29 protein-coding genes (2 of these 29 cut by a window edge) are annotated in these 57,671 nt (G+C 33.8%); 5 read left to right on the top strand and 24 right to left on the bottom strand.

Annotated features, from left to right (window positions below; genetic code table 11):
- The 6 genes from ACKI44_RS07930 to mch form a co-directional block, all read right to left on the bottom strand.
- Positions 1 to 597, bottom strand: partial view of a hypothetical protein gene (locus ACKI44_RS07930; protein WP_407423238.1) — the start only. 1,632 nt of this gene lie to the left of the window's left edge; only the first 597 of its 2,229 coding nucleotides appear in the window; the start codon lies at positions 595 to 597; its stop codon lies beyond the left edge, outside the window.
- 43 nt (positions 598 to 640) lie between these two features.
- Positions 641 to 9,382: an Ig-like domain repeat protein gene (locus tag ACKI44_RS07925; protein ID WP_407423236.1), complete on the bottom strand. Its 8,742-nt coding sequence runs from the start codon at positions 9,380 to 9,382 to the stop codon at positions 641 to 643.
- 148 nt (positions 9,383 to 9,530) lie between these two features.
- Positions 9,531 to 13,772: a C1 family peptidase gene (locus ACKI44_RS07920; RefSeq protein WP_407423234.1), complete on the bottom strand. Its 4,242-nt coding sequence runs from the start codon at positions 13,770 to 13,772 to the stop codon at positions 9,531 to 9,533.
- 123 nt (positions 13,773 to 13,895) lie between these two features.
- Positions 13,896 to 16,190 (bottom strand): hypothetical protein, encoded by a 2,295-nt coding sequence (locus ACKI44_RS07915; protein ID WP_407423232.1) that lies wholly within the window; start codon positions 16,188 to 16,190, stop codon positions 13,896 to 13,898.
- 110 nt (positions 16,191 to 16,300) lie between these two features.
- Positions 16,301 to 17,107, bottom strand: a complete 807-nt coding sequence (locus ACKI44_RS07910) for a DUF4013 domain-containing protein (RefSeq protein ID WP_407423230.1) — start codon at positions 17,105 to 17,107, stop codon at positions 16,301 to 16,303.
- Positions 17,108 to 17,286: 179 nt separating this feature from the next.
- Positions 17,287 to 18,258 carry a methenyltetrahydromethanopterin cyclohydrolase gene (gene mch, locus ACKI44_RS07905; RefSeq protein ID WP_296799050.1) on the bottom strand — a complete coding sequence of 324 codons (972 nt, stop codon included), beginning with the start codon at positions 18,256 to 18,258 and terminating at the stop codon, positions 17,287 to 17,289.
- A gap of 264 nt (positions 18,259 to 18,522) precedes the next feature.
- Between mch and ACKI44_RS07900 the strand changes: the two genes are divergently transcribed.
- A complete protein-coding gene (locus ACKI44_RS07900; protein WP_407423228.1) occupies positions 18,523 to 18,783 on the top strand; it encodes a transcriptional regulator in 261 nt (86 codons plus the stop codon).
- Here ACKI44_RS07900 and ACKI44_RS07895 read toward each other — a convergent pair.
- The 4 genes from ACKI44_RS07895 to rbr all read right to left on the bottom strand — a co-directional run bounded on the left by ACKI44_RS07895 (position 18,780) and on the right by rbr (position 22,264).
- Positions 18,780 to 19,280 carry a nitroreductase family protein gene (locus ACKI44_RS07895; protein ID WP_407423226.1) on the bottom strand — a complete coding sequence of 167 codons (501 nt, stop codon included), beginning with the start codon at positions 19,278 to 19,280 and terminating at the stop codon, positions 18,780 to 18,782. The two genes, ACKI44_RS07900 and ACKI44_RS07895, sit on opposite strands and share 4 nt — an antisense overlap.
- A gap of 81 nt (positions 19,281 to 19,361) precedes the next feature.
- Positions 19,362 to 19,796, bottom strand: a complete 435-nt coding sequence (locus ACKI44_RS07890; RefSeq protein ID WP_407423224.1) for a hypothetical protein — start codon at positions 19,794 to 19,796, stop codon at positions 19,362 to 19,364.
- Positions 19,797 to 19,970: 174 nt separating this feature from the next.
- Complete coding sequence (locus ACKI44_RS07885) at positions 19,971 to 21,533, bottom strand: chloride channel protein (protein ID WP_407423222.1); 1,563 nt, start codon at positions 21,531 to 21,533, stop codon at positions 19,971 to 19,973.
- Positions 21,534 to 21,718: 185 nt separating this feature from the next.
- Positions 21,719 to 22,264 carry a rubrerythrin gene (rbr, locus tag ACKI44_RS07880; RefSeq protein ID WP_407423220.1) on the bottom strand — a complete coding sequence of 182 codons (546 nt, stop codon included), beginning with the start codon at positions 22,262 to 22,264 and terminating at the stop codon, positions 21,719 to 21,721.
- Between the two features lie 240 nt (positions 22,265 to 22,504).
- On the opposite strand from rbr, the gene ACKI44_RS07875 reads away from it, so the two are divergent.
- A complete protein-coding gene (locus ACKI44_RS07875; protein ID WP_407423218.1) occupies positions 22,505 to 22,780 on the top strand; it encodes a 2TM domain-containing protein in 276 nt (91 codons plus the stop codon).
- Between the two features lie 12 nt (positions 22,781 to 22,792).
- Here the strand turns inward: ACKI44_RS07875 and ACKI44_RS07870 are convergent, their stop codons facing one another.
- The 7 genes from ACKI44_RS07870 to ACKI44_RS07840 form a co-directional block, all read right to left on the bottom strand.
- Positions 22,793 to 23,110, bottom strand: coding sequence for a transcription factor S (locus ACKI44_RS07870; RefSeq protein WP_407423216.1), 318 nt, complete (start codon positions 23,108 to 23,110; stop codon positions 22,793 to 22,795).
- Positions 23,111 to 23,225: 115 nt separating this feature from the next.
- Positions 23,226 to 23,564 (bottom strand): DUF2149 domain-containing protein, encoded by a 339-nt coding sequence (locus tag ACKI44_RS07865; protein WP_303737917.1) that lies wholly within the window; start codon positions 23,562 to 23,564, stop codon positions 23,226 to 23,228.
- A 5-nt stretch (positions 23,565 to 23,569) separates the two neighbouring features.
- Positions 23,570 to 24,217 carry a MotA/TolQ/ExbB proton channel family protein gene (locus ACKI44_RS07860; protein WP_407423214.1) on the bottom strand — a complete coding sequence of 216 codons (648 nt, stop codon included), beginning with the start codon at positions 24,215 to 24,217 and terminating at the stop codon, positions 23,570 to 23,572.
- A 15-nt stretch (positions 24,218 to 24,232) separates the two neighbouring features.
- Complete coding sequence (locus ACKI44_RS07855) at positions 24,233 to 24,943, bottom strand: DUF2162 domain-containing protein (RefSeq protein WP_407423212.1); 711 nt, start codon at positions 24,941 to 24,943, stop codon at positions 24,233 to 24,235.
- Between the two features lie 124 nt (positions 24,944 to 25,067).
- The gene (locus tag ACKI44_RS07850; protein WP_407423210.1) at positions 25,068 to 29,984 is read right to left on the bottom strand and encodes a cobaltochelatase subunit CobN; all 4,917 of its coding nucleotides are present in this window, start codon (positions 29,982 to 29,984) and stop codon (positions 25,068 to 25,070) included.
- A gap of 247 nt (positions 29,985 to 30,231) precedes the next feature.
- The gene (locus ACKI44_RS07845; protein WP_407423208.1) at positions 30,232 to 33,234 is read right to left on the bottom strand and encodes a DUF3344 domain-containing protein; all 3,003 of its coding nucleotides are present in this window, start codon (positions 33,232 to 33,234) and stop codon (positions 30,232 to 30,234) included.
- A gap of 133 nt (positions 33,235 to 33,367) precedes the next feature.
- On the bottom strand, positions 33,368 to 38,602 hold the full coding sequence (locus ACKI44_RS07840) for a DUF3344 domain-containing protein (protein ID WP_407423206.1): 5,235 nt from the start codon (positions 38,600 to 38,602) through the stop codon (positions 33,368 to 33,370).
- A gap of 190 nt (positions 38,603 to 38,792) precedes the next feature.
- Between ACKI44_RS07840 and ACKI44_RS07835 the strand changes: the two genes are divergently transcribed.
- Together ACKI44_RS07835 and ACKI44_RS07830 are read left to right on the top strand one after the other, a co-directional pair.
- Positions 38,793 to 40,094: a phenylacetate--CoA ligase family protein gene (locus tag ACKI44_RS07835; RefSeq protein ID WP_407423204.1), complete on the top strand. Its 1,302-nt coding sequence runs from the start codon at positions 38,793 to 38,795 to the stop codon at positions 40,092 to 40,094.
- A 13-nt stretch (positions 40,095 to 40,107) separates the two neighbouring features.
- Positions 40,108 to 40,539, top strand: a complete 432-nt coding sequence (locus ACKI44_RS07830) for an acetolactate synthase (RefSeq protein WP_407423202.1) — start codon at positions 40,108 to 40,110, stop codon at positions 40,537 to 40,539.
- 34 nt (positions 40,540 to 40,573) lie between these two features.
- On the opposite strand, the gene ACKI44_RS07825 is transcribed toward ACKI44_RS07830, so the two are convergent.
- Genes ACKI44_RS07825 through ACKI44_RS07815 form a run of 3 tightly spaced genes read right to left on the bottom strand, consistent with a single transcriptional unit; the run spans position 40,574 to position 42,460 of the window.
- Positions 40,574 to 41,281, bottom strand: a complete 708-nt coding sequence (locus tag ACKI44_RS07825) for a potassium channel family protein (RefSeq protein ID WP_407423200.1) — start codon at positions 41,279 to 41,281, stop codon at positions 40,574 to 40,576.
- Positions 41,268 to 41,921, bottom strand: coding sequence for an adhesin (locus tag ACKI44_RS07820; protein WP_407423198.1), 654 nt, complete (start codon positions 41,919 to 41,921; stop codon positions 41,268 to 41,270). Before ACKI44_RS07820 ends, ACKI44_RS07825 begins: the two co-directional genes overlap by 14 nt.
- 38 nt (positions 41,922 to 41,959) lie before the next feature.
- Complete coding sequence (locus tag ACKI44_RS07815; RefSeq protein ID WP_407423196.1) at positions 41,960 to 42,460, bottom strand: ferritin; 501 nt, start codon at positions 42,458 to 42,460, stop codon at positions 41,960 to 41,962.
- 64 nt (positions 42,461 to 42,524) lie between these two features.
- On the opposite strand from ACKI44_RS07815, the gene nudC reads away from it, so the two are divergent.
- Positions 42,525 to 43,310, top strand: a complete 786-nt coding sequence (nudC, locus tag ACKI44_RS07810) for an NAD(+) diphosphatase (RefSeq protein WP_407423194.1) — start codon at positions 42,525 to 42,527, stop codon at positions 43,308 to 43,310.
- Positions 43,311 to 43,349: 39 nt separating this feature from the next.
- On the opposite strand, the gene ACKI44_RS07805 is transcribed toward nudC, so the two are convergent.
- The 4 genes from ACKI44_RS07805 to ACKI44_RS07790 all read right to left on the bottom strand — a co-directional run.
- Positions 43,350 to 43,433, bottom strand: coding sequence for a hypothetical protein (locus ACKI44_RS07805; protein ID WP_407423246.1), 84 nt, complete (start codon positions 43,431 to 43,433; stop codon positions 43,350 to 43,352).
- Positions 43,434 to 43,467: 34 nt separating this feature from the next.
- Complete coding sequence (locus ACKI44_RS07800; RefSeq protein WP_407423192.1) at positions 43,468 to 43,599, bottom strand: hypothetical protein; 132 nt, start codon at positions 43,597 to 43,599, stop codon at positions 43,468 to 43,470.
- Positions 43,600 to 43,906: 307 nt separating this feature from the next.
- On the bottom strand, positions 43,907 to 51,328 hold the full coding sequence (locus tag ACKI44_RS07795) for an Ig-like domain repeat protein (protein WP_407423190.1): 7,422 nt from the start codon (positions 51,326 to 51,328) through the stop codon (positions 43,907 to 43,909).
- Positions 51,329 to 51,653: 325 nt separating this feature from the next.
- A protein-coding gene (locus tag ACKI44_RS07790) for an Ig-like domain repeat protein (protein WP_407423188.1) crosses the window boundary here: on the bottom strand, positions 51,654 to 57,671 show its 3' portion. The gene runs 954 nt beyond the window's last position; only the last 6,018 of its 6,972 coding nucleotides appear in the window; the start codon falls outside the window, past its right edge — the gene reads right to left on this strand; the stop codon is at positions 51,654 to 51,656.

Genomic DNA, 57,671 nt, shown 5'->3' with positions numbered 1-57,671 from the left:
ATCCCCCACTGCCTTATTGGCTATAAATACTGAATTGCGAACAGTCAGTTTTTCTCCCTGGCTTTTGATAGCACCTGCATTTCTGTATGCAATGTTTGAAATAAATGTGGAGTTTTCGATTGTTGCCTCACCGATGTTTGATAAGGCTCCGGCATCCCTTCCGTATGCTGAGTTATCTATAAATTCACAGTTGATTACCTTTAATTTACCGGTATTGTCAATGGCACCGCAATTGTAGGCCGTGTTATTGACAAATCTTACATTTTGAAGTGTTAATTTACCCTCATTTGCAATAGCTCCTCCGAAACTGTCAAAATCAGCATTCATAAAAGTCAGATTTGAAATTACAACATTGAAATTTTTTATAGACAGTATTTGTGTTTGACATCCGTCAATTATTGTCCTGTCAATTCCCTGACCAGTAATATTAACGTCTCTTGAGATTTTAACCGCATCAGCATTGCTTTTGAAATAGGTATCCTCATTTAAAACAATATTTGTATCTGTTGTATTTAATGCATCTTCCAGACTTGAATCAGCAAAAGAAATTGGTAAGATTAAAAAGATGATTAAAAACAGAAATAAGATTTTTTTCATGATAATCCTCCTAAAAAATAAAAAATTAGAGGTTTTTAAACCTCTATCTAATAGTGATTGTGTTTGCTACATTACATCCATTATAACTGGAAGTTATGATATATTGTCCGCTCATTAAATTAATGTTTAAGCGTGCAATACCATCAATGTCAGTAGTTCTTTGGTAGAATAATCCATTAATGTTGAATGTAATTTCCTGGTTGGCATATGGCTTACCCTGACCGTCAAGCAATTTAGCTTCAAATTTAGTTCCGTCACGATAGCTCATAGTAATATCCTGAGCAGACAATACAGGAAGTACCTTAATATTGTTAGCTACTCTACAGCCATTATATTCTGCCGTGATTATATAATCATTAGGAGGCAAGTTAATATTCAGTTTAGCTATTCCTGATGCGTTGGTTGTACGTGTATAGAACACACCGTTGATGTTGAAGGTCACATTTTCACCTGCACCTACTGATTTACCATCGTCACCTATTAGTTTTACGGTGTATTGTGAAGCGTTTCTGTAATATTTGGTTAAATCATTGTTTTCAATGATTCTTGAAATGACAGTAATGTTATTGGCCGTCATTTCACCGGTTTTAAGGTTCATTGCTGTTATTATGTATGTGCCCTGTTCCAGGTTAATGTTTAATTTTGCTAATCCTTCGTTTCCTCTAACATAACGGTCATAGAATACCCCATTAATGTTGAATCTGACCATGCTTCCGTCAGGCAGATAATTACCCATATTATCTTTGAATGTTGCATAGTAATGAGTTCCATTTCTAAATACTTTAACTACATCGCTACCGTTTACAGTAGGTAGAATAGTTACAACGGAATTAACAGTTTGATTGACTGCAATTACAGTTACATTATAAACTCCACTGTTTAATCCAAGAGCAATGCTTGTTGTTCCGTTTGCATTTGTAGTTCTGTCATAATCAACACCGTTGATGGTAATTTTAACGGCCTTATTGGCTAAAGGATTATCATCACAGTCAGTTACTTTTACTACAAATCTTTCAGAACCGCTGTAGTATTTAGTCACATCCAGAGCGGTGACTTTATCAGACATGTCCCTTGCAACATCAACATTAATGCTTTTTGCTGAAGGAGCATAGTTTTCATCTCCGGAATATGTAATGTCAACACTATGATTTCCAACATCCAAATCGGAAACTGTAATTGTAGCACTTCCATTGACAAGTTCTTTTGTGTAGTTTTTACCGTCAACACTAACAGTCACATTTCCTGTTGCATCAGAAGGTAAAGTTACATCAACAGTTAAATCTTCGCCTTCAGTGATATTGTCTGCTTTAATTTCCATTTTCGGATCTATTTGAGCTTCCTTGACTGTTAATTTTACAGTTTTTGAACTTTCAGGATATTTGTCATTACCTGAATATGTTACTTCAGCATCATATTGGCCTGCCTTTAAATCAGGTACAGTTACACTAGCCTTTCCGTTTTCAATATCGGAAGTATAAGTTTTTCCGTCCACATCAACGCTGACATTTCCTGTTGCATCAGAAGGTAAAGTTACATCAATTGTTAAATTTTCGCCTTCCCTGATTTCAGGAGCGGTAACGTTCATACTTGCAGGTTCAACCGCTTTTATTATTGCAGTCTGGATTGTAAGGTTTTCAAAACCGCTGTATGAGTAGTTCGCATCAATCAGATGTGTTCCTTCAGTGACTGTGTAATAGGCAGTGTAGAGATGATTTGCTAATGTAGCATTAATTTCAGCTCCATCAACAATGAATACCAAATCAGCTCCTTCAATAATGTTTCCGTTATCATCTAAAAATACTGCAGTTAATGTATATTCAGCACCAATAGCTACAGTGTAAGTTTCATTATCAAGGATAACAAGATATGTAGGTGTTGTAATATATACATCTGAGTATAAAGGATTGTCAAATGTATTGTTTTCAAGACCTAACTGACCGAAGTTGTTTATTACATATTTTGAAGGATTTCTGGAGTCTTTAATTTCCGTTGATGTTACATTCACAAATCCTCTGTTTAAAAGTACGGTCTGCTCACCGATGAATGTTGAGTCTACAATTTCACCAAAGGAGTACATGTTTGTAACTTCAATGTCCAAGTTTACATTGTTGTTTTCAAATGTACAGTTATTTGCAAAGATATATGAATCATATTCGTTGTAAAGGTCATCAGTTCCGTAAACATAAATCAGATTGTCCATTCCAGCAGTGTTTTTCCTGAATGTAGTGTTTTCCAAGGATAAAAATCCTGCAACATTTCCAATACCTGCAGAGTTATATTTAGCAGTGTTCTGTTCAAATAATGAATTTGAAATCAATACAAACGGACATCCGGAAACTCCCATGTAGATTGCTCCACCATCGTCTGCAGTGTTATTTATGAATGTACAGTTGTCTATTCCCGTGAAATAAATTGTAATTGTAGGGTCTATGTACGGCCCGATGGAAGTTACTGTGTTATCAAGTTCCATCGCTCCTCCGCAGTCCTGTGCAACGTTGTTTATGAAGTTTGAATCATAGAAGAATGCATTTGCATAGTAGTTGTAGAATGCTCCACCAATTGCTTCTTCATCTTCATAATCAGTGTGGACCCTTAATGCTTTGTTTGATGTGAAATTAGATCCAATAACTGTTAGATTTGCACTTCCGGCATATACAGCTCCGCCTCTAAATCCAGTGTTGGAATCAAAGAGACAGTTAATAATGTAGTTGTCAGTGTCATTATCCCCAAGGAGGTGTATTGCTCCACCGAATGATGATGCGAAACTGTTGGTAAATGTTGTGTTTTCAATTACCAAGTCACCTGTGAAGTCCTTAAATATTGCTCCACCGATTAAACCTGCTACATTATTGTTAAATTTGGAGTTGACAATATTCACTCCACCGATAGCATAGATTGCTCCACCCTGATCTGCGGAGTTATTTTCCAATGTACAATTGTCAATATTTAACTGAGCATCGAAGAATACGTCAATAGCTCCTCCAAATCCAACATCACCTTCTTTGTGACAATTTGCCAAAATCAGATTTTTCAATGTTAATTCAGAGCCTGTATCAACGAAGAATAATCTTCCGCCATTTCCTTCAAGGGTAATAGGTGTTTCATTCAGGGAAGTTATTGTTATGTTTTTAGTTATTGTCCATGGTTCAGGGGCACGGTATCTGTGTCCGACTTCGATTTCATTAATTATATAATCTCCAGGAACACCTTTTATTACATCACCGTCAACTGCTGCTTCAACTGCTTCGGCCAATGTTTCATAACCGACTTCATTGATGAACCAGTAGTTTACAATGTTCACTCTCAATACTGCAGGAGTGACTTTGGCTTTAGGGAAGTCAGATGAAGCACCTGAAATTGTATATTCGCCTGATTCAAATCTCCAGTTGAATGTTGCACTTCCATTAGTTACATTAGCTTCACCGACTTTAATTCCATTTACAGTAAATTCAAGGTTTCCGCCACCAATAATATTACCCATATCATCGGTTACGGTTGCATTTAAAGCTACAAGACCTCCATCAACTTTTATGGTCTTACCGTCCAGATATGTGATGATTGCATTGGAAATGCTTCCATCGCTTAATTCATATTTGACATCGGTGTTGTTTTTGGAGTTGAGTGAATCTGCAACTTTGACCGTTTCACCGCTGAACTGGTTATTTGTTAATTCGGATGAAGCAAAAATGTAAATTACACCCTGATTATCTTCAAATTTATTATTATTGATTGATGTTTTACTATCAGCATTGATTATATCATTATTTTTAATAAATTCGTTTCCAATGACATCAACATCACCTTCAGCCACATCGATAGCCAAGTTATTATTTTCAAATTTGGAGTTTGATATTATTGCATCGTTTTTGATTTCCAATGCTTTGGAAGAAATGTTTGCAAATGTTGTATCATCAATTAATGTTTCTGCTGAAGTTGAAATTCCTTCACCGATGAATTCGGATGAATAAACCTCAAGATTATCTCCTGAGGATGTTAGTTTAGTGTTTTCGAATGCAGAATTATAAATAGATAAATCACCGGAATTATGATTAATTTTACTGTCAGCGAAGTTTAAACTGGTTATGGAAGTATTCGCATTAATTGTAAGGGAATTTGTTTTAATAGTTGAGCTTCCATTACCGATAATATTTACAATATCATCAATGATTAAATCGCCTTCAGTGAAAAGTCCGTCTCCAACTACAATTGTTTTATTGCCGCCTGCCAATTTATTCTGATTGATTGCTGCAGCGATTGTTTTTAAAGGACTGTCATAAGTACCGTAATTTGAATCATTACCTTCTACATCGACATAAATCTTATCCTCTTCAGGAATATAAACTTCAATTGTTAAGTTTGCAACATTAACATCCGCAACATAAACACTTACCAAATCATTATTAAGAACATAAACATTATATTTGGACTCACCGATGTTTTCAGCGATTGTAATGTCTTCAGGTGATAGCTGACCGACTTCAGCAGTCAAACTGACATCGACATCCGGCATGAACTCATCCAAATCATTTAATGTTTTACCGTCACTGGTTGATTTAAATTCAACAGATATTGTGAAATCATGTTTTAAAACAATTTCAGTATCATTAATTGAAGGAGATAAAATTACCCAGGCGTCTTTATTTAATAATGAGGATACTGCATCATCACCAGGTTTTGTGTTATTTCCCCAGAAATTATATTTTGCATTACCTTCAACGGTTGAGTATATCATCAGATTATTAGCCATTTTATTTCCAATAAAGTTAGAATAGCTAATGTCAGCAGTATTGTCCCTGATATTTATAATACCTTGAACAGAACCTGAGTTTCCGGTTGCAGTGTTATTGATGAAGTTTGTTTGAGTTATTTTTGTGTTTGCATATGAAACTATTGCACCGATTGGTCCTTTATTGGCAATGAAATTACATTTGTTTATGGTTAAGTTCTTTGCGGAGTTATTTGCTGATGAACCCATGTCAATGGATCCTGCAGTGAAACCGTTTCCTCCAGCAAATGTTAGACCTTCCAAGGTCACGTCAACGTCCCCACCAATGTATAAATGGTTTGTATTTGCATCGGAATAAACTAATACATCCCCATTAGCTAAAATGTATACGCTATCAACCAAGCTATATCTGTTAAGGACATAATTACCTTCATCGACGATGATTGTTTTATTTCCGCCCAATGCGTTATTCCTGTCTAAAGCTTTTGAAATTGTTGCATATGGATTTTCCTGAGAACCATCACCTGAAGTGTCATTTCCTTTTGTTGATACATAAATTGTAGTTATAGGAATTACTTCAGCAACACTGAATGTTGTATTGGCAATGCTTGATTTGAAGTAACTGTCTCCAGTATAATTAGCATATGCAGTATGATTGCCTGCTTCAATGTTTGGAATAGCTTTTGAGCCTTTAGAGTTATTTAACTCAATGACATAATCTTTTTTATTAATAGTTACGACAACACTTCCTGTTGCTCCTTCAGTTACATTTACATTAACTATTAGCAAGTCACCGAATGTAATGTTTTCAATATTGATAAATACTTCAGAAGCATCCTTATCAAGGAAAAATGAACTTTCATTTACAAATCCTTTGTATTTATCATCACCAACATATGATACGACAAGGCTGTGATTTCCAGGAATTACATCTAAAGACATGATTGCATGGCCGTTTTGAGCCTTAATGGAATTATCGGCACCATCAACGTTAATAGTGACATTGTTTTCTAAATCATTTGGAACCTCAACATCAATGGTAGTGGTTTTTCCAGGACTGACGGTAATATTCGCATTAACATCTATTTTTTCAGAGTCGATTACCTTAAATGAGTAAACATAATGTCTTGCATAGTCACTTGTAAAGTTAATGTATTCAGAACCGATTTCATTTGCATAATATTTAAATTCGGCAAGATTTTTATGAAGAACAATAGTTTTAGGATTAACCTCACCTATATCTGGTGAGAGGTAAATGAGTAAATCGTGTACTGATTCATCTAAATTATATATTGTTCCATTTATATCGGTACTTACAAACTTAGCAGTTATGTTAATGACATCTCCCTTGTGAATAACACTAGTGTCTCTATCAGCGTCCATGATGACCCATTTTTCAACAGCCTTATTGACACTTACAAAGCCTTTTTGCTGACCACCCCAATAATTGTTTTCAAATGAGAAACTACTTTCATTGTCATCTTCAATTTCTTCAACATAAATTACTTTATTATAATCATCCTCAGTGAATAAAATAGAATAATCAATATTGAATGTAATCGGACTTGCAAGAGGTAAAAGATGTATAGTACTTCCTTTATCTGTTCCAAATCCTACATTATTGTCATAGAAATAACTTCCGGTAATGTCGGTTAAACCGCCGTAAACATAAATTGCTCCACCGTCAATTTCAGCATAATTGCCTATGAATGAAGAGTTTTCGATGACTGTTCCAATGCTTGATTGGGAAAATATAGCCCCTCCACCACCATAGGTTAAAGTAGTTGCAACAGCAGTGTTATTTATGAATGTACAGTTTGAAATATAGGTATCAGCATCATAACTTACATAAATAGCCCCACCTAAAGTAGCTTCATTATCTTCAAATACGGTATTTGTAATCTGCAAAACACCAGAAGTAGCCCAGATAGCTCCACCTTGGGAAGCTTGAAGTCTTGCAGTATTGTTATGGAAATTTGAATTAGTTACATATACATTTGAGCTGTCTATAGCTATTGCTCCGCCCCTAATTGCAACATTATCATAGAATTCACATCCGTCAATATAAACTGTAGAATGTTCAGTTGCAGTTATTAGGGAACCCGGAACAGGAGTTGCATAACCATTTGTGAATGTTAAATTAATAAATCTGGCAGTATTTGCCTTTTCAATTGAAAACATTCCTAATCTACCATTGTCCTGTCTTAAAATGGTTTTTGAACCTTCACCAACAATAGTTACTTTATCCGTGAGAGTGTAAATGGATATATCATATACTCCTTCTTTTACATGGATTGTTTTTCCTCCGCCAAGCATGGTATTAACATATAATCCCATCTGAACTGATTTGATAGGATTGCTTTCGGTTCCGTCACCTGTTTCATCACTACCGTCTACAGATACCCAAATTACATCAATTCCAGGATCTATTGGAGGCATGTCTCTTGATAAATCAACAGGAAGAGAACCTGTAACTGTTACAGTATAGTCATAATCCGCCCTGGTGATTGTAAAGTTGACATAATAGAGTTCATTTTGTGTTACCAAATGACACCTGCTCAAATCAAAAACAAATTCATAACCTACAACCTTATAGGCATTACCATTGATTACACTGATATTACCATTATGATTTAACCATCGGATTTCATAAGAGTAACCATCCAGAATTTTTTCAGGTTCTCCATAATTATCCGTAATTATTCCAGTTACATTAAAGGATGAACCCTCAACCATTTTAACATAATCTGGATTGAAAATCATATTGTAATCAGCTTCAGTTGAAATAGCTATTGTATTGGTGATATTGCAAGAATCATATTTGCCATCCCCGTTAAAAACACTTACAGTTCTATATTTACCGAACTTTTGGTTTTTAAGGTTTACAGTAGCAATACCTGATGCGTTAGTTACCGGATTGAAAGTAAATACTTCATTATAATAATTAGTTAAAGTGATGATAATTTCCTTATCCGCAATAGGATTTCCTTCATCATCAATCAATTTAACAGTGAATGATTTATCCTGACCCTCAAGCATGCTAACATCATTTGCTTCAAGTCTGGCATTATTTTCCAAATAAATGACATTAATATTATCTGAAGTATAGATTGTATTAGGAGTGTTATTTTCTATAATATTATTTCCTAATGTGAGATTAAATTTTTTATAGCTAGAAGCGGAATCATAAATCAAATAACCTTCTTCATCATTTATGACATTTCCCCTAAATTCAGAATTGATAATAGTCATATGGCCGGCATCATGCGCATAGATAGCAGAATAATCATCCGCCTTATTTCTTATAAATTTACAATTATCAAATACTGCTGAAGGAGCATTATTATATAAATGAATTGGAGCAGCAGTATTATCTTCAAAAGTTGTATTAATTACATTTAAATTAAATGAACGGCCAATGGATATTGCTGAACCTTGATCCCAACTTCTATGAGTTTTTTCATTTCCGGAAAATACTGAATTTTGAATTGTGATTTCTCCAGAAGTTAACCAGCTTGAATAAACGGCAACAGTACCGTTTTTATTATTCTTAAAAATACAATCATCAATGAGCAAACCATTTACAGAACTTTCCACAAATATTGCAGAACCAGAATATTGTGTTGCTGATTTATCATAAGCATTTGCAAAAGTCAATGACTTTAAAAGAATATCAGACTTTCCATCGATTTTAAAGATGGTGCTTTGACCATTAGCATTCAATATAACCCCATCACTGGATTCACCAATGATTGTAATATCTTTATTTATAACAATCTGATTTGTAATGTTATAATTACCATTTTCTATATAAATATTCGAATAAACAGTAGAATCAAAAGCATCTACTGCAGCAGAGACGGAGTTAAACGGATTTGATTGTGACCCGTTACCCCCATCATTTCCAGTCGTTGAAACATAGACAACATTTCCATCAGCAGTTAAAGTATTATCAGCATCATTAACAGACAAATCCTGAGCAAAAGAGCTAGGAATTAATAATAATGTGATAAAAACTACTAAAAGAAATAATATCTTTTTATTTTTACTATTAAACATTTTATTCCCCATTATTTTTTGAAACGAATTTTAATTCATAACGATATTATCTTTGTTTCTCAAAGTATATAATTATTTTTTGAAAAATCAAAAATGAATAAAATAAGTAAAAATAGAAAAAAGAGAAATTCAGTCTTAAATAAAAAAATTAATGGATGATAATAGTGTTTGCACTATTAAGACCATTATATGAAGTAGTAATGATATATTTACCACGCATTAAGTTTATATTCAAATTAGCAAATCCAGTACTGTTGGTAAATCTATTATAGAATACACCATTAATATTGAAGATCACTTCCTGATTCGGATAAGGATTGCCCTGACCATCCAATATCAATGCCTTAAATCTTGATCCGTCACCATGATTCATCTCCATATCCTCTGTTTCAATAACAGATAAAACAGTTATATTATTTGAAACCCTGCAATCACCATATTCAGCAGTTATAATATAATTTCCAGGATTTAAATTAATGTTTAATTTGGCAAAACCGCTTTCATTAGTTACACGATAATAGAACACACCATTGATATTGAATTTGACCGTTCTTCCGGCTAATGGCTCACCTTCATCACCTACAACTTTAAGAGTGTATTGGGTTGCGTTACGGAAGTACTTGACAATATCATAATTTTCAGTAAATTTTGATAAAACAGTGATTTTACTGGATTGCATCTCATTAGTTAACGGATTGGTTACAGTTAAAATATATTCTCCAGCATGAAGATTAATATTTAATTTAACTATTCCACTTTCATTAGTTGTTCTATTATAAAATACACCATTGATATTCATTAAAACACTTGTTTTTGAAAGAGGATTTCCTTGACTGTCCAGAATTAACGCATAAAACTGAGTTCCATTACGGAAGTATTTAACAACATCTTTTGCAACAATAGTGGATAAAATAGTGACATTGCGAGTGATATTTGACGGATTGTATTTTTTCTCACCTAAATAGAACACATTTACAGTATAATTGCCGCTGTCGAGATTTATCGCAATTGAAGCGGAAGCATTGGCATTTGTGGTAACAGTATAATTTACATTATTGATATTGATTATGAGAGTTCTGTTAGTCAATGGATTACCGTCAATATCAGTTAAATTAACCCTGAACCGGGTTCCATCCTTATAAAACATTAAAACATCAGATGCATTTATTGAAGTGTCGATTGAAGATACATTGAATGAATCAGTGATACTTACAGGATAGTGATTATCCAACTCAATAGTAATATTTACCAAATAATTGCCTAAATCCAAATCAGTTAAGTTTAAAATACCCACGTCAGAACAGTTTACTTCAAATGTCTCATTATTGATTTTTACAGGAACAATTAACGGTTCGGATGAATTTATAATCAATAAAACATTGTCAAAGTCCTGAATAATGTCCAAACTAATATCAAGTTCAATCGGTAAAATCGTGAAGCTACAAGATGCATTTGATGCAATAAATCTGTTTGAACCATTGAATAAAACTAAAGCACTATAATCTCCAGTATCCAACTTATCAGTAATGTTGAATATCTGATTTGAATTGACAGCATAAGTTTTATTGTTTATGATTAAAAGCAACTCATCATCAATCAACTCTCCATTAAGGGATGTTAAAGTAATATTTGCAATCAAATCCTGTGAATATGTAATATTATTTATTGAAATATCTAAAATTACATCTGATTTGACAATTGAAATATTGAAAGTCTTATTTGATGAAATATAATAATCTGAAGTGAAAGTTAAACAAACACTATGATTACCTATTGAATTAAAAGAAATAGTAGTATTTATCAATCCGTTATTTACATTTAAAGTCTTTGTTGTGTTTTCATAGACAATAGTTAAAATTCCGTCACTTACAAGATTACCATATTGGTCAGTGATATTTCCGATTAAATCAATGTCTTTTAGAACCTCACTTGAATTTACCGCATTATTTAAATTGATAGTTGAAGAAAGCTCCCCAAGGGTTGTAAAGGCTTTAATACATGCTACCTGTGATTCATAAATATGATCATAACCTGACATTTTATAATCATATAAGTCATACCAGGTTTTTCCATCATATGAGAAAAATGAAACACCCGGATAATAGGATATTCTGTTTTGACGTATACATTCGGATACAGGGAATGAAGCAAACTTTGATGCGTTAATCCTAATAGCTATCTTAAACTCATCACCCTCTTTAAGAGGTATGAATTCATCCAGATTAAATGTATAATAACCGCACTCAGATAAACCGGATTGAGTAAGCTTCAATACATCATTGACATAAATATAAGCTTCCCAGCTTGTTGTGATATTGAAATAAGTTGAAAATGCGGTTAATAATTCATTTCCGGTAGCATTAAACAGATTTTCATACCAAATAGTATCCTTTCCGGTTACAAAGAAATCAGTAGCACCAATAATATCATACTGATAGTTTTTATCAAATCTTTGAGTATCATTTAAAATAAACGTATAACCACCTATTGGGTCACCGACTTCAGCAAATTTTGCATCATAATATGATACATAGAAATATCCGTCATTACCCCAACTACTACCCCAACTGTTTTTAACAATCCATGCACCGTTTCCAGGAGCGGTATATTTATAATTGTATCTGGAATAGCCATCATCCCATCCAACAATGGTTACTGCATGGTTTGCATATTCGCCATCACTTCCGTCATAATAATAACCTTTTGTACGGGAATTCAGATATGTGCTTGAATAATACAATGCTGTTGAAACTGCACCATATTTCATTAAAGCCTCTTTTATCCCATCATTGTCAGTATAGGAACTTCTTGGAAGGCAAACAATATTTTGAACATGTATCATACTATTTAAAAGAGGAGATACCAAAGTATAATCATCGGTTAAATCATCATCTTCAAATACTGGACCCATCCAACTGACCAGATAACCGAAGGACATGTACTCATTTCCACCCCCATTAGTCTCACTGGCCCATCCATAGTCAGAATACCATTCAATTAAATTCTTAACGTTTTCTTCAGACAAGTCCAATGTAGTATTTGATGCCTTTAAAATACATGATTCCAAGGCGGCAAGTGCAGAAAATGCCCAACAGTTACCACTGGTTTCCTGATCTTTAACTGATGTTATCCAACCATAATCTCTTAAATCAAATTTTTCAGGCAATGTTCCATTAAAATTGGAATCATCATACACATACATCGTATAATTACCGTTTCCAATGTTTAAATTCAATTTGTCTGTTTCATAAGTGTTTGGATGAGATCTTGCACTATTCTTAATAATGTTATTTGAACTGATAACTGTTTTATTATTTGAAAATGAATAAAGAGCTCCTCCACATGTATAAGCAATATTGGACGTGAGAGTTGAATGGGTTAAGGTAAATGAAGTGGAATTATCAATAAACAACGCTCCACCATCCTGAGCCACATTGGAATTGAAGTAGGAATTGGTAATGGATATGGAACCATACATCTTATAAATGGCTCCTCCCTGGTATTTAGCTCTATTGGATGAAGCGGTAATGTTAACAAAAGTTGATTTTGATGTTAAATCACAAATTGCACCACCGAATGTTGCATTACAATTAATGAACTGGCTGTCCTTAATGTTTAATAAAGAATCAACACCATAAATTGCTCCACCAGCATTATGAATTGAATAATCACTGTCAAAAATGGAATTAGTGACTGTAAGCGTTGATGTTTGTTCACAGGCAATAGCTCCACCATACATGAAAGCAGCATTATTTACAAATCGGGAATCAGTGATTGTTGCACTTCCCCCACCCATATATATGGCTCCACCATATACAGCATAGCTATTTCTAATCGTACAGTTAGTCAGATAAAGATATGGATAATAATAATCGCCGTCATTAAAAATTGTTCCGCCAAACGAATTGTCATATTCATCTACAGAATCGGCAACACCACCAGAAAAAATAACGTTTGTTGCACGGATTGTTCCATGATTAGTTAAAGTGGAATTTATAAAAGTCATATTTTGAAGAGTTAATGTCCCTGAAACTGAAAATAAATCACCATTTCCAGTGAATATTGTTTTTTCAGCATCTTCACCAATCATAGTCATAGAAAAAATACTTTTAGAAGTAGACAATGAATATTCACCGTTTGCAAAATACAAAATTGAATTACTTGTTATTCTTGATGGAGTAACATACTTATACGGATTATTATGAGACCCGTCACCATCATTTTCGACTGTTGAGTTAAAATAAACTTCATTGGCACTTAAAACATCTGATGAATCATAATCAATTGCAATTTCATCAGAAGTTTCATTTAAATCCAAAGCAAAACCAGTTGGAATTAAAAGCGTCAATAAAATTAATAAAATTAAAGTAAAATGTAATTTTCTTATCAATTTCCCCCACTCCAATATTAAAATAATCGATGTGAAACTAAAAACATCTCATCATATTATAAATATAAATCGTTAATAATATAAAAATCTATTATCAAAATGGAAAAAAAGAAGAAAAAATAACTAATGAATAGTTATTTTATTTGCGATATTAAGCCCATTATATGTTGAAGTAATAATGTAGACTCCAGGCTGCAAGTTAATGTTTAGTCTAGAAGTACCGTTAACATCGGTTAAACGATTATAAAAGACACCATTAATATTGAATGTTATGTTTTGACCACTGAGGGGTTTTCCCTGACCGTTTAAAAGATTTGCCTTAAACTGTGTTCCGTCACGATATGACATTGAAATATCGCTTGCAGACAATACAGGCAAAACTGTGATATTGTTTGCTACCCTGCATCCGGCATATTCTGCAGTGATTATATAGTTACCCGGCTCCAGATTAATGTTTAATTTAGCAATTCCTGAAGCGTTTGTTGTACGTGTATAGAATACTCCATTGATATTGAAAGTAACATTTTCACCGGCGCCTACAGCTTTTCCATCATTTCCAATGAGTTTTACAGTGTACTGAGAGTCATTTCTGTAGTATTTGATTATGTCATTATTTTCACTGAATTTGGACAATATCGTGATGTTATTGGAAGATTGCTCTCCGGTTACTGTATTCAGTGCAGTCAGGATATATTCACCGGCCTCCAGGTTAAGGTTGAGCTTTGCAACACCGTTTTCCCTGACAATACGGTCATATAAAACACCGTTGATGTTGAACTGAATGACTTCTCCGTTAGCCAGATAAGTTCCATTGAAATTTCTGAATGTTGCATAATACTGAGTATCATTTCTAAATACTTTTACCACATTATTTCCTTTAACGGTAGGTAAAATATTAACGCTTGAAGTCGTGTTGCAGCTTAAATAGTTTTCAAGCTGTGAAAGATATACCACGTCCACTGCATAAGTGGCGGAATCGAGATTGAGCCCTATTGAAGCACCGCCGCTAACATTTGTTGTTCTGTTGTATTCAACCCCATTGATTCTTATCATCACTGACTGGTTGGCCAGAGGATTTCCATCAATATCGGTTAATACAACCCTGAAACGTGTACCGTCATGATAATACATCTCAACATCATCAGCCGTTAAAAGTGTTTTGATTTGAGGGCTAACAGTGAGATTTTGAACTTCACGATCAAGACAAACACTGACAGTTGAATTTTCACTTAAATTGAACTCATATTCCCTTGAAAAATCAACATCATCAATTACTGTAGAGTTTATAGTGATGTTACCAATCATTTTAGGTATTTCACTTACGATTTGAGAGGTGTTGACCCAATAAACTCCTGTTTTAACAGTATTTTTATTATTTGTCACTTTTAAAGTCGCATAAATGTCCGGTTTTGGTGAAGTTACTATTTCAGTGAAGATAGGGTCATTTACACCCCACCAGTTATAGTTAAGGTTGACCTGTGAGGTTTTTAAAACGGCCACACCATCCAATATCTTTGAATAAGTGACATTTACGACTCCTTCATCAATTTCCAAATCACTGCCGTTTCTTGCATAATTGTCTTCAAATACACATCCAGTAACGTTTAGTGCAGTGCTTTCCAGATTTCCTCCGCCGATAAATATTGCACCGCCGTAACCTCCCCAGTTACTTTTGAATGTTGAATTGTATATTTCAGCTTTAGAAGCCCAGATATATACTGCGCCACCATAATCATCCAATCCATATGCATTGTTTCCAATGAACGTTGAATTTATTAACTTGAACTTATTTCCCTGATGTTTTATGGCTCCGCCATTTCTTGTTGCATCATTATTTATGAATGTTGAGTTGATAACTGTCATATTTGCCATATTTGATATTGCACCACCATCAAGACTAAGTGCCCTATTTCCTTCAAAATAAGAGTTTATGACAAGCAAATTACCGCTATTATCTATAGCGGATGAAGAACGTGCCATGTTATTTATGAACCTTACATTATCCACAGATAGATTTCCATTATTTATTACCGCAGCGCCGACAGAGTTTGAAAATGCATTTGTTAATGTCAGATTAGCCAGTATGACTGTTGAGGCATTGCTGATTTTAAATAAGATTGCACGATTTCCTGCATCCAAAACTGCATCATCTTCACCTATTATATTTACCGATTTTACTATATTGATATTGGTCTCAGAATATGTTCCGTTTTCCAAAATGATAGTGTTTTTATCTTCACTGACATCACCTAAAGCCTTTGAAATGCTGTTGTAGGGATTTGAAATACTTCCGTCCCCGTCATCACTGGCATCAGGAGAAACGTAAATAGTACTGTTGTTTGCACTAACAACAGGCATCAGCATACATATTGTAAAAACAAATATGAAAAACAGAAGAAACTTTTTATTTTTAATCATGATTTCCTCCAAAAGCAATATGAAAATGCTTTCCTTATAAAAATCTTTAAGATTAATAATATTTAAAATTAGTCAAAAACAGATAGAAAAAAAGAAAAAAAGGTTAAGGTTTAAATTTCAGAATATAATAAACCCATAGCCCTGTTTGAAAATAGTAACATAAATGGTCTAAGGACTAAAGTTGCAACAATAACTCCAACAAATGGAATTATAGAAACAAATCCTATAACAAGTCCTATTAAAGAACAAATTACTGAAACGACAATGATAAATCCTAAGACTTTTAAAATACCGATTTCTTTTAAATCTGACCAAATTTGGCCAAAGCTGAAAGCCTCTCCGATACTGCCGTATTTTGCTAATCTGCAGATTCCGATTTCAAGGAAAAGACCGAATATGACAAATAAGATAATAGCAACAATAGAGGATACAGCAATAGCTGTGAATAAACCACTCCAAGCTTCTTGAGGGATTGAATTCAATACTAAATTAAGTTGAGTGCTGTTTCCAGAAGCTGCAGCAGCCAATGTATCTTGAGTCAATATTTTTGAAAGAGGACCTGAACCGAGTGCAAAAGCGACAACAGTAGTGACGAGTGTAGGAACCAATAAGTAAACAATTGAAACTAAAATATATTTAAGTCCATCCACGAAATTAGTTGCCCAATCGAAATCAGGTATTACATCATCCATTTCAATACCATGTTTCATTACGCTAAGTCCATAACCTAAGAGTAGGATATTTGCAACTAGAGCAATGATACCGAAAATTAAGCCTAATGTTCTATTATAAATTCCAAATTGAACAAATATGGCTGATAAACTAGTTAATACACATACTACCCCTACAATTAGTAGTTTCGTATAATCAGAAATAGGGTATTTTAATGAATTACTGAAAATTTCACCAAATTGCATAAATTTCACCTTTTAAAAGTTATTACTCAAATGAGTATATAATTATTATCAAAAAAGAAGTATATAAAGATTTAGCAAAAAAATGAATAAATCATCAAAATTTTTCAAAAAAATTATCGGATATGACAATATTAAAAAAAAAGTAAAAAAAAGAGCTATCGAAAGATAGCCACTTAAATCTATTCGTCTACACCAAAGGATTTTTTGAGTAAATCAGCGTTTACAAATCCTTCTTTATAGATTTTTCCAGTAGTTAAATCATTGATAACAACTTCTGCTGGAGCAAACATTCCTTTATCGATTTTATAGAAGTCAAATTCAGCTTCTTTAAATACATCGAAGAATGGTTTTCCATATCCATCAGCTGCGGATGATGGTAATTTTGCAGCAACATCAGCAATATCATCATTTTCATCAGATTCAACATAGTAATAGGTTCTTCCACCGAATAAAACAGCGTCGTTGGTTTTACCCATAGCTTTTAATCCGTCAGGATCAATCGGTGCGATTGGAGCAATACCTGCAGCGTGTTTTACTTTTGTCACATCAAACTTAATTGCTTCCAACATTTTGTAGGTACCGTTTTCAACAACTCTTCCTGAGATTTGGATTGAACCAACTAAGGAAGATGTAGGGGCTACAAGTAAATAAACGTTTTTAACGTCTACATTACATTCATCAGCAATGTATTGTGCAACATCTTCACCAGGCAATACATCAGCTTCTAAAGTTAAAATAGCTAAATCAGCATCTTTGTCTTCGTAATCAATTTCTTCATAGGTTTCAGCTGGTTTTAATGCAATTGCACGAGCTGGACCTGAACCTAAAGCAAAGAAATCTCCAACACTAACAGACCAACCTGCTTTTTGAGAACCTAAAGTTGAAATGGAAGGAGAGTCAGTTTTGATTTTTACAGAAGGAAGAGCGAATTTTTCAGACAAGTCACCAGGAATTGAAATTCCAACATCTGCAAGTCCACCGAGACAAACTTTAGTATAAAGTTCACCTGCTTTAAAACTTCCATCTACATTTACACCACAATCTAAAACAGTAGCACCATTATCTAAGGTTGATACTGCGATGTTTAATGCATCTGCTTTTTCTATCATTACATCTACGGTTTTTTTAGCTTCTAAGTTTACACTTACCATCATTTAACCTCGAATAAATATTAAACTTACGAATAATGTAAGTTATTATTTAAAAATATTGTTTTATTATTATTTATACTTGCCTAAATTATTTTTTAAAAATTTCAAAGTTCAAGAATTTCATTACAAGAAATCAGCATATTCCAAACAAAAATTGTCAAAATAGAAGATGACAAATAATTTGTGTTAAAATAGATACAAAAAAGTATAATTAACGGATAATTAGTATATAAGAATTTTAATTAAATTATAAAACTATATAATATGGAAGAAAAAGAGCTGTACCAGAAATTGGGATATGTAAAAATTTCACCATACAGAAGCAAAACATTAAAAAGCATCGGTTCAGAAGTTAAAATGCCTTCTGAAATAGCTAAAGAAATTGGAATCAAAACAAGCCAGGTATCAGCATCACTTTCCGATTTGAAAAAAGAAAAATTAGTAGTTTGTGTAAACGAAGAAGTCAGAAAAGGACGTTTATACAAATGTACCGAAAAGGGATTGGAAGTGCAAAAATATATCTAATACCTGCCATAATGAATTTTTGACTCGTCAAACCTTACCTGAATCTTTCCATCAACAGCAGGATGTCCTACACAGATTACCGCAAATGGAATGCAATAATCAGGAATATTCAGATATTCTACAATCTTTTTACACCGATCCTCTATCGGATGAAAACCTAACCAGACCGCACCAAGACCATCATAGGTTGCCTGAAGCAGGATGTTTTCACAGCACGCTCCAAGATCCTGTTCAATCATCGATTTGATTTTGGCTTTTTTAAGATTTCCCAAAACGACTATCAGTTTTGATGCTTCAGCTGCAGGTTTGGCAAACTTATGCATCTTTGAAATAGCTAATTTATCTTCCTTATTATCAATGACAATAAACTCCCAGGCCTGCTGATTGCATGCTGACGGCGCCTGCATTGCGGCTCTCAGGAGCATAATAATGTGTTGTGATGAAACTTCCTCATCAAGGTATTTTCTAATGCTTTGTCTTTCAAAAATCGGATTCATATTAATCACTTATTCGAATATTAAAATCATAATTTCTTTTACAAAATTAAAGAGTTAATATTTAAAATTAACTCAAAAAAACTATTTAGTATTTTTTAACTCATTTTTTACATCATCTGGAGCATATTGAAGTAATTTTTCAATGGTTTCCATCTTCAGATTTAACTCCTCATCCTTTTGACTTAACTCCTCATCCTTTTGACTTAATGCATCTGCTTGTTGGGAAATAGTTTCGTCCTTTTGGAGTAACTCCTCATCTTTGAGCTCAATGAGCCCCATAAATCTCCCATACTGAATATGATTCCACATTTCTTTAAATCCAATATCACCCATCATCTCTAAATCTCCTATTATTTTATCAATTTTTTTCTTATCTTTCAACAAATATCTAACCCAAGCACTTACACATACTATCAAAATTTCAAATAGAAAGTCTGTTGTTTTACAATTTTTGGTGATGTGAAGTAAAATATCAATTAATTCTTCATTAGTTTTTCCATGGTTATATACAGGCAATATACATGCATCACATATGTCATATGCATTTAATTCTTGGTTATTATTAAATTTGAAGTAAATATTATTTAATCTTATGGATGCATCTATTTTTCTTGTTTCAACCCAACCTGTTTTAACAAATATATCAGTACTTGCAAGATATTTCTTTATATCGGAATCTCCCGTGTAAAATTATTTTCCGTTAATAATCTCTTCAATTTCACGGTTTGCATATGGAAAATCATTGACATCAGTCAAAATGTGAATCTGATCACCATAATTAATCTTGAAATCACTCTGTGCAATGACATAACTGCCATTTCTAATGACGCTTACAACTATTGAGTTTTTCGGAAAAGGAATGTTTTCAATTTCAACGCCGATGTATTTGCACTCCAAAGGAACCATATATTCTGAGAGTACATGGCGTGAAGGCTCAGGAGTGAACTCTTTCTCTCGTCTTTTAAGCAGCCTGTCGAGAAGAGCTTCATAAATCGGTTCATTTCCAAGTAATGTCGGTACAACATAAGCTATTAAACAGACTATAAGCATTGCAACCAATGATTCTGTCGAACCGCTCATTTCAGATAAAAGCACGATTCCGGTAATAGGAGATCTCACCGTTGCAGTGAAAAATCCTGCCATTGAAATGATGACGAATTTATAAATCAGGGCATTTTCAAGCCCGCAGATTGGAATGAAAAATGATGCGAAAATTGCTCCAATATATGCTCCTAAAACCAGAATAGGTAAAAATATTCCTCCCGGAGCACCGGATGAAAATGAAAATATTGAAAAAATGTATTTTAAAGCAAAATAAAGTATTAAAAGACCTAAAGACGGAACAGCAACATCAAGCATTCCCATCATGTAATGTCCGCCGCAGCTTATCTCAGGTATAATGAGTGCAATTACGCCGGATACCAGAAATACAGAAACGAACTTGACTTCAAGGCTTAACTTAGGTATTTTTGCCCACAAGTCCTCTGCCTTAAGCATTCCCACATTATATGCATATCCCAACAGTCCCAAAATCAAACCAAGGAGAATCAAAAGCCAGTATGATGAAAGTGGAATGTTTGAAACCGGAAATGAGAGTATGGTAGACTGACCAAAGATAATCTGGGAAATAAAGTCAGATACGATTGCAGACACTAGTGCAATAAATACTAGAGTCTTGTCAAATCCGTGATTGATTTCCTCAAGAATAAACACTACCCCTGCAAGAGGCGCATTGAAAGCTGCAGTAATACCGACGGCCGAACCTACAAGAATCAGTCTTAATTCATCGGTTTTTGATTCCTTAAATAATTTGGAAACTCCTTTACCTGCCATTGCACCAATCTGAACGGAAGGACCTTCAGGACCCAAGGACAAACCGCCCAAAGCAGTGAAGACTCCACCGACGATTTTTGCAAAAAGCGTCTTGTACCAGTTGACGTCCAAAAACCCTTTGGTCTCTGCATTTACCTGAGGTATACCGCTCCCCATGGCATCCTTTTCCCAGCGCATTAGATAAGCCGTCAAAAGACCTAAAACAATCAAGAATATGAAAAATAGTGCAATATAAAATATATTGCCATTAATTATTTTCAAATATCCTCTCAGGACATCTTCAGATTCGTTTAAAAGAAATCTGTATAAGCATACCATCAGACCGGAGAAAATACCGACTAGAACTCCCTGTACTGTCAGTTTAAAAATATGTCTTGGATTTTCCACAATCGATTTTAAGGTATTCTGTACTTCTTTCATTGAATATAATATTTAACTTTTATAAATAAATAATTTGTTTATGGATAGATTACAGAACTGAAAAGTTAGGTATTAATATTCCTCTTTAATTATATTAAATATACAATTAATTAAAAGCAAGTTTGTTAATGAAAATATATTAATAAATTAGCGTTGATGTTAAAAAAAGAAAAGAAAAAAAGTTTCTAGATATAACTTTCATCTTTTTTTCTAAAGTGTGCCTGTGGGTGGTCACATAACGGACAAACTTCAGGAGCTTCTTTTCCATAATGGATGTATCCACAGTTGTTACATTTCCATGCAATCTCTTCATCTTTTACAAATACTTTTCCAGCAGCAATCTTATCAGACAATGCATTATACCTTTCTTCATGAGCTTTTTCAGTAGCTGCTGCTGCATCAAACAACTCTGCAATGTCGTCTAAGCCTTCTTCACGAGCGGTTTCAGCAAATTCCTTATACATTACTGTCCATTCTTCATGTTCACCGGCTGCTGCATCTGCAAGGTTATCTGTGGTAGGCGGTACTTTTCCACCATTCAATAATTTAAACCATACTTTTGCATGTTCTTTTTCATTGTCAGATGATTCTTGGAAAATTTCCTTGATTTCAACATAACCATCTTTTTTTGCCTGGGATGCGTAAAATTCATATTTTACACGTGCCTGAGATTCTCCTGCTAGTGCAGTTTTCAAATTTTCTTCGGTTTTTGTACCTTTTAAATCTGCCATTTTTACAACCTCCAATATGTTGTTACTATCAATTTAAAATTAATAGCTTATTAACTTTTTGCTATATCTTGAATATTCAATATTATCTCAAAAATATATTTAACTGTAGAGACGAACTATGCTTAATTAAGCTATTTTTATAATAATTTTAGTGTTTTGTGACAATATAATCTATTTAGACCATTTGAAAAAGACATAAATAGTAATCACTTCAAATATTACATTAAAGAGAGTGATTATATGTCTGAAGAAAAATTATATCGAAAAGCAGAAAAAAGAGTTGATGAAAAAATTGGCTTTTACCGCCATTTATACAGTTTTATAGCAGTTAATATAGCATTTTTTATAATGAATCTTGTTTTTTCTCCAGGTGAATGGTGGTTTTTAGGAATAACAGGCTTGTGGGCAATTGGTTTAATATTTCATTTTCTAAAAGTATTCGTACTTTCAAGAAAGCTTGATGAAGACACAAGAGACAGAATGATTGAAAAAGAAATGGAAAAAATGAAAAAATAATTAATTTAGTCTTTAATTTGAACTTCTCCAGGTGTTTCCACACTTTGCACATCTAATAAAATTGGTTGGAGCTTCATCGGCTGATCTTGTTTGGACTGTCCACCAATAGCCTTTGGTTCCGCCGCATTTATAACAGGTTATTCTTGTTGTAGGTAGAGCCACATTATTGTTATCGGTGACAATTACCTCCATGTCCTTATTTTTTTCACCTTCAAATTTATACTGCTCATCCAAATCATCTTCTGTAAGTGATTTTTCATAACCGCATATACATTTGATTACACCGTCTTTCGGCATTAACATTGAACCACATTCAGGACAGAATTCCATTTAATTAACACACCTAAAAATTCGTAAATATTAATTTAATCAGTTGTCCTATATAAAATAATCGATTCAAAAAAAGTATTGGAAAAAAAGTTAAAAAAATATTTGAAGTAGAGGCTCAACCCTCTACCATAATCAGCTTACCTGTCGATGGGTCCTTATAGACTTTACCCATTTCAGTATAACCTTGACCGGAACTATTTGAAGTGTCTGGAGTTTCGTTCAATTCTTGACCTTGATTAACCTCTGAAACACTCTTAATAGTCTGCATAACCTGTTGTTTTTGTTCTGGAGTCATATCTTCATTGAAAACAATAGCCTGCATATTCCAGCTAATGATTACAAAAACAAGAAAACCTACAGCAATAACAAGCATAGCATCAACAAGGTTAGATGTACCCGCCATTGGGTCTTCTTCAACACGATTTGATCGTCTTCTTTGTTTTTTACGAACCATTTAAATCACTGATTATTCATATAATCTAAAACTGCATCTGATAAAGCATCCAAATCTGATAAATAACGGTCATACCAGCCGGATCTGATTTTACCCACAACATAACATAAAGCACCTGAACCGATACCGACAATTGTTGTGTTAAATGCAACTGTTAATGATTCTGCAAGAGTATTAACGTCACCTGCACCTAAAGCTGCAAGACCAGGACCCATAGGAATTAAAGTACCCATTAACCCTAATGTAGGACCGATACGTGTAATAATATCAGTTTTCTGCAATGACTTATCAATTTTTTCTTCTTCATGTTCTACCAGTTTACGAGCTAAAGCTTCTCTAGTATTTTCATCTAAACTGGAAGAACTAGCAATTTCACTTAATACCTTTTTCTGAGATTTTGGAATAGCTGCACCTTCAATGATGCCTTTTAAAGCGTCAACAGAAGCAGCTGAATTAATATCATAAATCAAATCCCTGACCGTTCCAACAGGAACCTTTTTTCTTGAAGTATATTCAGAAATTAATCCACCTAATGTTATAATGGAAATTACAACGATGATTAAAAGAATAACCAATACAGGAATGGTTAAACTTTGTGAAATAACATCCAAAGAACCTGTTAAATATTCTCCACCAGGTATACTTACACTCATTATATATCACCTTAATTAATCTAATAGACTTTTACTTTTCTTATTTAAAAATATTCCAACAGCGACTAAAACAATTAACATCACAACAATTGCAATTACAGATTCCGGAGAACTCATTGTAAGACTACTGAAATCTTTACTTAAAGAACCAGCAATATTCGGAATTACAATTGCTGAAAGTAAAAAGTAAGCACCTAAAAGCAACATGAAGTTTCCTAAAATGATAGGATAAGGCTTACTTGTGTATTTAACTACAATATTGGATGCGAAGTATGCAACAAGTATTACCGCTACCAAAGCAGCTGCTGCAAACCAGCTTAGGTAAAAAGCACCTACTCCAATGGTTGGAGCAACAATCAAGATACTTGCAACAATTGAACCGAAACAGCATGGACAAGGAGCAATAACCGCCAGAGATGTTGCGGTACTTGTATTGTGGTCATGTACTTTATATTCTCTTATTGTAATTAAACCAGCTATAATCATTATTAAAGCCATGATTATGTAGAATATTGAATTGTAACTATAAATAGCTTGAGTGAGTTGCTCTGCATATAAAGATGCGACAGCAGAAATCAATAGAACTCCACCACCATATCCAATACAGATTAATGCCAGTAATTTTTTTGACAAATTAGCCAAACCTGATGCTAAACCTACTTTTATACCGAAAACAAGTATAGCAGCAAGAATACCGAATTGCCATAAAACACTCATCATATCCATAATAAAATCTCTCCATAATTAATTTAAAATCAATTACATTTTATATTATATTTTTTTAAATATATAAATTAATTCACATTGACTTAAAAAAATAAATGAATAACTTTAAAAGTTATTCATAAAATTAAAATTCGTCTTCTTTATTCTTATTTCTAAAGTAACCTATAGCAAAAATTCCTACTAATACAATTATACAGATAATCAACTGTATAGACATTGATTTTTCTGTGGTCGTACTGCTGCTTGAAACAGACTTTTCAACTTCATAACTCCTTGATGATGAATCAGCACCACTGTCTCCAGCATTATCCAAATCATTAATTTCAGATGAGCTTGAAGAGGTAGCTGACTCAGATGAAGTTTCACCAACACCTCTTGCTGCATTTCCATTGGTTGAACCTGATGTTGCACTGTCAGACTGTAAGGTTGAAGAGGATGAATTGGTTAAAACAGCATCACTTGAGTTTAAGCCTGCATTTTCATCCATTTCACTATCTGCAGAATCCGCATCAGGATTATTTTGGAAATTGGCCGGATTGAAGAAATTATGATTCGTTGCCTGGAAAACTTGATCTGCAAACCTTGCAAGCAAGTCAGGATTGATGAAATCAACTGCCCATTGCATCATAGCTATGTTACCGCAGCTGCAGTCACAGCAAGCAACACCATTAGTGATAACAGCCTGTGCCCATTGATTTGCAACGCTGGATAAAGTTGCAGAATCGGTTTGCCAGTATCCTTCATATGCAGCGGTCAATAATGTACCTGCAGAGGATATGAACGCATAGTTATTATTTCCTGTTTTTAACCAGTCGGTAACTCCAACTCCATATTTGTCATTAAAGTAAACGTCATATGCATCATCCCACATATAATTTGAAACTGCTTCAGGCCTTGTTACAGACCATCCAAGCAGATCAGTTAAAAACTTATTGGAAATATATCTGGCACCGCTGTAACCTTCCTGCATCATTCCGCTAATCCATTCAGGGTTTGAATATCGAGTTAGGATTTCTTTTGCAATAGCCTGTTCAATTGATGTAGTATATGGAGTGTTTTTATTTCCATACATCAATACATTCATTTTTGGTGTATTTCCATTAACATAAGCCATTGTCATTGAAAGTCCACCCCAATAATCAAAGAAATCATCATTGTCCAGAACACCATAAACATTGGTGTTACGGCTGACAATCAAATCATTAGTATTGTTTAAAGCTTTTGCAAACACTAACGGATTGGTTTCACCCCAATAATATTTGGAGTACATGTTACCCATTCTGCCCAAATAGAAATCGGACAATTCATCAGTGTCATTCCAAGTCCAACTCAAAGATACTGATTTTGCTATTCCTGCACCATAATCACCATTAGGCGGTGCAAAGATACGGGTTATTGCACATTCAGCTGCATAAGTGGTATTATAACCTAACTCCTTATAGTAAATGAAATCACTAACCCAATGCTTAGCAACATTGTTCTCTTCAAAAGTTTCTTTTCCAATACCATAATAATCCACACTGGCCACAACATGTTCCAATCCCTCTTTAATATCATCGAACCATGGATTTTCTTTTAAATCATTGTTGTTTAATATAAAGAAATATGATCTGGCCAATGCTACTCTGAATGCATTATCCATCAGAATGGCCTGTGTTGAATATAAATCTCTAAAGTTACCGCTGGTAATGACAGTCACATCAATTCTTTTTTTATCCCATCCGTCAGGACGGACCAAATCATCTAATTTGATATAACTTGGCATCAGATTTGTTTTAGTACCAACACTGACCTCTTCATCATGTTCATGATCATCATGGTCTTCATCATTTCCTACCTGGACATAACCTCCAGCACTTGGTGAAGATGAATAGACCGGTTCCATTCCGAGCAAATACAATACAACGGAAATCAATGCACCGTCATCCCTTGCTGTTTCAACACACCAAATACCCATTACCAGCTTTTCAGTGTCATCTGTCAAGCCATCTAAAGCAAGCAATGTTAGAACTCTTCCATATTCATAAGCGTCTTTAGTTGGAAGTTCCTGAGATTGGTCGTGGAAGAAATTGCCTCCTGTTGGAAGTGAATTTACATCCAATACGTCACCGGCAGGACCTGGAGCAATATATTTTCCGTTCAATGCATCGATAAATGAATCAATTTCTTTTAAAACAGATGCCTGAATTAATGAAATGTATAATTTCGCATAGTCAAATGCCGCAATCAAAGTTGTTGAATTTACTCCGATTACCTGAGCTACCTCTTCACTTGAATAATAGATTAAGGATATTACAACATTGGATGATAGATTCATCACAACATCCCTTTCAAGAGAATTGAGTTCATCATATTTTTTGGAATATTTTATTTGAGCTATTTCATCATACAATGATGTTGTAACTCCATTATATGTGAACTGTTGTGATAAAGCCGTAGATACGGAAAGTCCAATATCCTTATCCGTCCAATTCTGTCCAAGTGCATGCAGACCCCACGTGTACAATTCATTCTGTACCGTTTTAATGAAAGAGTCGACAGCGGAAACTAACTCATCAGCAGTAAACTTATTGAATGTTTCATTGCTTATGCCCATAGAATGAACATAGTTGTTGGTATCCACAATATATCTGATTTCAGATATGAGTGCATCCTTTGAACTTTGATTTAATGCATTTTCATATTCATTTATCAGGTTAGCAAGAACAGTAAGATTTCCATAAAGTTGAGTATAAGCTAAAGGGGAAGTTAAATGAGAAATCATTACTGCAAAACCTCTTCTTTTAGCCTGAATACCTTCACCTAAACCGTCTGAAATGTAGAAATAAATTTGAGGAGTGTCACCAACTACAATTGAACCATAATCTGTTGAGGAAAGCAAGACTTCCTTACCAGGTAACCATTCATGGGTTGCGTGTCTTCCAACAAATACCATGGCAGAGGAATAATATTCCTGGAAATAATAATATGCTGCAAGGTATTGGTGTGTTGGACTGACTGCAGTACTGTGATACAAAGCGTCAGAATCTGCTTCCCATCCCCTTTGAGGTTCTGGAGCAACAAAAACATTACCAAAGGTTAAACCCGGAATAACAAAGTATTGAGTTCCATTTCTCCAAACTGTCATAATATTACCCGGAGCTTCCCCCCAACCATTTAAACCAGGCACATCCAAATCTGACCATTCCTGTTTGTATTTTAAAAATACGTCATAGTCAGACTCAAGACCTGTGATTAAATATTTTTTAAGAGCTGAGACAATATTGTCCAAAATAGGGATAGCTCTGGAAGTGTAATTGTCCGGCAACAGTGCCACCATCTCGCCATACCAGTCGGATAACCTTTCATCCATTGGAGAGGTATAGTTAATTGCTATTGCACTTCTTGACAATTCGCCAATGTATGCAACAGGCCCTTCAACTACCTGCAATTTGGAAATAGGCTCTAAACTTTCGAACCATTCCATGTATTCGCTAACAGGAAGCAAAACCACATTGGATCTGTTAGCCAGTTTTTCCAATTCGCCTGGAGCCCATGTAGCTACATTGATACCGCACTTGATAATCATGTCTTCCAATTGACTTGCATTATCCGGCAATTGACCAACATCATAACCTTCTGATTGTAAAGTTAACAAAAGATTATAGATACTGGTTATTGAGTCAAGATAACTTGAACCGATGTTTTGTTTTCCCGGAGGATAGTTATAATAAATCAATGAAATTTTTTTATCTTCATTTTCAGCATAACTCAAATCAATCCAAGAAATAATCCTGTCGGTAAATAAGTCAATATTGGTTTCATGAGACTTGTATCCGGTTAATTTAGCGCCGGTAGTCTCTGATATCTTATTGGTAACCCCACCTACAAAAGTGGCTTCAATAATACCTTGCGCTTCACCAATAGCTACATGCCACCATTTGTCACTTCTGTTTCCTGGAAGGCCTGTAGTACTTAATTCCCATTCCTCATTACTTACGTAATCTGAATGGACTGCTCTGAATACCGGTACGCCAGCAGTTTCAAAATACTCAGTTACTCTGTCAAACAATGTTCCTCCAATACCGTATGCAGGCATTGAAATTATAGCATCGACATAGCTTTCGTATTTTGACGGATCGTTTAAAAATGATTCATAATCCGGAGCATTAGTAAAGTACTCAATCATTACCTTATACTGATCATCTGAACCTCCTGCTGCAACAACAGGAATGACATTAACCCCTTTGGATTCCAAAGAGTTGATTAATGCATAATAAGGTTCCAATGATGCACTGGACACATACATTGTACTTTCAAGCAAACCTACAGTGTAATTTCTTGAAGAATCAAAATACTGTTTTACGTATTCCTCCAAAGACATGTACCTATCACGATACAATCCATACTGATAGGACTGATGGAAAACAGGCGCATTATATTCACAGTTAAAACCGCAGGTACTTAATGCCCATAATATTTGATTAATCTGATTTTCTTTATCATTGCAGTCTTTATATAAAACTGCCTGGTTAAATTTAGAATCAACTTTATTACCTTTTCCATTTGTGAGATAATCATTTACCGTAGTATATGATTGACCTCTTTTTGTAGTCTGGAAATAACTATTTAAAAAGTCAACTGTATATTCATCACCATTGAAGATTTTATGATAGTTTATAGTAGAATTTTTAACTAAATTGAATGTTTTAAGTTGTGAAGAGGAGGATGTTTCCAATATTAAAAACATTTCCTTATTGGACAAATCAGGATATTTAATTAATAGATTTGTAAATACTGCATCCGCATCAGTTGTTAGCCAATTCGCAATGACAATATCACTTCTATTAACCAATTGATATAATTCATCCTCATTCATTGTAGAAATCTGAGCTGAACTTCTAACTTGGATATCTACATTTGAATAATTTTTTAATACTTCATTTGCTGCTGAATCCAGGATATTCGTTCCACTATTATCACTAATAAGGAGCATTGATTTTTCATATCCCTGATTCAATACATTTGAATCATCTAATTGGACATTTGTATTATTATCCATAGCAAATGTAATATTTAAACTACACATAAATAAAACACAAATGATAGCTAAAACTGCTATATTCTTTAAATTAAAAGTATTTTTTTTACTCTTAATTATATTAAAACCTCCTTTGAAAAGAATTTTAAAAATATCCCTTTCAAATAATATATTGAAAGATTATTATTAATATAATTAATCAAAGTATTACTAAATAGGTAAAAAATAGAGAAAAAGTATTACTAAAAAAAGAATGTGGATGAAAAAATCATCCAGTAACTTTAATTGTATTTGCAATATTGCATCCCTCATAAGTAGAGGTTATAATGTATTCTCCAGGCTGTAAGTTAATGTTTAACTTGGCTTGACCATCACCATTAGTTGTACGGGTATAGAATACACCATGAACGTTGAATGTAATATTTTGGTTTGCATAAGGTTTACCTTGACCGTCAACCAATGTAGCGACAAACTGATCAGGAGTACCGTATTTCTTGGTTAAATCCTCTGCAGTCAATACAGGTAACACAGTAATGTTATTAGCTACACTGCATCCATTGTATACTGCAGTGATAATGTAATTTCCAGATCCTAAGTTAATGTTTAACTTAGCTTGGCCTGAGGCATTGGTTGTACGTGTGTAGAATACACCGTTAATGTTGAATGTAACATTTTCACCAGCACCGACAGCTTTACCGTCCTCACCTAAAACAGTAACAACATATTGAGAAGCATTTCTATAATATTTTACCAAATCATTGCTTACAATATTAGGCAATACAGTAACAACATTAGATTGCATTTCACCGTTTGCCGGATTAATTGCAGTAAGTATGTATGTTCCAGGTCCCAAGTTAATGTTTAACTTAGCAGTACCCTTTTCGTTGGTCTTACGATTGTACATTACACCGTTAATATTGAATGTCACTTCAGTACCGCTTGCCAATGGATTGCCTTCACTATCCAGGAATGTTGCATAGTATTGAGTAGCGTTTCTAAAGATTTTAACAAGGTCATTACCGTTTATTGTTGATAATATCGTTGCGCTAGATTGGACTGTAGTATTATCAATGGAAGCGGTTACGTTGTATACTCCGCTGTTAAGTCCAAGAGGAATGCTTGCAGTACCATTTTCATTAGTGGTTCTGGTGTAAGTTTCGCCATTAATAGTAATGTTTACAGTTTGATTTGCTACAGGATAACCTTTGGAAGTTGTAATGTTTACAACAAATCTTTCAGGCCCTTTGAAATATTTGGTTACTTCAGGAGCGTTAATCACTAAAGAACCCTCCTGTTCAACGATAACCATTTGGTGCAGGCCCAAAATTGTAGAGCCTGTTGATTCAAAGTAAACATTAATCTTTTCAGAATCAATGCTTGAAATAAACATGTCAAATGATTGGCTGGTTCCACTCCAAACGTCACTGTAAGTTTTATCGTTGATAATTAAGTTGCCTTCACCTTTTTGAGCACCGGCAGCAAATACATATAAAGTTGCATCACCGCCCACTATTTCAAAAGTGGTGTTGAATCCTGCAGGCAGATTCTTATTATTGGTTTTAGACAATAAATCCGCTTCCTCCAAAATATAAACCGTTTTATTAACGACACTTCCATCATTATTTGTTAATAATATTAAATTGCTTGGATATACTGCAGCATTATTGGCAATCTTATTTAATTCAAAGGTATTTGCTCCATTGGAAAGCAATTCTGTTACATCATAAACTATTAAACCATAACCATACTTTCCATAAGTGCCCAAGTTAGATTGGTCACGATAGAATGCGACAGGAACAATTGTCTGATTATTGAATGTAGTGTTCCAGGTGTTGAAGTCACCGCTTACAACTTTATCCCAATTATAAGAAACATATAACAATGCTTTACTAACATCACCATCAGCCAAATCAACATTAAAGATATCATTTCTGGTGGTGGCCCCACTACCACCATATTCACTTGTATTTAAAACAATCACATCACCGGTAATATTAAATTCCCTTAAAGTAGGATTGGCTGCAGGATATTCATAATCTTTACCCAAATTACCGTTATACAAAACGACATATGAAACATTAGTTGAATTTAAAACATTACCTTCCAAATCTTCTATTACAAGAGAATAATTTTCATATTTATTGTTTTCTCCATAGGCCGTGTTGGAAGTTACTGGTCTTATTGTAGAGTCAACGAAATATAGCTTTTTAGTGCTCCCACCTGTTAAAATAACATTATCTGAAAAGACAAGATTTTTATTATTATATAATTTTACAACTGCATTAATGTCCTTTTTGGATGAAATTTCCATAGTTAAATTATTTGAAACACCAGCATATATTGTGTTTTTATATTCCGGAGTTATGGTGGATATTATTTTATTATATGATTTATCTACTTTTAATAGTTGAACTACAGATTTGAAAGAGCCATAACCGCTTGATGATGGTTTATATGAGTAATTCGTATCTATACCTATTTCAAAATTATCAGTAATATCCCATTTGTCATATATGAAATAACTTCCTTGCTTTTCAACAATCGGATCATATAACAACTCATTATTAATTCTACCAACTGAATTATAGGAAGACAAAGCAATATTCTCAAATGTTACTTCATCATATTCACCATTGAAACCTTTTGTATTAATTAAATTTGAACGGGAAGATTGTGTCCAGGACTGTCCGACATTCAGCCAGTAGGTAATCTTATCATTATCCCCATCATCATATGCGAATACCAAAGCTATTAACTTAATTCTACCATCAAAATTATAACCTTCTTTTTGGGTATTTTTAACAGATATCTTTATAGTATCTCCAGAAGATAGATTTTTCACTTTATCCGTAATATCAAAAGTGGATTGATAGTCAGAAAACTGTTTTGTAGTGTGATCATTGATTTTATAAACCGTAGGATCATTGGTCATGCTTATATCACAATATAAATCTTCATAACCCAATATTTCCAATCCATTAACTGTATTCAATGTAATGTTAGAATATAATGCATAAGTAGGAGCACCGCTACCTGAATAAGAACTGACAATTACATCAACTGATTGAATCTGGCTAACATCCACAGGAATTGTATATTCCAGACTTCCAGAATCTGTAAACGGATTTGAAGAATAGATAACTACATCTCCAGATACCGTTCCATTATCAACTAAACTCATAGCCGGCGCCTCATCAGCAACAACAGTACCGGAAGTCATTATGATTAAAAATAAAAGAAAAAAACATGAAATGAAAAATTTAAAATTCATTTGAAAACCCCCATATTATTATTACAATAGAAATTTTTCAAAAAAATAATATATAAATATAATTAATGTATTACTAAAATGGTAGAAAATCTAAAAAAAGTATTACTAAAAAAAATAAGATGGATGATAAAAATCATCCAGTAACTTTAATTGTATTTGCAATATTACATTCCTCATAAGTAGAGGTTATAATGTATTCACCAGGCTGCAAGTTAATGTTTAACTTAGCCTGACCATCACTATTAGTTGTACGGTTATAGAATACACCATGAACGTTGAATGTAACATTTTGGTTTGCATAAGGTTTACCTTGACCGTCAACGAGTGTTGCTACGAATTGATCAGGAGTACCGTATTTTTTGGTTAAATCCTCTGCAGTCAATACAGGTAACACAGTAATGTTATTAGCCACACTGCATCCATTGTATACAGCAGTGATAATGTAATTTCCAGGTTCCAAGTTAATATTTAACTTAGCCTGACCTGAAGCATTGGTTGTACGTGTGTAGAATACACCGTTAATGTTGAATGTAACATTTTCACCAGCACCAACAGGATTACCGTCCTCACCTAAAACAGTAACAACATATTGGGAAGCATTTCTATAATATTTTACCAAATCATTGCTTACAATATTTGGCAATACAGTAACATTATTAGATTGCATTTCACCAGTTGCAGGGTTAATTGCAGTAAGTATGTATGTTCCTGGTTCTAAATTAATATTTAATTTAGCAGTACCGTTTTCATTGGTCTTACGATTGTACATTACACCATTGATATTAAATGTTACTTCAGTACCGGCTGCTAATGGATTACCTTCACTGTCGGTGAATGTTGCATAGTATTGGGTTGCGTTTCTAAAGATTTTAACAAGGTCATCACCGTTTATAGTTGGCAAGATAGTTACAACATTATCAAATGTCTTATTTTCAACAGCAGTAATTACATCGTATACTCCACTGTTAAGACCAAGAGGAATGCTTGTAGTACCATTTTCATTAGTGGTTCTGGTGTAAGTTACACCATTGATAGTAATGTTTACGGATTGATTAACTACAGGAATGCCTAGGAAAGTTGTAACAGTTACATAAAATCTTTCAGGCCCTTTATAGTATTTTTCAACATCAGAAGCATCAACCACCAAAATATCACCATGTTCGACGACAATCATTTGGTGTAAGCCTAAAATGGTAGCGCCGGTTGCTTCAAAGTAAACAGAAACATCAGTTCCGTTTATAGGAGTACTGAAGGTTTCAAGTGAGTTACTTGTTCCGCTCCAAACATTAGTGTAGTTTTCATCGTTGATAATTAAGTTACCTTCACCTTTTTGAGCACTAGCGGCAAATACATATAAAGTTGCATTTCCTTCTTCTATCTCAAATTCAGTGTAGAAACCAGCATCCAAATTCTTATTGTAAGACTTGGATAATAAATCAGCTTCTTCATAAAGATAAACTGTTTTGAAAACTGTTGCATTCTCTTTATCTGTTAAAACTATTAAGTTACTTGGATAAACAGCAGCATTACCTTTGATTTTATTGAGTTCAAAGGTATTTGTACCGTCAACAATCAAATCAGTCACATCATAAACAACTAAACCGTATCCATACTTAGCATAGGTAGTTCCTAAATTGGATTGGTCACGGTAAGAAGATGTAGGAGTGATTGTCTGGCCATTGAATGTGGTGTTCCATGAGTTGAAGTCACCGTCAATAGCTTTATCCCAATTATATGAAACATATAATAAAGCAGTGTTAACAGTTCCATTAGCTAAATCAACTTCAAATTCGTCAGTTCTGTTAGTAGCACCACCAGCACTATAAGCAGTAGTGTTTAAAATAATAACATCACCAGTGATAGGAATTTCTATTAAAAGTGGTTCAGCATTAGGATACTCAAAGTCTTTACCTAAATAACCATTATACAATATAACGAAAGTATAATTAGCTTCATCAATTATATTGCCTTCAGCATCTTTAATTATTACAGTATAATTAGCTTTTTCATTGTCATTTCCATTTACGGTTTGTGCAGTGACTGGTCTGATAGTAGGATCAACTACAACAGTAACGTTACTTTCACCAATAGCCAATGAGTCAATAACAAAACTATCTAATTCCTCTTCATCAAGATAAACTTCAACAGTAACATTTTCAAGTGGTTTACCTTCATTTGCAACAGTTAAAGTTAATGTGTTTTCCACACCAGCATAAACAGTACCGGAATATTCAGGTTTTAAATCACTGCTTGCTGAAATTAAATCAGATTCAACGACAATCATTTGGTGTAAGCCTAAAATGGTAGCGCCGGTTGCTTCAAAGTAAACAGAAACATCAGTTCCATTGATAGGAGCACTAAATATTTCAAGTGAATTACTTGTTCCGCTCCAAACATCAGTATAGTTTACATCGTTGACAATTAAGTTACCTTCACCAGCTTGAGCACTAGCAGCAAATACAAATAAAGTTGCATTTCCTTCTTCTATATTAAATTCTGTGTAGAAACCAGCATCCAAATCCTTATTGTAAGATTTAGATAATAAATCAGCTTCTTCATAAAGATAAACTATTTTGAAACTATCTGATTCATCGTCATCGGTTAAAATAATTAAGTTACTTGGATAAACAGCAGCATTACCTTTGGTTTTATTGAATTCAAAGGTATTTGTACCATCAATAACCAAATCAGTTACATCATAAACAACTAAACCGTATCCATACTTAGCATAGGTAGTTCCTAAATTGGATTGATCACGGTAAGAAGCTATAGGAGTGATTGTTTGACCATTGAAAGTAGTGTTCCATGAGTTGAAGTCACTGTCAAGAACTTTATCCCAATTATATGAAACATATAATAAAGCAGTGTTAACAGTTCCATTAGCTAAATCAACTTCAAATTCGTCAGTTCTGTTAGTAGCACCACCAGCACTATAAGCAGTAGTGTTTAAAACAATAACATCACCAGTGATAGGAATTTCTATTAAAAGTGGTTCAGCTTTAGGATACTCAAAGTCTTTACCTAAATAACCATTATACAATACAACAAAGCTATAATTAGCTTCATCAATTATATTGCCTTCAGCATCTTTAATTATTACAGTATAATTAGCTTTTTCATTGTCATTTCCATTTACGGTTTGTGCAGTAACTGGTCTGATGGTTGGATCAACTACATCTAATGTTACACTATTACCAGTACTTAATGAATCAATGACAAAACTGTCTAATTCTTCATCATCAAGTAAAACATCAACAGTAACATTTTCAAGATTAGAAGCCTCATTTGTAACGGTTAAAGTTAATGTGTTTTCCACACCAGCATAAACAGTACCGGAATATTCAGGTTTTAAATTGTTAGTTACTTTAACTAAGTCGGATTCAATGACAATCATTTTGTGTAAAGCTAAAATAGTTGAGCCGGTTGCTTCAAAGTAAATTAAACCCTCAGTTTCATTGATAGGAGCACTAAAGGTATCAAATGAATTACTTGTTCCGCTCCAAACATCAGTATAGTTTACATCATTGATAATTAAGTTACCTTCACCCTTTTGAGCACTAGCAGCAAATACATATAATGTTGCATTTCCTTCTTCTATATTAAATTCAGAGTAGAAACCAGCATCCAAATTCTTATTGTAAGATTTAGATAATAAATCGGCTTCTTCTAAGATATATACAATTTTAAAAGTACTATCATCATTGTCTGTTAAAATAATTAAGTTAGTTGGATAAACAGCAGCATTACCTGCAGTTTTATTAAATTCAAAGGTGTTTATACCATCAACAACCAAATCAGTTACTTCATAAACAACTAAACCATAACCGTATTTACCTGAACTTCCTAAGTTAGACTGATCACGGTAGGAAGATGCAGGAGTGATAATTTGATTATTGAATGTGGTGTTCCATGTGTTGAAGTCATCATTTATATTTTTATCCCAGTTATATGGAACATATAAAAAAGCAGTGTTAACAGTTCCATCAGCTAAATCAACATCATATTCGTCGATTCTGTTAGTAGCACCACCAGCACTATAAGCAGTAGTGTTTAAAACAATAACATCACCAGTGAAAGGTATTTCTACTGAAAGTGAAACAGGACCAGGATACTCAAAGTCTTTACCTAAATAACCATCATATAAAACTTTAAATGAAACATTTGTAGAATTTAAAACATTACCTTCATCATCTACAATGATTAAAGTATAATTTGCAAGAGTATTATTAGCTCCATTGACAGTAGTTTCATCAATAGGTCTAATAGTAGGATCGATTAATTCAATTGTAGCAGATTCTCCAGCACCAATAGTTAAATCACTTGAATCAACCTCTTCATCTTCACTCAATAATATAACACTACCATTAAAGTCTTCGTTACCATTTTTAACATTAATCGTTAAGGTGTTTTCAACACCAGCATATATTGCAGTATCATATTTATACTCAAGAGCTATGCTAGCTGATATATAGTACTCTTCTTGAGTATATATTTTTAATAATTGGATTGATCCTTTATATGAAGAACCATTACCATCATATGTGAAGTTTGTATCTTTTCCTAATTCAAAATTTTCAGTAATATCCCAAACATCGTAAATATACATACTGTCTTTAGTTTGATCAGGATCAGATAATAATTCATCATTTAATGTATAAACTGCATCTTTACTAGAAAGAGCAATGGAATCTAATGTAACTTCATCATAATCATCATCGAAATCTTTTGTATTAAACATTGTAGTTAATGTTCCTTTTGTCCATGCTTGACCAATATTAAGCCAATAGGACATCTTATCATTATCATCGTCATCATAAGCAAGAACTAAAGCAATTACTTTTATTCTTCCATCAAATACATAACCTTCCAATTCAGTATTATTTACTGAAATTGTAATGGTATCTCCAGCAGATAAACCTTTAATATTATCAGTTATATCTACCAAAGTCTGATAGTCAGAATATTGTTTTGTAGTAAAATCAGTTATCTGATAAACAACAGGATCATTTGCGGTATTATTAACGAATGTTAAATTCGCATATTCCAATACTTCAGTTGTATTGCCTGCTGTTAAAGAAATGTTTGTTGTTAATCCTCTATCTGGTGCCCCACTTCCGGAATAAGTATTGACAACAGCATATGCGGATTTTATCTCACTTACATTTTCAGGAATTACATAAACAAGTTCCTCACTAGTAACCTTAGAAGCGAAAGGATGGGCTGTTGCTATATCAACATCACCAGACACTTCTCCAGTTTCAATCTGAGGTATTGCAGGATTTGCATCTTCTGCAAAAACAATTCCTGAAGAAATTATTATTAAGAATACAAATATTGTAAAAAATAATAAATTATTCCTAAATTTCATTATTTACCCCCATTAAATATTAAACATACCTTTAAATCGGTATAATATAAATTAAATATTTTGTAATATATAAATATACTTAAAGTATTACTTAATAAATAAAAATTAGTTTAAAAGTATTACTATTGATTAAATTTAAAGATAGAAAAAACAAAATATAATAATATTAAATAAAAATGAGGCAAAATCCATGATGTGGAATGAAGAAATAGAAACAATGTCAAGGCAAGACCTTGAAGAACTGCAATTAAAGAAACTTCAATCAACAGTAAAAAGAGCATTTGACAAAATACCTTACTACAACAAGAAATACAGTGAAGCTGAAGTTTTTCCAGAAGATATAGAAACATTAAAAGATATTGAAAAGTTACCGTTCATCACTAAAGATGACCTGCGTGAAAGCTATCCCTTCGGACTCTTTGCAGTGGACATATCCGAAATAAAGGAATTACACTCCTCATCCGGAACCACTGGAAAACCTGTCGTTTCAGGTTACACCAAAAAGGATTTGGATACATGGGCAGAAACAATCGCCCGTGGTTTAACGATGATGGGAATCGGTGAAGATGATATCCTTCAAAATACACACGGATACGGTATGTTTACCGGAGGATTCGGTGTTCACTACGGTTCACACAAAGTCGGAGCAGCAATCATTCCTATTTCAACCGGCCAAACCAGAAGACAGATTGAAATAATGCAGGATTTTGGAACTACAGGTTTAATATTTACACCATCCTACGGAATTCACATTGGAGAAGTGGCAATGGAAGACGGAATCGATCCAAAAGAGTTAGGAATTAAAGCTATCGGTTTTGGAGCTGAAATGTGGACTGAAGAAATAAGGCAAAGAGTGGAAGAAATCTTCGGTGCCAAAGCATATAACATTTACGGATTGACCGAACTTACAGGTCCAGGTGTCGGCGTTGAATGTGAAGCACAGAACGGTCTTCACATTGCAGAAGACATTTACTATCCTGAAATCATTGACCCAAATACACTTGAAACTTTAGGGGAAAACCAGAAAGGAGAACTAGTATTAACCAACCTCGAAAGGGAAGGAATGCCTGTAATCAGATTCAGAACAAAAGACCTGACCAAACTTACCTATGAAAAATGTGAATGTGGAAGAACCCATGCAAGAATGAGCAGAATTACCGGCAGATCAGATGATATGATTAAAGTTAAAGGAGTAGCTATTTTCCCATCACAAATTGAAAAAGCATTGCTTAGGGCAGGTGATGTAGAGCCTCATTATTTAATTATAGTTACAAGACCTGGAACTTTAGATGAAATCGAAGTTAAAGTGGAAGTTTCACAGGACATTTTCTTTGACGGAGTTAAAGAGATGGTTTCAATCCAGAACAGAATCGGAAAATCAATTGAAAATGAAACCGGTATCAGAGTAAAGGTAACATTAGTTGAACCTAAGACATTACCTAGATTTGAAGGAAAAGCCAAAAGAGTTATTGATGAGAGGAATTTACATTAGGGGGAATTAATTTATGAAAATCAAACAGCTATCAATATTTTTGCAAAATAAGATGGGCAGCTTAGCAAAACCTTTAGAGGTTTTAACAGTCGCTGATGTCAATATCAGAGCAATGTGTATGGCAGATACATCAGAATTCGGTATTTTAAGGCTGGTCGTTGATGACCCTGAAAAGGGAAAAGAGGCACTGGAACAGAATAATTTCCTTGTAAAGATAACCGAAATCATCGGCGTTGAAATGAATGATGCACCAGGCGGCCTTACAAGCGTGTTAAATATAATTAAAGATAATAATATCGATTTAGAATATCTTTATGCATTTTCCCATGACAAAGAAGGAAAAGCAATATTATTGCTTCATGCAGACGATATTGATAACTTAATAGAAGTTATGCAAAAAAACAATATAACCGTCACACCCGCTGAAGAAGTTTATAATTTATAAGCTTCATTTTGGGAGCGTCTAAAAAACTCCCAATTCATTCTTTTTTTAGTTCATCAATCTTTTCATTTAACCTTTCAATTTCAGATGTTAAATCTTCTATTTTTGATTCCACATCCTCATGATGATCCCTACTGATTTTAGAAACATATATTGATGAAATTACAGCAGTAATGGTTGCAAAAATAATTATTCCCCCAACCATAGCAATAATTCCAATTAACCTGCCGGATAATGTGGCGGGAACAACATCACCATAACCTGTGCTTGTCATACTAACAAAAGTATACCACAATGCAGTTGGAAAATCATTGATATTGCTGTCAAGCCTTATCAATATTGCAACGACAAAAATAAATATTATTGCAATTGAAAGAATCTTATCCAAAAGTGTTCTTTTAAGGAATTTTTCAATAGCTTCGCTTTCATGGGTAAGGGCAAATTTCTTAATGAAATTGACAAGCTTAATCAGCCTCAATCCCCGTAAAAACATGAAGTCCAATGGAAGCATCCCTGCAATACTTAAATAATTATCACCGATGTATTGTTTTTTGTTTTGGGAATGCTTATAGCTGTATATGAACTCTGCCCACATGATAATACATATTATAACATCAAAAGTATATATTGTACTTTTAAAAGACGGATCAACGGGATAAAACATTACGTAAATCAATAGACTAAAGTCAATTATTATTGAAATAATTATAGCCAAATAGAACCATTGTTTTCTAGAAAAATTCATAATTATCAATACAGTCAATTAGTTTAGAAGCCAGATTGCGCGTAACATCCATCGGCTCATAAGTGTAACATTCATAAACAATTGTAGGTATTCCTGCCTTTGCTGTAGGCTCTGTGATAAATGGAGGACTTGATCTGAATTCCGGAGCATAGTAAACCAATTCATCAACAGAATCTATGATAAAATTCACATATCTGATTGAATCATCATCAAAACCCGGAGCAAAAACGAAATTGGTTATCTTATAATCACCGGGACCTCTAGGACCCCTGTTTGAGTGAATGTCCAAAAACAAGTCGTATTTCTTTTCAATTATATCATCTTTAATGAATTCACGAGCCAATAGCTGGCCTTCAAGACGGCCTTCAGTCTCGCTATCCGGATTTTTAACCTGAATATTATATAAAAAATAGCAATGCTTCAAATCTTTTCTTGAGATTAACTCATCAAAGAGTGCCCTGTGGGATTTGCTTTCAAGAGGATGCATCCCAATTACATAGGCTATTTTAACGTCTGAACTCTCATCTCCAAAAGGGCCGTGAATATATACGCTTCCCAAATCATTTTCACCAATTAATATAGCATCATATTGGCTTGAATCGACTTGTGCTTCATGAGTGGGGCCTTCAGGATAGTTCATTTTAACACCAAAAAAAATAAGATGGACTAGAAGTTAATCTAGTCTTCGGAAGGTGCACGAGCACCTAATTCTTTGTTTAATTCATAAATTAATCTGTTGTCACCGTCAGCTAATTTAGCTTTAGCGAGTAATTCCATTGCGTTTTCTTCTTCTTCGACTTGTTCTTCAACAAACCATTGCAAGAAGTTGTTGGTTGCATGGTCTTTTTCTTCAATAGCCAAGTTTACTAAATCATTGATTAAACCGGTTACCATTTGTTCATGGCTTAATACATGTTCAAATGCTGCTAATGGTGAATTCCATTCGGTTTGAGGTCCTTCAATAGCAGTTAAAGTTACAGAAGCTCCTCTTCTGATAATGTAATCGTAAAATTTCATACCATGTTCTAATTCTTCTGCTGCCTGTACTCTCATCCAGTTAGCAAATCCTGCTAAGTCTTCATCTTCAAAGTAAGCTGCCATGGATAAATATAAATATCCTGAGTATACTTCAGCGTTTAATTGAGCATTTAATGCTTTTTCCATATTTTCTGATACCATTTAATATCACCATTATAATTTTTGTATGTTCTTTAATATATAATTTAAAACAAATAATATAAACATGATTGAAAAGTCCATTTATGAAGATTATGAAATCGATTTCAGCGATACATACACAAGCGATGACGCTTATTATTTCATTTTTAACGAAAATAGAGAGTTATTGTTAGAAAATAAAGAATTGATTACAGATATTTCTGATTTAAAAGTTAATTTTTCATTATACATAGGAAAATACAAATCCAAGGACTGTTTTGTGGTGAATGCTGATTTTGAAGAAGGTTTTGATTTAAGAGAAGTCTATGAATTTGATCATGACTTTTATCTGATGGGTGCGAAAGCTGTTTTAGTCAACGATTGGTATATATCACACAAATTTTGCGGAAGATGTGGAGCAATGACTCAAGTAGATGAAAAGGACATGATGTTAAAATGCCCTGAATGCGGTCAGGTGCACTATCCACGAATCGCTCCTGCAATTATTGTGGCAATTGAAAATGAGGACAAACTTCTTATGGCACAGCATTCATATCACGACACCATCAGATATGCCCTGATTGCAGGTTTTGTAGAACCTGGCGAGTCAATAGAGGAAGCCGTTCACAGAGAAGTTTTAGAAGAGGTAGGAATCAAAATTAAAAATTTAAATTATAAAAAAAGCCAGTCCTGGCCATTTCCAAATTCCCTGATGCTTGCCTTTGAAGCCGAATATGAATCCGGAGACATCAAGGTTGACGGGGACGAAATAGTTAAGGCCAAATGGTTTAAAAAAGATGAAATAATCAGATATAGCTCTGATATAAGCATATCTGATTGGCTGATTCAGGAATTTATTGACAATCATTAATTATTGTCCTTAAGAATCAATCGGGATTGTTCATCAAACCTATTGAAATCTAAAATATATCATAACACTTGTAGCCCATATTCTGAGGCGTGTTATATTTTTAGAATTAACTCTATAAGCCACAGGGATAATGGCATCCAAATTATAGAAATTAGTATTATATTTTTTCCATCGATGCAGTTGTTTCCATTTTGGAAATAACTGAATTTTTTTGTAATTCGCCTTCTTCAAATATATTTTTCAAATGTTTACTAATTGCAGGCATGTTCACATTAAACAAATCAGCCATCGTTTTTTGTAGCCCACATAGTTTCCCTTTAATGATCAATGATAAAATCTATTGACTGAACTCTTTTAAAACACTTGTAGCCCATATCTGAAGCGTGTTGCATTTTTAGAATTAACTCTAACCTACAGATATAATAGCATCCAAATTGTAAAAAGTTTGATTACGTTTTACTTGACGATTTCATTCAGTTTGAACACGTGCAATTTTTGCACAAGTTGAATTTTTCTTAAATCCATTAATTGAGAAAAAGAGTATAAGTGATAGATAAAAATTTTAAAAAAAAAATAAAAAGAGGTTATATAACCTCTTAAGCTTCTACTTTTACAATATTTGCTATTGTAGCTCCGTTTGAATACATTGATGTAATAATGTATTCGCCTGGCATTAATCTGATGTTTAATGCAGCCTGACCAGTACTGTTAGTGTGTCTAATGTAGAATACACCGTTTATATTGAATGTAATGTTTTGACCATCATATGGATTACCTTGACCGTCAACTAAAGTTGCAACAAATTGATCAGGAGTACCATATTTCTTGGTTAAATTGTTTGCAGTCAATACAGGCAATACTGTAATATTATTAGCTACTCTACATCCGTTGTATTCTGCAGTGATTATGTAAGTTCCAGGATTTAAGTTAATGTTTAACTTAGCCTGACCGGTTGCATTGGTTGTACGTGTGTAGAATACACCGTTAATGTTGAAGGTTACGTTTTCACCAGCGCCAACTGCTTTACCGTCTTCACCATATATGGTTACAACATATTGAGATTCGTTTTTATAGTATTTCACTAAGTCACTGCTTTCAATAGTTGATAAGACAGTAATGTTATTAGCGTGCATTTCGCCGTTAGGAGCCATAGCGGTAAGGACGTAAGTACCTTGTTCTAAGTTAATGTTTAACTTAGCAGTACCGTTTTCATTGGTCTTACGGGTATACATTACACCGTTGATGTTGAAAGTTACTTCAGTACCACTTGCTAATGGTTTACCTTGACCGTCAAGGAAAGTAGCGTAGTATTGGGTTCCGTTTCTGAACATTTTAACTACATCGTCACCGTAAATGGTTGTCAATACAGTTACGCTGTTTTCAATGCTTGCGTTAGTGTAGTTTCCAGTTCCAACATATGATGCGGCAAATGTGTAATTACCAGCGTCTAGGTTTATGGCTATGGAAGCTGTACCATTTGCATTAGTGGTTCTTTTGTATACTTCACCATTGATTGTTATATTAACAGTCTGGTTAGCTAAAGGATTGCCGTTAACATCGGTTAATTTTACAACATAACGGGTACCGTTTTTATAATACATTACAATATCATCAGCTGAAATAACAGCTTTATACATTGTAGGAGTGTTATTTTCTACGGTAGCATTTTCTGAAACATAGTTAACACTTGCATCACCGGTTAATTGGGAAGCGACTAAATAGTTATTAACGACATTAACATTACCGTCGGTTGTTAAGTTAAGAGCATAATCACCAGTGGTTGTAATGTTGTTGTTTTCAGCATTTACGTTTCCAGCAATAGCTTTAATACCAGTGGTTTCATATTTGATTGAATCCCATATTGAAGGAGATCCAACATTGGAACCGGATGCAATAATAGTATTATTTTTCACATCAAGTTGTGCTGCTTTTGAACCGATAGCCATTGTATAATTACCTTCCAATACGAAATTATTACCAATAACGGTTTCTTTTGCACCGCCTAAGGACATACCGTAAACTACAGTAGCGTTAGCTGTAATGTTGTTTTCAATGTGTTCAACTTCCACATTTCCATTAGACATTGCGGAATAGATTGGGTAAGCTGAAACCGGGGAGCTAACATCAATATTATTTCCTTGGACAACACCGGTAGCAGGACCTTCGATATCAATACCGTTTGCATAGTATGAGTCTGAAACTGAGACAATATCATTGTTGGCAACAGTGAAGTTTTCACCGCTGACTAATAATCCGTAGATGTATGAGTGACCGTTTGCTTCAATATAATTTGATTCAACATTTACATTATCGGAATCTGCAATATCTACTGCATAAATGGTATCATAACTACCTATAACACTATTATAATCAAGTTCAATTATATTATCGGATAATTCTAAATCATCACAGTTACTGAATACTAATCCTTCAGAAATAGGTGATTTTACCCAATTTCCAGATCCAGGTGGGATTTCAGCCCAGGAAACACTGCAGGAAGGAACAGTAATATCAAACTCATTGTCAGCTACAACAACAGAATCTGAGTTAGAAACACGAACAGCATTAGTTGTTGCAGTTCCGTTTCCATCACCTTCATAAACGATTTCATTGCCCACTATAATTAAATTATCTGCGGTATCAGCAATAATTGCATATGCATTTTCACCGACTTTACCTGAGACATTTAAAGCGGTATCAATGATTTCAACATCAGATGCGTTTTCAACGTTAATTGCATATTCCATGTCCTCTGCATTGATAGTGAATCCGAGAACAGTTACATTATCAGCAGTTACATTAATAGCAATGTTTTCTAATGTAGCGTTTTCACCAAGTAAGTTAATGGAACGGTCAATATTGATTTTGTTAGTGCTTTTATTGGAAATAACACCATCAAATATTAAATCATCACATTTTACTCCAGCTTTTAAATTACCGTCTTCATCGAAGAATCTTTCAAATGTGTCGTTTGTAACGATATTTGATACTTCAAATGAAACAGTGGTTGAAGCGTTGGTGTATTTATCATCACCAGAATAGATTACATCAACTTCATAATCACCATTATCTAAATCAGGAATGGTAATTGTTGCAGTTCCATTAGAAACATTAGATTCATAGTCTTCACCACCGATGTTGACTGAAACAGTACCTGTAGCATTAGCTGGAATGCCACTAACATCGATGATTACATCATTACCTAAAATAATGAAATCACTGACAGATGCATTTAATTCAAAGTCACTGATTTTAGATACTTCAAATGAAACAGTGGTTGAAGCATTGGCGTATTTATCATCACCGGAATAGATTACATCTAAAGTGTAATTACCTACAGCTAAATCAGGAATAATTACTACAGCTGTTCCGTTTATAACTTCTCCAGTTACATTATTAACAGTTACGGTACCTGATGCATCATCATTTAGAGTAACTGTAACAGTTGCAACTTCACCGACTACAATATCGCTAGCATTAGCGGAAATTTCAGGTTCAAATGGAGTAACAGTTAAACTGGATGAATTGGAAACAGGATGATAAACTTTTTCCATATTCATTGAATAGTCTAAAGTGTAGTTTCCTTTTGGAAGTACATCAATGTCAAAAGTAGCTTTACTGTCAATAATATCGGCAGTGTAGGTTTCATTATTTACTTTTAAAGTAATAGTTCCTTCAGGTATTAGTTTGCCGTTATCTTCCATAACAGTTACATTTATTTGAGTTTCACCATATGGGAAAGTAATATCTTCAGCAAAGATAGTTGCATTGCCAATATACAATTTATCCTCAACAGTTAAGTTAACGGTTTGGTTGTCAACAGTTGCTTCAACATAATAACCGCTGTTTTCAATACCTTCAAACGGAATATCAATAGCACCATCAAAAGTGCCGTTTTCTTGAGCTAAAGTACCGTTTACAGCAGAGATTGTGAAATCACGAGGAACTAAAATACCTTCATAATCAGATACGTTTTCACCATCGAATGATTTGAATGCTAAAGTTACATCCTGTAATAATCCTGTTTTATTGGTTGCATTTAATGTTACGATTAAATAGTTTTCAGGATTAACGATTTCAGAAGAAATTTCTCTGAGTTTTAAAACAGAATTGGAAATGTAGTTAGTGGTTCCGATAGTAGCATTTTTATAGGTTGCGTTGTTGCTCATCCACCAGTTGTCTGAAATGTCCATTTCAAGGGTTTTACCTGATGCAATTCCTATTTTAGCAATGTCATCTGATGAAATAACTGAATTGTGTATTGCAATTGAGAAATTACCGTTGTTTAATCCAGCTATTAAGTATTCAACATTGTCAAATAAACATCCGTCAAATACTCTTTGGGAATGGAATGATGTACCGTCAGTTCTTGAGTAGAAAACACTTACTGCTTGCACGTTTCTGAATGTTGAGTTGTAAACGTTCACATCTCCAGGAACCATGGTGTAACCTCCACTTGCAAGGTTCCATGAGTTGATTCCACCGAATACATAAGGACTGAATTTAGCACCTTCATCAACGAAAGTACAGTTAATGATTGTTGCTTGCTGACATGAACCGATTGCTAAACAGGTTAATGATCTAGCAGGGTCATATACACGGTCAGATAACTCGTCAACAGTTCTGTTGGTAACCATGAAAAGAGTGTTTTCAATAGTGATGTTACCTTTTTGACCTCCGAAAGCACCTATAGCTACTAAATCCATATTCATGGAATAAGCATTGATACTGTCAATTATTCTTGAATTGTACATATATAAAGTACCTTGAGTAGAAATTTCAGAAAGTCTGCCTGCATGGTCTGCTTCAAAGGTAGTGTTATCAATTATTAACACACCATCATTATAAATAGCTCCACCATAATAAGCATTTGCACGTTTAGCTCTGTCTGCATAACCGTTGCCGTTGAAATATGAATTCTTAATGACTAAAGTACCTGCAGTATTGATTGCTCCACCATAATTACCTTGTCCGTTGAGGAATTCTACATTATCAATTTCAACATTGGCGCCTTCTTCAACATAGATTGCAGATTGGGTATCACGGGCTGCTCTGTTTAAGGTCATGTCAGCTAAAGTGAGTTTTTTATTACCTGCCAATGCAGTAATGAAGTAATCAGCTTCAATATCTGATACAACAGTTTTATTTAAACCTTCACCTTTGATTGTTACATCAACTGTAGTTGGAATTCTTAGATTGGTGTTTAAAGTACCTGAGTAGTTACCTTCTAAAACGTGAACAGTGATATTGGTTGATTTGGTATAACCTTCACTTAATGCTTTAGAAATTGATTTGAATGGTTTATCTTTAGTACCAGTACCGTTTTCATCACTTCCTAAAGAATCAGATACGTATAATTCAATGCTGTCTAAAGCAGAGGTGATGTTGGTTCTTACAGTACCGTTTACATAGGTGTCATTTTCAGTTGCATATTCATAAACAGCTGAGAAATTATATACAGTATTATTTTCAAATCCGACATATTCTAAGGTTGCATTTCCATTAATTAATGAAGATTTACCTATAACGTTACCGTCGAAGTAGAAAGTTACTTGACCTCCACCGATAATAGCACCGGATGGGTGTGATACAGTAACGGTTAAGATATCGGACAATTCAGTTACGTTTAAGTCGTTTGCAGTGATAGTCAAATCAGTTAAATTTGCAAATACATTGTTTCCAGCACCAGGAGCAATGAAAATATCGTTTCCGGAATCTGCAGTGTTATTTTCAAAAGTAACATCTTCAAGACTAATTTCACAAACCTGGCTTGTTTTACCGTGGTTTAAAAGGTATATTGCACCACCATTACCTGAAGCGGTGTTGTTGATAAATTTAGCGCCTTTGATTTTAGCACCTGTAGTTACTAAACCTGCACCATTACCAGAAGCTCTATTGTTAATGAAAGTAACATTTTCCACAACAATTTCAGTTGGGTTACTTCCACTGCTTCTGTATTGAGCAATATAACTAGGAACATCGTTGTCGATGAATTTATCACAGATAGAAACGATATTGTTACCGCTTGCATAAGCAATGTTTGATGTGGTACCGGTTACGGTATTTGATTCAAAGGTGTTGTTGATACTTACCAAATCACCTTGAGCATAGTATGCTGCACCACCTGAGTATCCGGCAATGGTATTGCCTCTGAATGTATTGTTTTCCAAATACATTACATTACCATTATTAGAAGCAATCCATAATAAACCGGTAGAAGTTTTACCGTCACAGTTTTCAAATAAGGAATTGGTTAATACCAAATTATAAGCATTAATTGCTTGTGTAGTACCATTGATTACTTTTAAATTATCAATAACTGCACCGTCACCACCTGATTGGACACGGATAGTGCCTGAATTGAGTACAACATTATCTTTCATATTTAATGTGTATGCACTTACAGGATTACCATCACAGTTAATGAAAGTTAAATTAATTAAAGTAGCTTCCATATATTGGCCAAAAGTAAATATACCTGCTCCAGACCAACCTGATTTAGCATGTTCTGCGTCAATCACGACATTGCCATATGATTCACCGACGATAGTAACTTTACCGACATTGGAATAAGATAAATCTCTGTTTAAAGTTCCATTGTATAAACCGTTCATTACATGAACTGTTAAATCAACAGTGGAAGCAGTTCCAACATCTAAAGCATGTTTTAATGTTAAGAATGGATTGGATTGACTACCATCACCATTATCATCATCACCGTTAGGTGAAACCCATACTTCAGCAGGAGTGTGGTCAAAATCAACAGTTGCAGTTCCATTTACAACAGTTACATCAAAGACATTTTGAGTGGAGTATGTCTGAGTACCGGAAATGGTATATTTTCCGTTGTCTAATAATTTTTTAACATTAGCGGTTGCAACACCATCATTTCCTGTGCTGGCTGAACCTACATTTTTTCCATCTAACTCAAATACTACTTTAGCATTTTTGACTAAATTACCCATATCATCAGTCACTTTTGCTTTTAAATTAAAGCTGGTGCCAGTGATATTAGCATCTTCAAAAGCAACAAATGAATTGAAATCAGTGTTAGCGTAAAGGAATGCAGTAGTTGATGAACAGTTGACGAAATTGTTGTTTTTCAAATATGCATTTTGGAAAAACAAGACCCCACCATTAGTACCTGTATAAGTACAGTCAATGAAGGTATTGTCAGTTATATTAGCAATATTGTCTCCATTATTATAAGCAACATGTAATGCAGCAGCATAATAAGATCCAGTCAAATTTTTAAAGGTATTTCCTTTAATTATGGATTTACCTGTTTGAATAGAACATGATGGAGAATATGAATAACTACTTGTTGTTTTTGCACCCTCAAATACATTGTTTACAAGAGTGATTAATGCATTTTGAGAATAATATAAATCTGCCATTTGATTAGCTTTATTATTTAAAAATTTAGAGTTTACAATAGTTAAATTATTAGCTTTATCCTGGTAAACTGTAGCCAAATTGGTTGCTTCGTTTTCTGTAAATACACAACCGTCAATGGTTAAAGTACCGGATGACCTAATGGCTGAACCCATATCAAGTTTACCATGAGTAAAAGTGATATTTATTAAAGTCACCAATGAATCAGCACTGATTGCTTTAATAATAGGAGCTGAGTCATCACCATCAAAAATTGTTCCGCCTTTTGAATCTCCAATTATGGTAAGAGATCCATTATAATTGTTATGAGCTAAGTTAATTTGTAAGTTTGTATTGTTTTCACCAGTAAAAGTACCAGGACCGACATAAATAACAGCAACATCAGAGGAGTTAACTTCTGAAATAGCTTTATTTAATGTAGCATAAGGACTTGCCTGACTACCAGATCCTGAATCACTACCAGTGTCACTCACATATATACTTTTATCAAAGCTTACTGCAGAAAGAGTGTCTGCAGAATTTCCAGCTGAAAGTGCGTCATCATTACTTGCTGCACTAACAGCACCTATAGATAAAATAGTTAATAAGACTAAACTTATTAACATGAGTTTACTTAATTTCAATTAATTTTCCCCACGTAAATTATTTTTTTCTCCCATAAGAGAATAAAATATCAAAAAAATATTTATCAATTATATATTATAAATTAACAAATACATTTGATTAGATATTCTAATAAATATCCCAAGAACAATGAAATGTGAATTGAAAATGAGATACGATTAATATATATTAATAAAATAATATTTATAATTTATCAAATGAGAAATATAAAAATCATACAAAATTTATTGATTTTATAATTCATTTAAACTAAAAATTAAAAAAAGAATGAATAATGTCTTTTAATTTAATTTAAAAGACACAATATATTCAAAAAATAATTTCCTAATTAATAATGATTGTATTGGATATAGTGCAATCACCATAACTGGAAGAAATTATATATTTACCGGGCATCAGGTTAATATTCAGATAGGCAAAACCGTTAGCGTCAGTGATACGATTATAAAATACTCCATTAATATTGAAAGTAACTGATTTATTTGCTGAAGGCAGACCCATGCCATCCAAAAGAAGAGCTTTAAATCTGCTTCCATCCTTGTATTTCATTACCAAATCATCAGCTTTCAATATTGGAAGAACAGTAATTTTATTACTGCATGCAAGGCCATTCGGATGATATGCAGTTAAGATATACTCTCCAGGATTCAAATTGATATTTAATTTTGCAAGGCCCAAATCATTGGTTTTACGGGTGTAAAAGACTCCGTTAATGTTCATTGTAACATCTGCATCAGTTAAAGGATTTCCAGTATCATCCAATAGCTGAACGTAATATTGCGTATCGTTTTTATAGTATTTTACAATATCCTCACCCATGATTGTAGGTAAAACCGTTATTGTAAATGACTCTGCAAAATTACCGTATGGATTATATGCAGTCAGAATATATTTGCCCGGTTCCAGATTAATATTCAGTTTGGCGATTCCATCACTATTGGTCAGTCTATTGTAGAATACCCCATTTATGTTCATGGTAACGTTTTTACCGACAATAGGTGAACCTGTACCGTCAATGACTTTAACATAAAACTGTGAAGCATTTCTGTAGTATTTAACCAGGTCCTCACCATAAGTAACTGAGAGAACTGTTATTTTTGAAACTACAAATGAATCCTCAAGTGAACTTTCACCATAATATGCGCATGAAATAGTATAAACGCCCGGATCCAGGTTTATAGCAAAGGTAATCAATCCGTTTGAATCAGTTACACGGGAATATTCACATCCGTTAATGGTTATATTAATCTTTTTACCGGATAAAGGATTTCCAAGAGCATCAACCAGTAATGCATTGAACTGGGTTCCGTTTCTATAGTATTTTACAACATCATTTGCAAAAAGATGTGTCAAATTGCCTGAAATAATGACTGTATCATTGAAAGAGGATTCTTTAAATGCAGGATTTCCATAGAATTCGGATTCTATTTCATATATTCCTGTGCCTGAACCTAATTTGATAAATACACATCCGCAATCATCAGTTCTCACCGTGTAATTTTTATCATTGACCCTTACAAAGACATCAACGTCACTTATTCCATCATCAGAATCATCAAGTAAAGAAAGAACATAGGTACCGTTAATTAATGAGCCTTCAAAATGGGAATTCCTTAACTGTGAATACGGCAAAACAGTTATCTTAAATGACATTAGCAATCCGTCATAAGGATTTTGAACAGTTAAATTATATGTTCCAGGTTCTGAATTAATATTTAAAACTGCAAAACCGTTTTCATCACTGCAAACCTTATAAAATACTCCGCTTAAGTTCATGGAAACGTTAGTGTTAACAATAGGACTGCCGTCACCTTTCAACAGCTGAGCCTTGAACTGGTTGGAATCTCGATAATATTTAACCAAATCATGTCCAATGACTGTAGGAAGTACAGTAATTGTAGAAGTCCTTACAGCGCTTTCACTCACATTTTCCGGCAGGTAATAGGTGACTGCATTATAAAATCCTGGGTTTAAATCAATCTTTAGGAAAACCCAACCTTCATTATCGGTTTTATTGGTATAGTTTGTATTATTTATGGATATTATAATCTCCTTATCAGACAATGGAAGTCCCACTGAATTCAATAGCTGAGCGTAGAACTGTGTTCCGTTTTTATAATACTTGACCAGGTCAAAGACAAAGAGATATGTTGCATTTCCTGAAATGACTGTGGAATCTGCAATTTCAGACCTTTCATATGAATCATCACCAGCAAATGTTGTCTGGATATTATAGACCCCTGGAGCATATCCCAGGAAAATAAATGCTTCACCATTCTCATCAGTCAATTTGGAATAGCTGTTATTGTTGATTTTGAAAATGATCTGTTTATCTGAAAGGAGATTTGCATTTTCATCAATTAGAACAATTTTATAAGTGCAGTTTTCTTCAAAATAACCTTTAAGAACTGTTTTCGTTAAGTTTTCAGATGCTAAAACCTTTATATAATTAATGTTAAAGCTTTCAAGATATTTTTGTGAACCAGAATAGCTTGATTTTACCAGATAATCGCCGTAAGGCAATTTGAATCTGAATATCGCTTCACCGAGATTGTTTGTATTCATCTGATAAACGGAAAGAGGATTTCCATTGACTGTTGAAATATTAATCAGAATATTAGCGCCTGAAATAGGATTATCCAACATATCCTTTAAGAGGACATTAAATTCGACACTTTCATTGTCAAAGAGAGTTTTGTCCTGGGAATCAATGGAAGTTAATGTTTTATCTGAGTCCACTACAAGAATGCGTGCAGTTGACTTTGATGAAATGTAGTTTGTATTCGTCATTGAAAATGATGCCAAATAACTTCCTACGCCGTTAGTTATCAATAATCTTGCAATTCCGTCATTGTTTGTTGTTGAATTGAATTTAGTGCAGTTAATGTCAATATTTATTAGCATGTTTTTTAAAGGATTGTTGTTTGCATCTTTTAGATGTATTTCAAGATGCTTAACGTCTCCGACTTTCATTATGACATCTGAAGCATAAATTGAGGTAGGCATTTCATAAACAATTATCTTATTGCTGTTTTCGGCAAATATTCCATAATATCTATTTGTATATGTGTATGTGATATTATAGAGTCCAGGATCCAGTTTTATCTGCAGACGGGCCTGTCCAAATGCGTCAGTATATAATTTATAAGTCTCTACGCCTTTGGATGAGGAAATTGTTGCAGTGATTGTTTTACCATACTGGCTGAAAGCGTTCGGATCGTTGAAATAAATTACAAAGAATTTGTTTTCACCATAATACTGGACCAAATCACTTGCGTTCATGGATACCTTTTCAATGACAGTATTATTATTTACAATTATCGTTGCAGCAGCAGTTGAATCCTCATACCAGATGTTTCCTGCATAATCCAATGTAGCCAGGTAAGATCCTTCATTTTCATTTATAACGAATGTTGCAAGACCGTTACCGTCAGTTACCTGAGTTAAGGTTCTTATTAACTTGCCCTGATAGAGATTTAAGGTAATTGTCTGATTTGGTATGAATCTTCCATACATATCAGTTAAAACCGCTTCATATACTCCATTTATAGGTATTGAAACATGATGGAATCCTGAAATCATTGAAATTACCTTTTCAACTGTTATGACACCGGACGCTTCGGCAGGTCCGTAAATGTCATCTCCAGCATATGTGGCTTTAATATTGTATATTCCCGGAAGGTAATTTATTGTAAGCTGCGCGATTCCGTAATCATTGGTTTTTAAGTCGAATATGTCTGTTAAATTTCCCTGAGTAATCACAACATGAATGTTTTCTCCAAGGATGCGTGTTCCGTGTTCATCTTTCAGGGTTATATTATAGACGTTTCCTATTCCATAAAGGACAACACTAGGAACATCGATTGTTGAATTTACAGGAAGGATTGTAATTTCTGACTTTGATTTTGAACTCAAATACCATGAATCCCCATCGAAGCTTGTTTCGATAGTGTATTGTCCAACATCCAAATTTAAAATCAGGTCTGAACGGCCAAACTCATTGGTAACGCCATCAATACTCCTTACATCACCCTTTGAATCGATTATTCTGAAATGGAGTGTTCTATTTATAATACCGAATCCGTTTACATCAGTTAAAACAGCATCGAAATCATTGTTTTTTCCATAGTATGTTTTATTATGGGTAATCAGATAAGTCTGTGAAGGCAAAACGTTGATTGAGGCACTGTTATTTGATGGTTCGAAATAACCGTTTCCGTCATAACGGACATTAACGGTATACAGTCCTACAGGATAATAAAAATTGAATTCACAGTATCCGTTTTCATCACTGATTATATCAAATGTTTCGATTTCCTTATTCGGTTTTATTATTTCAACCGCAAGTGTCTGATTTGAGAGTTTATATGAATTAACATTTATTAAATTGAAGCCATATTTATTATTTCCGCCGTAGAATACCTTATTTTCCATCACTATTTTTGTACTTGTGTTATGCAATGTCAAGTCCAATAGCTGATTGTCGATTCTTGCAAATACGTTGATATCCCTGGAACTTCCATCACCAGTTACGTTTGCATATAAAATATTATTTTTTAGTGTGGAATTAAGTGGTTGAATAATTCCATTTACGCATGATAAAAATACAGGTCTTTGATTAATTGTATAATTTAATTCACTGACTTTTTCATTTAAATCAATTAATGAATTTAAACTAACTTTAACACTGTCTTCAGTTAGATTAACCAAACTCATTATAATCCAGTCGTCCAATTTCAGATTTCCAAGGAAGATATATACCTTTTTGGAATTAGGTTTCTGATTTTCTCCCCACCAGTTGGATGAATAGTCCACATCTCCAGAATATGAAAAAATGTCATTTCCCTCATAGGCTGCTGTGTTATTTACAAAGACTGAATAGTGAACCACTTTAGGATTGTATAATGCACCGCCGTATGCGGCCCTGTTTGAAATGAAGGTCGTATTGATGACTGTGTTTGCGTTTACAAGCCCATCACCCTTATATGCGCTTCCTTCCTTTAAGATATTTGAATTTTTTTCAAAGTAGGAATTGTTAACTTCCAAAGCGTTTATTGCGGCCAGTTCATTACCTATGAAAACGGATGAATTGATAAAGTTGACATTACCAATCGGACCATAATTGTTGATGAAGGTTGAATTGTTTATAAAACCCCCAAAAGACCCGTGGCTTTCATAAATATAGAACCCATAGGTGTCAGAATAGAAGTTTTGAGGATTGAACTTGAAAGTATTGTCAATGAATGATGAATTTTCAACATATGCATATGACTGGAACAGCAGGATATCATCCAATGAAGCTGAAAGCAGGAGTATCGGATGCAAATAAATGATTCCCACAGTGTTTTTTCTGAATATGGAATTGTATATTTCAATTGATCCGTCAATAGGGAATAGATAATTGTAATTTTTATACATCTGGTTTGTATAGAACCTTGAAGTTGACTCGACTATAATGTCATCAATATAACATTTAGGATTACCGGTAATTATTGCGCCCTTATTTTTATAAAATGAGGAATTGCTGATTTTAACCTCACCGCTTCCGTCAATTATTGCTGAAGCTCCAATATTGGTGAATGTTGAGTTTTCAATAGCTAATTTACCTTTGTTTACTATAAATAATGCATTTTCAAAGTCCGCTGACATTACTGTAAAAGTAACATTTTTTATTAAAAGGCTTCCCCAAGGCTGAATTTTAAAGATATTACGTCCGTTGTCACGGCTCATGAGAGCAGATTCCAAACCGATAATTGTCAGATTCCTGTTAATTTCCAGATTTGAATTGAATCCATAGGAATAAGTTCCATTCAATAGATAAATCGTATTTCCATTTAATGCTTTACCTATTGTAAATTCCAGAGTCTGATAAGGAGATTCGTAACTTCCGTCCCCATAGCCGTTATTTCCTTTTGTTGGAGAAACATACCATTCATAATCAGTCAACCCGGTACCTATGACCAGTCTGAGTCTTTGTGAATCGATTATTGCATAAACCAAAGAGCTTTCGGTATTGTTAAAAAGATAATTGTCGAAAAATCCTTCAGATAGAATTACGCTTGAGTTTTGGAATTTTCCGTTTTGAGCTTCGAATTCAGCTTCCCTTGAAGGGAGCAAATCCACATTGTCCAAATTATAGATGGTTCTGCCGTTAGTATATTTGTTTAAGCTGACAGTGAAAGGATCAGTGGTGCCTACAGGAATAGGTGAGTTTTTATTTTCAAATGTCATGACAATCCAGTAATCTGCAGAGGTTATTGCGTATTTGATTTTAGGACCGGTGTTGCTTCCCCACCAATTGAATGGTGCATAAACTTCTGAAACTCCACCATTACCAGTTAT

The sequence above is a fragment of the Methanobrevibacter sp. genome, from assembly GCF_045646205.1.
GTDB lineage: Archaea > Methanobacteriota > Methanobacteria > Methanobacteriales > Methanobacteriaceae > Methanocatella.
This window is presented reverse-complemented; position numbering and strand designations above follow the sequence as displayed.

Bases quoted from the DNA above. Each gene is read 5' to 3' on its own strand.
- ACKI44_RS07925 (WP_407423236.1), bottom strand. From the start codon at position 9,382: ATGTTTAATAGTAAAAATAAAAAGATATTATTTCTTTTAGTAGTTTTT.
- ACKI44_RS07915 (WP_407423232.1), bottom strand. From the start codon at position 16,190: ATGATTAAAAATAAAAAGTTTCTTCTGTTTTTCATATTTGTTTTTACA.
- ACKI44_RS07910 (WP_407423230.1), bottom strand. From the start codon at position 17,107: ATGCAATTTGGTGAAATTTTCAGTAATTCATTAAAATACCCTATTTCT.
- mch (WP_296799050.1), bottom strand. From the start codon at position 18,258: ATGGTAAGTGTAAACTTAGAAGCTAAAAAAACCGTAGATGTAATGATA.
- ACKI44_RS07900 (WP_407423228.1), top strand. From the start codon at position 18,523: ATGGAAGAAAAAGAGCTGTACCAGAAATTGGGATATGTAAAAATTTCA.
- ACKI44_RS07895 (WP_407423226.1), bottom strand. From the start codon at position 19,280: ATGAATCCGATTTTTGAAAGACAAAGCATTAGAAAATACCTTGATGAG.
- ACKI44_RS07885 (WP_407423222.1), bottom strand. From the start codon at position 21,533: ATGAAAGAAGTACAGAATACCTTAAAATCGATTGTGGAAAATCCAAGA.
- rbr (WP_407423220.1), bottom strand. From the start codon at position 22,264: ATGGCAGATTTAAAAGGTACAAAAACCGAAGAAAATTTGAAAACTGCA.
- ACKI44_RS07875 (WP_407423218.1), top strand. From the start codon at position 22,505: ATGTCTGAAGAAAAATTATATCGAAAAGCAGAAAAAAGAGTTGATGAA.
- ACKI44_RS07870 (WP_407423216.1), bottom strand. From the start codon at position 23,110: ATGGAATTCTGTCCTGAATGTGGTTCAATGTTAATGCCGAAAGACGGT.
- ACKI44_RS07865 (WP_303737917.1), bottom strand. From the start codon at position 23,564: ATGGTTCGTAAAAAACAAAGAAGACGATCAAATCGTGTTGAAGAAGAC.
- ACKI44_RS07860 (WP_407423214.1), bottom strand. From the start codon at position 24,217: ATGAGTGTAAGTATACCTGGTGGAGAATATTTAACAGGTTCTTTGGAT.
- ACKI44_RS07855 (WP_407423212.1), bottom strand. From the start codon at position 24,943: ATGGATATGATGAGTGTTTTATGGCAATTCGGTATTCTTGCTGCTATA.
- ACKI44_RS07850 (WP_407423210.1), bottom strand. From the start codon at position 29,984: ATGGATAATAATACAAATGTCCAATTAGATGATTCAAATGTATTGAAT.
- ACKI44_RS07845 (WP_407423208.1), bottom strand. From the start codon at position 33,234: ATGAATTTTAAATTTTTCATTTCATGTTTTTTTCTTTTATTTTTAATC.
- ACKI44_RS07840 (WP_407423206.1), bottom strand. From the start codon at position 38,602: ATGAAATTTAGGAATAATTTATTATTTTTTACAATATTTGTATTCTTA.
- ACKI44_RS07835 (WP_407423204.1), top strand. From the start codon at position 38,793: ATGATGTGGAATGAAGAAATAGAAACAATGTCAAGGCAAGACCTTGAA.
- ACKI44_RS07830 (WP_407423202.1), top strand. From the start codon at position 40,108: ATGAAAATCAAACAGCTATCAATATTTTTGCAAAATAAGATGGGCAGC.
- ACKI44_RS07825 (WP_407423200.1), bottom strand. From the start codon at position 41,281: ATGAATTTTTCTAGAAAACAATGGTTCTATTTGGCTATAATTATTTCA.
- ACKI44_RS07820 (WP_407423198.1), bottom strand. From the start codon at position 41,921: ATGAACTATCCTGAAGGCCCCACTCATGAAGCACAAGTCGATTCAAGC.
- ACKI44_RS07815 (WP_407423196.1), bottom strand. From the start codon at position 42,460: ATGGTATCAGAAAATATGGAAAAAGCATTAAATGCTCAATTAAACGCT.
- nudC (WP_407423194.1), top strand. From the start codon at position 42,525: ATGATTGAAAAGTCCATTTATGAAGATTATGAAATCGATTTCAGCGAT.
- ACKI44_RS07800 (WP_407423192.1), bottom strand. From the start codon at position 43,599: ATGGCTGATTTGTTTAATGTGAACATGCCTGCAATTAGTAAACATTTG.